The sequence below is a fragment of the Glycomyces sp. NPDC049804 genome (assembly GCF_040674615.1).
Lineage (GTDB): Bacteria > Actinomycetota > Actinomycetes > Mycobacteriales > Micromonosporaceae > Glycomyces > Glycomyces niveus.
Genome location: NZ_JBFAMQ010000014.1, coordinates 1 through 57,510, shown reverse-complemented (window position 1 = coordinate 57,510; position 57,510 = coordinate 1). Strand labels below are relative to the sequence as shown.

Sequence of the window (57,510 nt, the reverse complement as noted above, 5' to 3'; positions counted from 1 at the left end):
CCTGAACGCCCTGCGCGAACGCCTCCGGACCGGCGCGGACGCCACCGCCGTCCCCCAACCGGAATCCCTGCGAGGCGACCTGCGCGACTACCAGCTGCGCGGCCTGAACTGGCTCACCGGCCTGGCCGGACTCGGCCTCGGCGCCTGCCTCGCCGACGACATGGGCCTGGGCAAGACCATCACGCTCATCGCCCACCACCTGCACCGCCAGAGCGACCCGGCCACCGCCGGACCCGCGCTCGTCGTCTGCCCCGCGTCCCTCATGGCGAACTGGGCCGCCGAAGCCGCCCGCTTCGCCCCCGGCCTCACGGTGCGCCGCTTCCACGGCCGCGAACGCTCGCTCGCCGACCTCGGCCCCGCCGAAGTCGTCCTCACCACCTACGCGACCATGCGGCTCGACGCCGAAGCGCTCGCCGCCGTCCCGTGGAGCCTGGTGTGCGCCGACGAGGCCCAGCACGCCAAGAACCCCGCCTCGGCGACCGCGAAAGCGCTGCGCGGCATCAAATCCGGGGCTCGCGTCGCACTCACCGGCACACCGGTGGAGAACAACCTCACCGACCTGTGGTCCATTCTCGACTGGACCACACCGGGCCTTCTCGGCAGCCGCGAGGGATTCCGCGCCGCATACGGCCGCGCCGCCGAGAAGGGCGACCCGCTGGCCGCCGCCCGCCTCGGTGAACTCGTGCGCCCGTTCATGCTGCGCCGCCTCAAGACCGACCCCGGAATCGCCCCCGAACTGCCCGCCAAGACCCTCACCGACCAGTACGTTCAGCTCAGCAAAGACCAAGTGGCCCTCTACAAGCGCGTCGTCGACGACACCATGGCCGAGATCCGGGCCGCCGCCGGGATCGAACGCCGCGGCCTCGTCCTCGCCCTGCTCACCCGCCTCAAGCAGGTCTGCAACCACCCCGCCCACTACTCCGGCGGTACCGACCCCGCCAAAGGCAAATCCGGGAAGCTCGAACTCGTCGACGAACTGCTCGACACGATCCTCGCCGAAGGCGAGCACACCCTGGTCTTCACCCAGTACACGGCCATGGGTGATCTCCTCCTCGCGCATCTCGCGAAACGCCGCGTCAAGGCCGAGTTCCTCAACGGCAAGACCCCTGTCAAGAAGCGCGAAACGATGGTGAACGCGTTCCAGAACGGCCAGACCCCCGTCCTCCTCCTCTCGCTCAAAGCCGCCGGAGTCGGCCTCAACCTCACCCGGGCCACCCACGTCATCCACTACGACCGCTGGTGGAACCCCGCCGCCGAAGACCAGGCCACCGACCGCGCCTACCGCATCGGCCAGACCCGCCCCGTCCAGGTCCACCGCCTCATCTGCGAAGGGACCCTTGAGGAACGCATCGCCGAACTCCTCGAACAGAAGCGCGGCCTCGCCGAAGCGGTCGTCGGCACCGGCGAGGCGGCCCTCACCGAACTGAGCGACGACCAGCTCCTCGAACTCGTGCGCCTGGAGGAACGATGAGACTCCGCGTCCTCGCCGACCCCGGCCAGACCGCGCTCGCGAACGACTTCGCCGCCGCGCTCGACCCGCTCGTGCGCGATGCCGACTCCGGCCGCATCCAGCGCGGCCTCGACATGGCGCGCAATCCCGGCAGGGTCGATGACATCGAGATCGAACCCGGCACCGCCCAGGCGTTCGTCGCCGGTTCGAGCTCCGGCCGCTACGCCGTGCGGATCCGCGTTCGCGAGTTCGACCGAGCCGACAGGGCCGCATGGGATCTCGTATTGGGCCCGATGGGGTTCGGCCCAGACGTCGAGGCGGGGCGCTTCAGCCGGGACCTCATCGACTGCGCCGCCGAGAACGGCAGCCCGATCGTGCCCGAACCCGACGAGGTCGAAGCCGACTGCGACTGCCCCGATCCCCAATGGACCTGCAAGCACATCATCGCCGTTCTTTCGATCCTCGTCCAGGAGGTCGACCGCTCCGGCGCGGTTCTCCTGCGCCTCAGAGGTATCGACGCCCCTGACGCCCAGAGCGCGCCGGACGACCCGGAATCGGGCCGCACCCTGTGGGCCAAGCGCGCCTACGAGCACGGCCCGACCGCCGCCGAGGCCTTCGCCCGCGAATGCGGCCCGCTTCCCGAACCCCCTGGGACACCAGCCGAACCCGTCCTCCAGTGCTTCCACGAGCACCCGTACGACCCGGGCCGCTTCACCGCCGACCTGAACGCCGACGCGCTCGACCTCCAGGCCGCGATCGCCGCGACCACCGCGCTCCTCGCGATCGACCTGCCGCTCCAGCCCCGGCCCGACGATCTGGCACTGGACGCGGCCCGCATCGCCAGCGGCACCCGAGAAGCGATTCCGCGACTCGCCGAGATCGCCGGATGCACGCCGCCCGAACTCGAAGACCGCGCCCTCGCCTGGATCTTCGGCGGCGAAACAGGCATCCAAACCCTCACCGACCAGTTCCAGCCCGACCCCGAGACCCGCAAGGCCGCCGACGCGATCCTCAAGGCCCGCTTCGGCACCGTCTCCCGCCGCCAGAACCGCTGGACCATCGCCGCCGAAGGTCTTCAGCTCCGTCTCGGCCGAGACGGCCGCTGGTACCCGTACACCAAGGAAGCCGGAAGATGGCTCCCCGACGGCCCGCCCGCCGCCGATCCCCTCGAAGCCGCCGCAGTGGGCCCTCCCGCTCCCGGCTGAATCCCGGTACCGCCGAACGTCACACGCCCTTCGCCCCACCCGTCTCGACCACCACTCCGATGACGAATCGGTGACGGATTCATGGCGACCAGACCTACGGTGCAGCCGTGACGCAACATGCAGTATTCGACGAATCCGACGACACCGGCCGCCCCGTTCGAATCCGACGGTCACCGCTGCCGCACCCCGCGAACCCGTTTGCACGATCCCCGACTGCTTTAAAGGCGGTCCGCGCCGAGACCGGTCTCGAGTGGACCTGACGAGACGCACCCCGCCACCGGTGGCCGGTACCCTGGCATACCCACTTCGGCGCCGGTATCCGTTGCGCCGCTGCGCTCCCGCACCCCACCGACAAGCCCCTTTGGAGCGGTGATGGACGAGTCCGAACCCACCGAGCCCCGAGGCCGCCGCCCAGTCCTCGTCGCCGCCGTCACGGTCGGGACCCTCACGATGTGCGCCACGTTCGCCGGATCCGTGGTCAACCTCCTCACCGGGCCCGCCGCGCTCGCCATCGCCGCGACCGGAGCGGTCCTGGCGGGCATGGCCTCGATCATCGCGACGATCGTCTCAGGCGCCGCGGGCGGGTCGTCCGAGCGGCGTGCGCCCGCCTCCTGGAACTGGCTCGACGCGGCCCGGCACCCGCTCGAGGCCGTCCGGAACATCCGCCTCCCGCTCGCGTGCGCCCTCGCGGTCGCCGGAGCCCTGGCCGCCCCGGAGTCGATCCTCGCGCCCGTACCACTGGAAGGCTTCGCGGCGGTCCATGCCGGAGTGCTGCTGCCGGTCGTGACCGGCGCGTGGGCGCTGCTCGTCGCCATGGTCGCGCAAGGCTGGAACCTCACTTGGGACGGCGCGGAGCCGCGCCAGAAGGGCGCGGGCCTCGACGCGCTCGTCACTTACAGCGTCGCCGCCGGTTTCGGCTTCTGGATTGGGACGATCGCCGACCCCTATCTCGGGCTCCTGATCGCCGCTGCGGCGATGTTCGTCCTCACCGCCGTCGCCGGCCGGATCGAGGACGACTACTACGCTAAGGGCCCCTTGCCTTTCGCGTTGTCCGCCGCGGCCATCACCGCGACCGCGCTCGCGTCCTGGCATACCGGCTTCGGCCCGTTCGGCACCGTCTTCGCGAGCCTGGGCGCGATCATGGCGGTGACCTTTCCCGCCGCGATCCGCGGCAAGCACCCCAAGTTCGAGGCCGGCATCCTCGAATTCGTCCCGCTCCTGGCCCTCGGCCTCCTCGGCCTCGACGGGCGGCCCTGGTGGTTCGGCGTCGCGATCCTCGTCTTCGCTGCCGGGGTCGTCAACTCCGGCGGGGGATCTCTCGACGCCCCCGACTTCAGCCAAGGCGCCCGCTTCGTCACCCGCTGGTTCGGACGCCTCCAGCCCTTCGCGGCCCCCTATGCCGTCCTCGTCCCACTGGCCTCGGTCTACGCGGCCGTGGCGATGGCCTTTCCGCAACTCGGCTGGGAACTCCCCTGAGCGGACTCGCCGGTCGACCCCTCCGCAGACCCCGGCCGCCCTGCGAGCCCCGGCTGAGGGGTCCCACAATGCCGTTCGTCTGCGCTACCGTCGATGATCGGACGACCACCACCCGACCGGAGTGCTCCTTGCGTCTTCGCCTCCCGCGAACCCTCTTCGCGCTCGCCGTCTTCGAACCGCATGTCGAACTTCACCTCGCCCTCCTCCAGGTGTTCGGCCGCGCCGCGGCGGCTCTGGAATCCGGGCTGAACCGGGAAGCGATCCGCGGCCGGCTCCCGGAGGCCGGCTGGCTGGACCCCGTCGCCGACGCGGACCTGACGGCGAGGCTGGAGCAGTTCGAGAAGACCTGGGGCCTGATCGAGTCGATCCAGGACCGGACGGGTCCGTACACCAGCGCCGCCGACTACGAGCGGAACCACCTCACCTACTCTCTCACCCGGCAGGGTGAAGCGGCCCTGGCCGGCATCGAGGCCGCATGGGAGGCGCTGCACGCGGTGGGCGCACTCCAGACCTCGGTCCTCGACGCCATCGCGGACAAGCTCGACGAGCTGCACCGCCTGGCCGAGACGTCCTCCACCGCCGACTCGGCCGTGCACACCACCGTCGAGGAACTCGAGCGCCACCTCAAATCCTTGGCGGACAACGTCGCCAGCTTCAACGGCAGCCTGCAGCGGCTCATCGGCCCGGCCCAGGTGGACGTCGCGGTCTTCACCGAGGTCAAGCTCTCGACCATCGCCTACCTCGAGGAGTTCTGCGCCGACCTGCCGCAGCGGGCCCGCAGGATCGCCGCCGCCGTCGACCGCGTCGAAGGCGGTGTCGAAGTGCTCCACAAGCGCGCCCTCATCGGCGCGAACCTCCCGCCCGGCACGGGCGAGGACCGCCGCGAGCAGTGGCTGGAGCAGCGTCGCCTGCGCTGGACCGGGCTGCGGTCCTGGTTCGCCGGGCCCGAGGCCCGCGTGGAGCGGCTCGATCTGCTCGCGCGCGAGGCGATCCGCTCGCTGCTGCGGGCTCTGGAGCGGATCGACCGGGAACGGCGCCGCTCGGCGTCCGCAGCGGGTGACTTCGTCGCGCTGGCGCGCTGGTTCAACGGCCTCGACTCCGAGTCCGAGGCCCACCGTCTTGCGCACGCCGCGTTCGGCCTGGGGTCGGCCCGGCACGCTCACCTGGGCCTGGAGGACCCGGAGACGGTGGGGCCCAACAGGTCTTGGTTCGAGGCGCCCGTGGAGGTGTCGCCGCTGCTGCGCACCTCAGGCCGCGAGGTGTCGGTGGGCCGCACCGGGAAGGTTCCCGACACGGCCGAGCGGCGGGCGGCCGCGCGCGCGGCGGCGCGCGAGCAGGCTGCGCAGCTCGCCTCCGCGTGGACCCTCCTGCATACGGACGGGACGGTGCGGCTCTCCCGCTTCGCGGCGCTGCCGCCCGAACGGTTCGACAGGCTGCTCGAACTCCTGGCCGCCGCGTGGCAGGCGACCCCCGGCCCCGGCGGGCTGCGCTGTGCCGCATCCGCGGACGGCGCGACGCTGATCGAGCTGCGCCCGGTCGACGGGACGTGCACGCTCCGATGCGACCGCGGGACGCTCACCGGCCCCGACTGCGAGGTCCGGATGTTCCCGTCGGGAGGCGGCCGTGGCTGATGTGAAGAACCTCGTGGCCGCCGAGGAGGCCCGGGGTGTGGGCCGGGCGATCCGGACGATGCTGGCCGCGCCCCTCATCACGTACACGGCCGACCCGCAGGCGTTCGAACTCGTGCTCCGGCACCGCGCCCAGGTCGAGCAGTGGTGCTCCTATTTCTGCGGGTGGAACCTCGACGTCGACGCCCGATCCGGCTCGATCCGGCTGTACAAACTCGTCGAGGCGGACTACCGGCATCCGCTGCGGCGCCCGCGCGGCGTCGGCGACCCGTTCGACCGGCGCCGATACGCGGTGCTGTGCCTGGCGGCGGCCGAACTTCTCGGCAGTCCCGTCGTGCTGCTCACCGAGCTCGCCGAAGCGGTCGCCGACCGTTGCGCCGAAGACCCCGAACTTCCCGAGTTCCGCCTGGGCCACGGACCGCACCGCTCCGAACTGGTCGACGCGGTGCTGTACCTGCAGCGGCTCGGGTCGGTCGACGTGGTCGACGGCTCTGCCGAGTCCTGGGGTGCCGATCAGCACCATGCGGTCCTCCTGCGGGCCCGCCCGGCCGTGCTCATGAGCCTCCTGTCGTCGCCTCAGCCGCCCTCGCGCGCGGAGCGGCGCGACATCGCCGAGCTCACGGCCGACCCGAGGCACCAAGTCGACCGCGAGGCCGTCGGCGAGACCGGACGCGGCCGGTTCAGCGTGATGCTGCGCCAGCGGATCATGCGGCGCCTCGCGGACACCGCCGTCGTCCACTTCGACGAGATGGATCCCGACGAGCTCGAATACGCGCGCACGCTGACCGGGGGCCGCCAGATCGTACAGGCCGCCGCCCGTGCCGGGATGGTGTGCGAGTGGCGCGCAGAAGGGGTCATGTGGATCGACCCGGACCGGATCGCCACCGACACGGCGTTCCCCGATGCGGGCGGGAACGCCAAGCAGGCGGCGCTGCTCCTCCTCGACTTCCTCCAAGAGCGGGGCACCGCCACCGACATGGAACTCGAAGGCGAGGTCCACCGGCTGCTGGAACTGCACGCCAAATGGGCCAAGGACTACCGCGCGGTCGGCGGCGCCGCCCGCATGGCCGCCGAGGCCGTGCTCGTCCTCTGCGACTTCGGCCTGGCCCGCCGCGACGGTGCGGTGGTCGAACTGCGTCCCGCCGCGCGCCGCTACCGGGTCGTCGAACCTGTTGGAAAGGACCGACCGTGAACGCACCCCGCACCGGCCGCTGGATTCCCGCCAGGGCTGGCATCCTCAATCTCTGGCGCTACTACGAGGAGACGTTCGCCTTCCACAACGGACGCCTGCTGCTGCGCGGTCCGAACGGCTCCGGCAAGTCCAAGGCACTGGAACTGCTGCTGCCGTTCCTGATCGACGCCGACATGCGGGCGCACCGCCTTTCGACGTTCGGGACCGGCTCGCACCGGACGATGCACTGGAACCTGATGGGGGAGGGCGCGACCGGCGCCACCCGCGTCGGCTACCTGTGGCTGGAGTTCGCCCGCGAAGGCACCGACGACACCTTCACCTGCGGAGTCCGCCTCCAGGCGTCCAAGCACAGCACGGAGGTGAAGCCCCGGTACTTCACGACGACCGCCCGCGTCGGCGTGGACTTCGCACTCGTCAACGGCGCGAACCAGCCGCTGACGCCGCGCGAACTGGCCGCGGCCCTGGAAGGCCGCGGCGGCATCCTCGAACGCGCCGAGTACCGGGACCGGATCCGCCGTCACCTCTATCCGGGGTTGAGCCCGCAGCGCTACGAGGCGCTGATCCGGGCCATGCTGCAACTGCGCACCCCGAAGCTCTCCGAGCTGCTGGACCCGAAGACGCTCTCGGACATGCTCTCGAACGCGCTGCCGCCGATGGACGAGACGGAGCTCGAAGGCATCGCCGACGGCTTCGAACGCCTCGACCGCCGCCGCGCCCACCTCGAAGGGCTTGCCGCCCAGCGGGAGGCAGCCACGGATCTCGACGGCTACCAGCGCCGGTACGCCAGGGTGCTGCTGCGCACGGCAGCCGACCGGGCGACCGCCGCCGAGGCCGTCCGCGACCGCGCCGGGTCGAAGGCCGCCGAACTCCAGCGCGGCATCGAGGATTGCGCTGAGGCGGTGGAGGGCGCCGAACGGCTCGAGGCCGAAGCCGAGCGCGGCATCAGTTCGGCGACGGCCGAACGCGACCAGCTCGCCCGCAATCCGCTGTTCGACACCGGGCGCCAGCTCAAGACCGAGAACGAGAAGCTGCGGCAGCTCGAGAAGGCCCATGCCGGGGCCGTCAAACGCGCCGCCAAGGCGAAGGAGTCCGCCGCGCGGCTGGCTGGCGAGGCCGATCGGGCCGCCGTGAACGCCCGCGACCGGGCCGCGACCGCCCGCGAGTCCCGTGCGACCGCGCTCGCCGCCGCGGAGGCGGTCGGCTTGACCGGTGCGTTGCATGCCGCGGCGGCGGCCGATCCGGGTGAGGAGCTCCGCACCCTGCGATCGGCCGTCCGCGATCAGCGCGAGGCCCTCACCGAGGTCCGCGATGCCGCGGTCGCGCTCGCGTCGGCCGAGGGCAAGCGCGAGGAGGCCGAGCGGCGCCGTGAGCGTTTGCGCGAGCGGCACCGGGCGCAAGGGGCGGTGGTGCTCGAATCCAAGGGCGTGCTGCGGCGAGCCGTGGAGGACTGGACCGACGCGGTCGAGGACTGGGCCGGGTCCGCGACCGAACTCGGAATCACCGACGCCGACCGCGAAGCCCTCCTTGCCGACCCCGAGGAGCCCGCCGCGGCGAACCCGGTCCTGGACGGGGCCTATCGGTCCCGTGCCGAACTGCTCTTCGGCGAGCGGGCCCGTCTCGACGCCGCCGTGGAGGCTCTCGAAGCCGCCCAGGGGGATGCCGCCGAAGTCCTTGCGGGACTGGAACGCATTGAGCAGGTCGAACCGGTGCCTGCCCGCACCCGCGCGGCCGACCGCGCCGGCAGGCCCGGCGCGCCGCTGTGGCGGCTGGTCGACTTCAAGGGCGAACCGGACGCGGGACTCGAAGCGGCGCTTGAGTCCTCGGGGATGCTCGACGCCTGGGTACTGCCCGACGGCTCCTTCGAAACCGCAACCCGGGACACGTTCCTCGGTCCCGGGGCCGCGCCCGCCCAAACGCCCCTTTCAACCGTGCTGCGGCCCGAACCCGATGCGCCCGTGCCGCATCGGGTGGTCTCAGACCTTCTGGACCGGATCGATTATTCCCGCGAGTGCGCGACCGGTGCCGCGGCGGTCGCCTCGGACGGGTCCTGGCGCCTGTCCGGGCTGGCCGGGCGGTGGTCCAAGGCCTCGGCGGAGTTCATCGGTGCGGCCTCCCGGCGGAGGCTCCGCGAACGCCGCATCGCCGGGGCCCGCGAGCGCCTTGCCGAATGTGAACGGGCCCTTGCCGAAACCACCCGTCGACGGGACGGGGTCGCGTCGCGCCTCGCTCGGTTGCGCGAGGAGCGCGACGCCTTCCCCGGGCGGGGGTCCATCGACACCGCCCAGCGGTCGCTCGCCGCCGCGGAGCAGACGCTCGGCCTCGTCGCCGACGAGATCGCCGCCGCCGAGCTCGCGCTCCATGAGGCCGAGGCTCGCGTCCGGGCCGACCGATTGGAGCTCGACCGCCTCGCCGACCGCCACCGGCTGCCTCGCACGATCGTGGATCTGGACCGGCGCTCCCGCAAGCTCGACGAGTTCGACACGGCCGCCGCCGCGTGGTCGCGCGACAGGTTCGATCAGCACCGCGCCGACGTGACCCTCGGGGAGCTCGAGGAGCGCTCGGGAGAAGCCCGGGAGGCCGCGTTCGATGCCGCGGGGGAAGAGGCCGAGACAGAGGGTGAAGCCGCCGCGCAGCGCGCTGCGGTCGCCGCACTGGACCGGACCGTCGGGGCCGATCTGCAGCGGCTCCAGGCCGAACTCGACGCCTGCGACGAGCGGCTTCGGTCTCTGGGGAAGCAGCGCAAGGACGCCGAGATCGAACTTCGCGACCTCGCGCGCCGCGAGTCGGAGCTGAAGAGCGGACGCATGAGCGCGCAACGCGACCACGAGGCCGCCGCCGTCGCCCGCGACCGCGAGTTCGACGCGCTCCGGGCGCTCCTGGTCGGCCAGGTCCTGTCCGACGCCCGCATCGAATTCCCCAACGAGCGGCGCGAAAACGTCAAGGCCACTTTGGAGGCCGCCCGCCGCCTCGCCCAGGTGCTCGAGACCACGCACGGGGGCGATCAGGCCGCCGCAGCGGCCCGAAACCGCCTGCGCGACAAGTACCACCAACACAAGTCCGTCCTCGCCGACTACGCCGAACTCGCCTTTGAAGGGGAGGGCGAATCCGAGCTGCTGATCGCGGTCATCGCGGGCGAGCGCCTCGGTCCCCGCGCGCTCGCCGACCGGCTCGCGTTCGAGCACGACCGGGCCCGCACCGAGCTCACCGATGCCGAACAGGAGCTGTTCGGCGAGATCCTCACCGGCCAGATCCGCGCCTCGCTCGCCCGCCGCATCCGCGAGGCCCGGGAACTCGTCGAGGGCATGAACACCCGCCTGGAGCGTGTCCGGACCTCCTCGGGCATGCGGGTCCGCCTGCGCTGGGCCGTCCGCGACGAACTCGACGTCCACGCCAAGGCCGCCCGCGAACTGCTCCTGAAGGCCCCGGACAAGCTCGACGCCGAGGAGCGGGCCCTCCTGCGCGCGTTCTTGTCCGACCGTGTGAACGCCCTCCGCGAGTCCGACGACCCCAGGCCCTGGTCCGAGCAGCTCAAGGACGTCTTCGACTACACCGCCTGGCACGAGTTCCACGTCCAGTTCGACAAGGGCGCGGGGTGGAGCCGCCTCACCCGCCGCCTCCACTCCAACCTATCCGGCGGGGAGAAGGCCGTCTCGCTCCATCTGCCGCTGTTCGCCGCGCTCGCCTCCCACTACGAGACGTCCCCGACCTCCCCGCGCCTGCTCCTCCTCGACGAGGTCCTCGTCGGCGTCGACCGTGCCAACCGCGGCCAGGTCTTCGAACTCGTCTCCGCGCTCGACCTGGACGCGGTCCTCACCAGCGAGCACGAATGGGGCGACTACGCCGAACTGGACGGCATCGCCATCCACCAGGTGATCGCCTCCCGGCCGGGCGACGACCTCGTCACCACGGTCCGGTACGTCTGGGACGGCACGGCCCGCTACGCCGAGGACCCTGAGGAGGCGCACGCGTGATACCGCCGTACCTCCGCTCGCCGCATCTGGCCGCGCTCTGGAAGGAGGCTCACCGCAGGCTCTCCACCGGCGCCGCAGTCACTGCGATCCGCCTGCGCGGCTTGAACGAAGACGAGCGCCACGCCCTGGCCGAACTCCTCGGTGCAGACCGCCTTCCGGCCGCCGAGTGCAGCATCAAGCTGGCGGCGGTCCGCGAGGCGATCCTGCCGCACACCCTCGAAGCCGCGCTCGCCGAACTCGTCGGACCGATCGACAACGCTGCGCAGCAACGGGAAAAATACACCGCTGAACGCGACGCGCTCTGGTCCTGGCTTGAGTCGCACCCGCTCCTGACCGACCGACCCGCGCTCCGCGGTTGGGCTGCCCGACTCCGGGCCGAACCGCCTATCGGCGTCTACAGCGAAAAGCGCGAGCTCATCAGCCGCGCCATTTCGGTACTCCAATCCCTTCCCGCCGAACGGCTCCCATTGCCGGTCCTCGCGCAGCGCACGCTCGGGGATCCGCACGCCCTCGACCTCGGCCGCCTCCCCAGTCTCGTTCTCCGCGCCATTGCCTCCGAAACCGGCGCCCCGGTACCGACCGATGCTGAACAGCGCCGCCGCACCTGGGAATCGGCCGGAATCATCTGCGACGAGCTCTCCTCGACAGTCCTCGTCGCCGGCCTCGCCCCAGAGGGAGACTCGCTCCTGGCCTGCATCCTCCGAGCCGCCCGTTCGGAAGGGCAGGCAGTACCGGTCACACTCGCGCAGATGCGAAAGGCCCCAGACTGCTTTGCACCTGGTGGAACTGTGGTCTCGGTGGTCGAGAATCCGTCGATCATGCAGGCTGCCCTGGACCGCTTCGGCGACACGGTCCCGCCTCTCATCTGCGTCTCGGGCAGACTGCACATCGCCGCCCGCATCCTGTTGCGATCCCTCACCGAATCCGGCGCGCAGCTCCGCTACCACGGGGACTTCGACCCGGCGGGCATCAGCATCGCCGCCGACGTAGTCGGCAATCTGGGCGCCCGCCCCTGGCACATGGGGACCGCGGATTACCTGGAAGCCCTTGTGCCTGGTCCGGTGATCGATGCAGCCTTGGTACCTCCGACCCCTTGGGATGTGGCGTTGCAGGAAACGATGCGCCGCGAAAGGTTCGCAGTCTACGAGGAAGCCGTGATCGAGACACTGCTCGAGGACCTTCGCCAGTGAAGCAGGGCTTCGCTCGACCATCGTCGCCGCTGACTTGACCACCGATCTCGGCACCTGTCCTTAACGCGAGGGAGGCACTGATTCTCGAAGTGTTGGATACGGTTCCGGTTGGATGCGCCCTTCAGCGGTCCTCTTCGCCGGACTCGTCGAACACCCAGAGGTCGTCGCCCTTGCCCATCCCCGGAGGGAGCGGAACCTCCGGCAGGATCAGCCGCTCCACCAGCGCGATGTCCCCGGTAGCGGTGCTCCCGATCAAGGGGTAGGAGAGTTCCGACTTGAGTTTCCGAGCGTCCATGCGGTACAACAGGAACCAGGTTTTCGGCCGCTTCCATCCGGCCGAATCGGGATAGTGGTCGTGGAGCGACTCCTCGCTATTCTGCTCGATCAGCCTGTGCCGGGCTGCACCTCCGGGCCTTTCCGGCGCGGACCGCGCGATCGGGTCGGGATCGCCGGTGGACAGGTTCCCGGTGACGTGCAGGACGCGCACGCCCAGCTCCTCGTTCCACACGCATTGCTGGTTGTGGGGTCGACCGCCTCGCCATCCCGATGCCTTCAGGGTTTCCTGCAGTTTGCGACCAATCCGCGAATAGAGCAGGACGCCCTTGCAGAAGCCGGCGTCGTGATCGTTGCACCCGCTGGCCTCGTCGAGTCCGTATTTGAAGGCGTCTTCGAGGACCGGCCACTCGAGTCCGAGCGAATCGAGACGGGAGTGAACGGCTTCGTCGGAGTGGATCTGGGCAGTGGCCATGGATTGCTCCTGTCATCACGGAACGTTCCGACATAACCCCACCACGTAATATCGTACGGGTATTTTGTGTTGCGCCGCAAGCACGCTCGTCGACGGGCGGGCGAACCGGTCATCCGGCGCAGGTACTGCGGAGTCGTGCCTGCGGCGTGCCAGAGGTGGATTCCGTGGCCGAGGACAGGCGCTTGCAGGTCACCTGGCGCACGTGAGAACGACTGCTGGAGAGAGCGAGTCGAACCTCCGAGATTGCCTACGCCACGAAGGCTCGGGGCCGATCGAGTGTTGCCTGAGCAGCCACCGGGTTTGCGAGTCGAGCCGAAAGTGTCTGCGTTGCAAGTGCCTCTGGGAGCGCGTCACTGAATTTAAGACCGCGTACAGCCGCCGGATCCGGAATTGGATTTGCGAGGTTCACCGAGGCCAACGCCCTCGACAACTCACTGGTCGGGATCTCACCTGAGAGCCTGAAACAGAAGTCGGAGACGCCGTCGGTGTGCGCGAAGCGGCCGAGAGACGCCTGCAACGTCAGGTTCGCGCGGTACCCCGCCCAAGTCCACCACCGGAGTTCCGCCCCCTCCCTGCGGATGACGAGCCGGTTCCGGTCAACGTGCGTCTCGTGCCGTTCGCGGGCGTCGGCGAGCGCGTCGACCGCACGCTTCGTAAGGCTTACCGGCGGGTCCTCGCCGAGGAGGACTTCACGGATCGCCTGGTTCAGCTCGAAGGACTTCCCGGTGGCGAGGCCGATGGAACTCCACTTCGCATTGCCTTCGCCTTCGACCGGTTCGACATAGCAGAGCCGCCGCCGCCAGTCGATGTGCCCCGGTAGCCAGGTGCGGCCCGCGAGCAGGATGAGACGAGGCCCGTGGCCCTCATCTGAGATCAGGACTGAGGGGTCGATCTTGCCGATCTCCTCGCGGCCGTGCATCACCGTGAACTCCGGCGGCGCGCAGAAGACCGCAGTGAGATCTGCGAAGTGCCTGGTCCCGAAACGCTTTTCGGCACTCGGGCCGATGAACAGCATGCCTCCGTCGGATTCGAGGAAGCCTTCGGTGACGAGGTGGTCGAGGATCGGCTGCGCCTCGGCAGTGAAAGGTTCGAGCCCGTTCCAGGCACCACCCCAGCGATGGTCGCCGATCCGCTTCTCCTGCAAGCACAATGCCAGAATCTGCTGGGCCACGATGTGGTTCGGCATCGGTGGGGCCTGCACCGGCTCCACCCAATGGCTCCCCCACAGCCGCAGAAGGCCTGCAGCGTCCAGCAGACCGCGACGATCAATGGCCAGGAATAGGCAATTGCGGCGAGCTCCAGATCGTCGCCCGGTCCGACCGAGTCGCTGCAGGAATGACGCGACGGTGGAGGGAGCGTTGATCTGAATGACCCGGTCGAGGTCACCTACGTCGATGCCGAGTTCCAGAGTCGACGTGGCGACGATGACGCAGTCGCGGGCTTCTGCGAATGCCTGTTCGGCACGTCTCCGCTCGTCGACGGACAGCGACGAGTGCGAGAGAAACGTCGTGACACCGCGTTCACGCAGCCACCCCGCGAGCTGCTCGACGAGCTTTCGCGAGTCGCAGAACACCAGCCGCTTCTCGCCTTTATGAAGCGCCGCGATGACCTTGGCGGCGTTCGCAATCGATCCGACATAGTCGAGTTCGACATCCCCGCCGGGTGGGACGGAAGGTACTGCGGCTCCGGGCAGCGCGATTCCTGGGGCGATGACTCGGCCGGGGCGTTTACCCGCGCTGGAACCTTGCAGCCAGGTGAGCAGGACTTCAGGATTGCCGATGGTGGCCGAAGCGCCGATGCGCTGTAGCGGCCTCCCTGCGAGCCGAGAGAGACGCTTGAGTACCGCCCGCAGATGCCAGCCGCGATCGTCTGCCGCGAACGCATGGACCTCGTCAACGACGACGGCCCGCAAGTCAACGAAGAAGTCGGTATCCGTCTTGACCGAGATCAGGAGCCCTTCCAGACTCTCGGGGGTGGTCAAGAGAATGTCCGGCGGCTCGGAGCGGATTCGGCTCTTCGCACCAGCGCCGATGTCGCCGTGCCACAGCCCGACCGTGCGGCCCATCCACCCCGCATACGCCTCCAGTCGCGGCAAGAGGTTGTTCAACAGCGCTTTGATCGGGCAGAGATAGATGACGCTGAGACCCTTCCAGTCTTCGCTCACCATTGCACTGATCAAAGGGAAGGACGACGCTTCGGTCTTGCCTCCTGCGGTGGGCGCCAGCAGGATCGCGTCCTCACCGTCGAGGATCGGCCCGATCGCCTCCTCCTGCAGCGGCCGCAGTCCCGGCCACCCGAGTGTGCAGCAGGCCGGGGTGGAGCCGTTCCACATTCATAGCTGCAGGTCCACATCTCCGGCAGAGACGGAGTTGCGCTCCATCTCGTTCAGCTCGTGGCCCTGAAGGGTGAGCCGGTAGTCCTTCCTGGGCTCGAAGTCCTCGAACTGATCCACACGGTCGAGTACGTCCTCGACGAGTTTGCGGAGGAACAGCCGCGGCGCGATGCCCACCTTGCCGCCGAGTCCACCGGTCACCGCGCGAGCGAGCTCACCGATGTACTGGACGTCCACGACCGTGCGGACACGAGGTGAGGCGTCGATGGCATAAAGGTCCCGGACTGCCCGACCGAGCAGCTCCAACCGCTCGAGATCGAAGCCGTGCAGGCGGATCTGGACCGCCTTCGGATTGTCGAACCGCGGATCCGCGAAGTTCACCGCCAGCCGCTGAGCGAGTGCGGGCGCCCGCTGCACTCCTTGCGTGCCGTCGTAGAAGGCCGGCGTCCCGGTGATGAGGAGGTACAGCCCGGGGAATCGTCCCTGGTCGACCTCGTCCATCAACTGCCGCAACGCGTTCAGGCTCTTCTCCCGTACGTCGCTGCGCATTCGTTGCAGCGTCTCGATCTCATCGAACACGACCAGCAGACCGGGAAGACCGGAGTCGCGGAGGACGGTGAGCAGCCCTTGGAGGAACCCGAGCGCCAAGAAATGGTCGAGGTCGCCCTTGACTCCGGCGGCCCGTTTCACTCCCGCCGCCACGTTGGGTTGCCCGCCGACCCAGGCTAGGAGCCCCTCGGCGAGGGCGTCGTTCCCGTCGATCCGCGCGGTCCGATAGGCGCACAGCGCCGCCGAGAACGCGGGTGTCGAGCGGGCGACGTCCGCTAGGCGCTTTTCGGCCAGGGCGTCAACGGCTTCCGCGAGTTCTCGTCGAGGCTCGTCTGAGTTTTCAGCCCTTCCCGGCCGTAGACCTTCGCGCGCTGGATCTGGTCGAACTCGCAGACAAGGTAGGGGGCGGAGAGGAACACCGCGGCATCGAGGAACGGGATGTCGTCCTTGTCCCGGCCGAGGACCCGCTTGAGTTGGCCCTTCAGCTCCTTGGACTTCTGGTCGGTCAGGTGGAGCGGGTTGCTGATGGTGCCGTCACCGTCGAAGGACCAGGTCTGGCCGGAGTTGCGGGCCTTGCCGCGGTGGGCTTTCAGTTCAAGGAGGAAGAAGCCTGCAGGGACTGCGATGAGCAGGTCGCATTCGCGGACGGCGCCGTTGGGACCGGTGAAGCTGAATCGCTGGCGGGCGTAATAGGGGATCGGAAGCGCATCGAGAGCGTTCTTGATGTGGTCGAGGCCCTCCTGCTCCCATGGGAACTTGGAGCGCTCGCCCTCCCAGATCTGCTTCACCACATTCACATCCTCCTGCTCCACTACCCCGCCGTACTACCTTGCCACGGACTCGATGACCGTGTGTGACGGCCCAGGCCTGGGGTAGGGGCATATATATGACGCTTTTGCGCCCGGCGACCTGCGGCGATCGTGTCAGGGCGAGGAAAGCGCGTGATCTGTTCACGCGATGGGCTGACCGATGGTTGCCACCTCTTGCCTTCGTCTGCTTGATCGTGCTGGAGTGAATCATGGCGAAACCGAAAAAGCCGAAACTCTGGGACAGCCGAAAGCCTGGGCGACAGGTGTTCTTCCAGACGGGGCAGATCGGAAGCGACTACGACCGGAACCTCGACAAATCCATCAAGAATCCGGTTCCCCCGCCGATCTGGATCCGGCGGCTCGGCCTGCAGACCTGGGAGGGGCTCCGAAACGAGAGTCCGGACGGACTGCTCTTCGCGTGGGGCGCGGAACTGGGGGAAGAGGGCGACAACCTCAGTGCCTTCAAGCTCATGACCCCTGGAGACCAGCTCTTCCAGCTCCTGGGGCCGACGCTCGTGGTGGGGACTCGGATCAGGGGGACATGGCGTAGTTCCAGGCTCTCCGAGGAAATCTGGGGCATGCCCGACTGGGAGCTCGTCTATGCCCTGGACAACCCCGTGCCCTATCACATCCCGAAAACTGACATCCTCGCGGCTCTGGATTACGGTGCGGGCAGCATCCGGGGTCTGATGCGCGCGGCCGATGAAGCCAACGTGCCGAAGTTTCGAAGGCTTCTGAAGAAGCGAGGCGGCCTGCCGTAGCCGAGCCTGGTTGCTCTGCGGCGCAATCGATTCGCATGACGGTCGGATATCCGACACAAAGAGTTACGCGCAGCGCAAGTGAGTCGATCTTGTATCGAAGTGCGCAAGATGACTACAATCCGTGAGCATGACGGACCTCGATGAAGATCTGCCTCCAGGGCCGCCTCCGCTCATGGAACTCGCGCGACAGCTCGTCACCGAGCGAACCCGACCTCGCCAATACCTTCCGAAGGGGTACCAGAAGACTGAGATCCCCAGGGACATCTGCTCGACGAAAACCTTGGGGCGCTTGGAATCCGGGCGGTACCGCAGTGTCAATCTCGGCACGGTGCTCAAGCTGTTGCGCTTCTACCAGACGCCACATCAACAGGCCGATCACATTGCGCGCCTTGCTGAGGCGTCGAAGGCGCACGACTGGTCCAGTCACTACGCGACGGTCCTTGAAGACCGAGGCTGGTACTATCAGCAATGCGAGGACAGTGCGAGTTACATGCTGTTTCACTCGTTCTCGGCGCTGCCCTCCCTGATTCAGAGTCCGGCCTATTACCGGATGATCCGGGACACGACTGAGGTTGTCTTCGAGGGTGAGTTTGACTGGGCCGAGGGCCTGGAGTTTCGGATGGCTCGTCGAGAGCGGTGGATCAGCTCTGCGCGTCCGGCCCAGTTCCTCATCGGTGAGGCCACCTTGGCGCTGGATCTTGGGGAGGAGAAGGGCGAGATCCTGGCGGATCTTCGCCAGGTGGCGATGCTTCCGTTCGCGGATGTGCGAGTTATACCGTTCAGCGCGGGGCGCTACGACCTCAAGAGCTGGTCCCTCAACCTGCTTGAATACGATGACGGAGAAGAAACCGTGATCAACGTCGAGTCGCCTCGAGGATCCGGCTTCGTCCCTTTCGATTCGGCGCGAGGTAGGTTCTTCAGCGGTGCCGCCAAGGTGGCATCGGGCAAGTCGATCGCATTGGAGGACTTCCTACAGTGAGCAACACGAGCAACACAGGGTCTTGGCGCAAATCGAGTCGCAGCGGCGGTAACCAGGACAATAACTGCGTCGAGGTGCGCCTCAACGACGGCGCCCCCCAAGTCTCGGACAGCAAGCTCGCCGACGACCGACCCATCCTCACCCTCACGCCCGCAAGCTATAACGGCCTGCTGGCGTGGGTGAAGGACCACGGCTGACTGCAGGCCGTGTGGCGGCGTCCCGGCGTGGAGGCTCGAGGGTCGTCAGCCGATTCATTCCGAATACCGAACGCAGCGGCGGGCTCCGGCTTGCCGCTCGTTCATTTCCAAGCACAGCAGGCACATCGAACCTGAGCCGTTGTACGAGCGAGCACATGCGCGAACACCGGCTCAGAGGCCAGTTCGACACGGCCGCCGCCCGTTGGGTGCGGCCCGATGCAGACGAGGCCACCCAGGCGTCATCGAGATCGGCTTGCCGACAACGGTTTGGGTTGCCATGCGCGAGAAATCACCTGTCAGGTTGTCTCTTCGCCACGTGGTCCTCCTGGCGACACTTCTCGAGCCTGGGAGGCGGTCCCTAACATGGCGTCATGGCACTCGCGTTGGTCGGGATCATCACCACCCTTGTCGCTGCCGTGATCGCGGCATGGGCGGCACTCCGCGCCCGGGTCCCGGTCCGATCCAACTTGGAGCTGGTGGCGCTCACGATCGTATCTCAGAGCCAAGACACGTCACCGTATGCGATCGGGCCGGTCACCGTCGATGTGATGGTGCGCAACCTGGGTGGACAGCCGGCAGTGGTCAAACAGGTCCGGATCTGCGTGGAACAGGCGATGTTCTTGCCAGACTGGACACCACCAGTTACATCGTCATCGCTATTGCCTGTCTTCAGTGCACCCCTCCGCTCATCCCAGTCGTACGAAACACGGTTGCCGCCGCCGCACAAAGCCATCGGCCACAGCATCGACCTGCCCGTCGCCCAGTCCATTGCCGCCGGAGAGGCTGATCGGTTCCAGGTCGAGCTCACCATCGACACGTACGCCTACGAAGCGATCTATCTGCTCAGAATGAGCCTGGTCTACAACGGCGACGACGAGCACCTCGAGCTGCCGTTGACAGTGGTCGGATCCGGTAGGAACGTCCCGGTGGCCTCGCCCGAGCGCGTCCACGCCGACATCCAACGGTTCCTCGACGAGGTCGAACAGATCCGGCGTCTGGCTGCGTCCGTGCCCGGACCGGACCCGGAATCTGAAGCATTCGCGGCGTCGATGCTGCTGCCCTGGAAGGACGGTCTGCTCCGCCATCCGGATATCAATTCGTGGGCACACCCTGTCGAATCCGGACCGGTCATGGACGATTATCGAACGTCGATACGCGGCAAGAACGTGTACGTCGCCGTTGGGATCAGCAATCCGAAGCGGGTCGTTTTGGAGAGTCTCGAGGAGCTCGGCGACCGGTACCGCTCCTTGGCGGACATGATCGAAGTCGCCCAGATTCGCCACCAACCGCTGTCGGACGCGCTGCCGCTGTTGCGCTGCACGCTGGCCGCGCTGCCGCAGCAACGAATCTCGTACGACGCTCCGGGAGCTCGTGACGGCCAGGCAACACAATCGAGCAGCATTTAGTGGCATAGATGGCCTGATATCTGCTGGCGGCGGCGAGCCGAACCGTCGCGCTTGCATTTGAGGAACTGCCGCTATCGCGAGACGGCGTGCGCCTGCCACGGCGTGAGAACGGATGCGAACCGGCAGGTCAACGCGCTCTGGAATGCCATTGGATTGAGAACATACAGCCGCAAGGCTCCCCCGCTTGCCGGCCCGTTCCGAAGGCGGCCACCTGGACGGGACACCGAGAAGTCGGATTTTGTCCCTTCCGTATGCCGTGATCGACGGGAGCCCGCGACCTACGGCATCCTCGCCGGTCAGTTCTCGTCCTTGTCCCCGTGTTTCCCCAGCTCTTAGGCTTGTACCAACGCTCCGCCGCAAAGGTGCGGAGTCCTAAAGCGACCGTTATCAGGTCGTGGGGGAGGACACGGCATGAGCCGACGACAGCGTCCGCCGCTTGTACCTGGCCGGGTCTACGGCGAGTTCGTCAACGCGAACGGGACCATGTTCGTGCTGCGCGCCAGTGCGAGCGGCCGGCGTCTGAACCTGTGCCTGCATCACGACGAAGGCCCGCAGATTGCCTTGGTCTGCAATCCAGCCGCTCCGGCAGACCGGTTCATCAGGTGGCAAGGCCGCTTGTGGTCCTCGAATCCAACCGACTGGAAGCAGGAAGTGAAGCGGCTCGCCTTCGCGGCCGTCGATGCGGCCCTTGCCTCCTCGCGGACTACGGAGGCCCGGTCGTGAACGACTTCAGTGACCTGGTGCTGCGCAGCGTCTTCGTCACACGCCTGCCGGTACCCGGCCGCCACGCCCCTCCCACTTACAAAGCCGTCGTCTTCCATGAGCTTCACTCCGACACCGTCGACCGCCAGGGCAGGGTGGAGCCCCGGCGTTTCGTCACGGTGTCCTGCTGCCTCTGCCCGGCCGCGATCCGTCTCTCCGCTTCCGGTTACGGAGAGATGGCGCGCCGGGCAGAGGCGGCCGGGTGGCATTACACGCCAGGGCTTCACCTCCACGAACGCGCCTGGTGTCCCGAGTGCCGCCCGAACGCCGGGAGGGCCGTCGCCTGAACGCTCGACACGACCCTCTCCCGGCGGGGCCGACCGCCGCTCCGTTGCATTCGCACGGCGGTCGGCCCGTTCCCGGCACGACTTCTCAAGCACGGCCCGCGGCGCTGCCGCTCGGCTCGGTCGCGATCGACGGGCGGTTGGTCGAACTGGTGTGGCTCACGCTCTCCGACTCGATCCTGGTCGGCTTCCCCGATATCGAGCCCAAGCGGATCGGCACCGTGGTCATGCGGGAGAGCGGCCCGGGATTCGTTGCGCAACCCGGGCATCTCGACTGGCTGCGTTACAAGGATCGCGAGGCGCGCCTACTCCATGCAGCCGTGCTCCTCCGATCGCGGCGAACATGACCAACGAGTACGCCGCGATCGGTGAAACCAGGTGCGCCCGGCGTCTGCTGCCCGCTTTGCTCCCCCATATGGCGAGCAAAGCGGGTTACGAGTCGCCGTAGTACGTCTGGATAGCCTTGACCTGGTTGACCCAGAACTCCATTTTGTCGAAGTCGGAAGCGTTGGGCTTGAGAAGGTCGAGTTCTGTCGCGAGCTTGTAGAACCCTGCGCCCGGATCCCCGCCCTTGGTGTGCACCAATGCCGAGATCATGAAGTGACGCGTGTCCGGGTTGTCTTCCCGGAGGCGGTCGGTGATCAGCCCGAGGACTTGACCGAAGGCGTAGCGGCCTTCGTCGCTGGAGAGGTTGAAGCGGCTGCCCAGGAGGGTGTTGAAGTCGGAGTAAGTGATCGGTTCGGGGTGGTGAACCAGATGGTCCAAGCCGTTCTCGATGAGTTTCACCGGGTCGTTCGAATCGGTCATCGTCTGCTTGCTCCATTTCTGCGAGGTCTGCTGCGGGGGTGAGCTGTGTGAGAGTGGTCGACTACGCCTGCAAGCCTTTGTGTTGTGAGAGTTCGTGATCCTCGGCCGAGGCATCGACGACCCCCAGCGCCGCCAACAGGGAGCCGGCATCCCAGTCGGACTCTCGGCGGGCTGTCCAGCCTGCATCGGCGTACGCCCGCTTCGCATCGTCCGCATCGTCAGAGGACAACGTGTCGGACAGGATCGCCACTCGCTTCTCGCGCCAGGCGAGCTGCGCTCGGTGGGTCGGCACGTATTTCACCTGGGCTCGCGCCAGCGGGCCGCCGGCGCGGTGGAAGGCGTCCACGGCCGTCTTGATTTCCGGATCGAGTCGATCGACGCCTCCCGGCAGATCCTGCTGCTCCTTGACTGTGAGCGGAAGTGGCACCGGCATCGGATCGACCAGGGCACGGAGCGCTGCGCGGAGGCGACTGTCTTCGGCGTAGATCACGGCGCCTCGTTGTCCTCGAGTCATGAGGACGTAGTAGGCGTTCCGGATCAGTTTCATCGCCTCCTTCTGCCTCTCCGGGTCGTCGGCGTAGTTCGGAAGGTCGAGGTTCTTCTCCAGCACCGGCACGGTGCCTTCACCGTCCCAGACCAGGTCGGTTCCGATGATGACGCCGGTCCATTCCCATTCGAGGCCCTGCGAGGTGTGGATGCACCCGATTTGCTCGAAGCCGCCCTTCTGCCACGCCCATTCAGAGGACTTCGGTCCTTCGTCGGACCCGGTCTTGAGGTTCCACTTCCTGGTCCAGTCGCCGATCTTGAGGAAGTCCCATTTGATCCCGTCCTTGTCCTTCTTGTCCGACCACTTCCAACAGAATCCTGCCGTGATCCGATACCGCTCCTGGTCGCCTGCCCGCTCCTTCAGGATCTGCTCGACCTCCTCGGGCCGTTCGGCGATCCAGAGCTCGAAGTCCTCCCGCTGCTCCCAGCGTCCAGGCGGCGAGTCCTCGAGTCCGACCAGCCTGCGGGTCCAGTCGACGTACGCATCGACGCCGCCGGAGCGGAACTGCGTGGTGAGTTCGATTTCAGAGACGAGGACATTGCGACCCTCGAGCTCCTTGCGAAGACGCTCCACGGTCCCGATCTCCTTCATCTTGACCTGTTGGTCATCATCGATGAAGAACACGTGCAGGTTCGTCACGGCGAGAATGTCCTCGATCTGCGGTCCGATCCCCTGAACGGTTCGCTCGCGCGTCCACTCCTCGAGCCGGTGTGCTTCGTCGCAGATGGAGAGGGCGATGTTCTCGGGCGCCTGACGTAGCCGCACGTACTTGCCGCGCGGGCTCACGAAAATGCGCTCGGCGACGTTCTTCTTCAATCCCGAGTGGGCGATGAGGCCGTTCCGGAACGCCGTGTGCCAGACCTGGTAGTACACTCCTCGCTGCTTGAGGAAGTACTCGCCTGCGAGCTTCAAGGCGACAGCGGTCTTGCCCGTTCCAGGTTTTCCCCGGACGATGACCGCCGCCTTCTGGCTGGTCAGTGCGGCCTCGTGCAATGCGTCGAACACCATTTCATAGGCCAACTTCTGCTCTTCGAGCAGTACGAATCGGTCCTTGGCGCCTGCGCGGAACTCTGCATTGATCCGACTGAGCAGTCCGTCGGAGACACGAGGGCGAGAGGTGCGCAGCAGCCGGGCCGCATCTGCGCTGCTACCGGTGCCGAAGATCCTGTGAAGGTAGGTCGTGAACTCGGCGCGCTCATCGGCGCCGAACATGTACGACCCGGCTCCATCTCGAACCTGTCGTAGCCGTTCGATGAACGCACTGGTCGCATTATGCAGGTACGCGGCTCCGTAGAGGGGTCCTGATCCCAGTACGCCGTAGGCGTCGGCGAGGTACTCCATGTAGTTCCGCGTCTGTTTCCACGGGTGCATCTTCCAGTTCGGGTCTCCGCTCTTGTGGCTGATATCGACCATGCCGTCGCCCTGTTGAACCGGAAAATCGGTCCACTGCTTGAGTTCCACCACCATGTAGGCCGGCTTGCCGGATTCCTTGCTCGGGCCGGCGAGGACGACATCGGCGCACCGGTTCGAGGGCGGCATCGTGAATTCGATGAACATGGCCAAGTTGCCCAGGCCCGCTTCCTCGAGTGCATTCGCCAGTGCGGGGAGGCTTTGATTCCAGGAGTTGATCTCGCCGGGCTGCGGCTTCTTGGCGCCGCGTGTCTTGAACTTGGTGGTCAGCACCTGTCCGAGGCGCTTGTCGTTGGCGGTGTTGCCGAATTCCTGCAGGAGCGCAGAGGCGGTGCGCTCGAAATATGCGGACAAGAAGGGGTCCCCTGATACACGAGTTGCTCGTGTGGATTGGGGGACATATCCGAGCGTCGGAGACCGGGGAAGTCCGTCGTACCACTCTTACTGGGGGATAAGCCTAATGGATCCACGCACTCCGCACGCCCCTCAATCGGGAAGGATCGGGACTTGCATAAGCGAGGTCAGGAACCGCTGCGTCTCCGGGTCGGTCGAGTAGATCAGCGTGCCTCGCAGGCCCCGAGTCAGCAGCACCTTGTAGGTGTTCCGGATCAGCCGGTCGGCTTCCTCGTCCGTGGTCTGACGCTTGAGCGCCGGGTCCTTGCTCGCGCTGCGGTCGGTCACGAGACGCCCGTCCCGATACAGAAGGTCAGGGCCGATGATGACGCCGCTGTAGTCGTATTCGAACCCCTGGGCGGTGTACACGCATCCGACCTGCCCGAACCCGCCTTCCCTTGTCGCCCACAGTGACGACGACGGGGCGTCGCCGACCGAGCGTTCGCTCTTGACGTTCCACGGACGCGACCAGTCGTCGATGACGACGTCCGGCACCAAAGTGTCGTCCTCATTCGGGTCCGACCACTTCCAGCAGTACCCGGCGGCCATCCGTGCCGAGTACCCCTCGTCCAGCCGAGCCGCCAGGCGTGTCTCGAGGTCCCAGGGTGAACCGGCGGTCGCGACCTCGAAGCGGTCGTCGCCTTCCCAAGCGACCGGGCCGTCTCCCTCCAGCCCGAGCAGCCGCAGCACCCAGCGCTCGTACAGGAGGCTTCCGCCGCAGCGGTACTGGTCGACCAGGTCGATGTGGTGAACCTTGAAGCCCTTGAGCTTCGCGTACGTCTCGATGTCGGCGACCGACCCGATCTCGCCCGGGCGCACTACCTGGTGCTCGTCGAGCAGGAACACGGGAACCCGGGCAGCGCTCACGAGCTCGTCGATCTGCAGGCGTCCGTTGCGGTCGTCCTTCTTGGTGAAGCGGTTCGCCGAGGTCTCTCGAATGCGGTGCGCCTCGTCGCAGATGAGCACGTCCAGCACATTGCGGTCGGACTTCATGAAGCTGTTGAAGTACTTGAACATGCTCTTCAGCCGCGTCGAGCCGCGTGCGACATGCTTGCGCATCGTCTCGGTGAACGACTTCGACCCGGTCGCGTGCAGCACGCTGAACTGCTCCTCGGCCAATCTCGCCAGCAGCGCGATCGCGATGACGCTTTTGCCCGACCCCGGTCCGCCCGAAACCACCACGACCTCCTTCGAGTCGGCGTTCCAGGACTTCTTGACCAGGTGCAAGACGAGATCGAACGCGGTCCGTTGCTCGTCCAACAGCACGAACTGGTCCCGGTTTCGCAACTCGTCTGCCGCATGGGCCAGGAGCTGCTTCGAGGGCCCGATCCGGGCGTTCTCCAGGCGGTCCGCCGCCTCGGCCCCCGGTTCGTCCGCAAAGGTGCTCCGCAGATAGTCGAGGAATTCGGCGCGCCTGCTGCGTGTGAACAGCCGGGTGCGGGCATCCCCGGGCAGGTCGAACAAGTCGAAGACATCGCCGTGGGCGGCGTTATGCAGGTACGCGACGGCGCCCACGACGGCGGGGTCCAACCCCATGGTGAAGTCGACCAGGTAGTCGCGGTAGCCGGCAGCCTGCACCATCGGATGCAGTCGGGGCTTCGATCCCAGACCCGGCACGAGCACAAGTTCGGGATCCTCTTCGAAGAGTTCCGCCTCGCTCCACTGCTTGAGCTCGACCACCACGAACCGATCGGTACCGTCGTGCCCGACGCCCGTGAGGATGGCGTCCACCCGTCTGCTGGTGAGCGGCAGCCGATGTTCGATCAGCACCTCGACCTTGCCCAGACCCGCGTCGAGGAGGTCCTGGGCGAGGACCGGAAGGCTTCGGTCCCAGGAGCGCTGCTCGCTTTTCGAAGGCTGCGTACCGAAATGGCGGAAGTACTGCTCCGACAGCGACACGCTTATCTGACCATCCGGGAACACCGCGTCGACACGGGCCAGGCTTTGCGCGGACATGCGCATGACAGCCACAGGCAATCCCCCAAGGCACACGAGAAGCTCGCGTGGCATGGGGGCATGTCCGCGCAGAGCGGAAGCCCGGCGGGCCACAACATGGAACGGACCGAGTCTACTGTCCGCACTCGTGCGGCCTGAATGCCGTTGAGCGGTCGCCGAATGCCAGAGCCGTTGCCGCAGCGGTCGATCCACGACCAGCCGACGGCCAACGAGGTTGAACAAGGTGATTCGAAGTTCGATCCTGCGGATCTACCCGGTTCATGGGAGAACGGTGCAGGAGCGCTCGCTACTGCTCCGCTCGAACCCCTTACCTCCGACCAGTGGCACCTGAGCGTTCGGCCGTTCACGGGCCTTCAGCGAGAACATCGCTACGCCCCAAACGGCTACACTGAGTCTCCTGTGTGCCGCCGGACCCCTGGAAGGCCATGCCCTCGACACCCGCACCCCTCGACAAGCGGAAGATCGGCGAGTACGCCCGCTCGCAGTCAGCCCACGCCCGCAACATCCTGCTTCAGTACGACCGGCTCGCCGCCGCCCCGGCGCAGCTGCGCGCCGCCGTCCGCGACCAGTACGCCGTCCTCGCCCGCGAGGAGGTCGCCGAGCGCCTCGCGAAGATGCCCACCGGCGACCTCAAGAAGGTCGCGAAAGGCATGCGCCTGGGGAAGCTGGAGCAGGCCGGATTCAGCACCGTCGCCCTGATCCGCAGCGCCTCCCACCACCGGCTCCAGCAGGTACCCGGTGTCGGGGCGCAGACCGTCGAAGAAGTCAAAGCCGCCGCCGACCTCCTGGCCGAGCGCGCCGCCGCCGACACGCGCCCCCGCCTCGACCCGGTCCGCAAGGACCCCCGCCACACCAGAATCCTGGCGACCCTGGCCGCCGAGCGGGCCGCCGGAGCCGCCGCAGACGGACTGCGAGACGCCGTCCAGCGCTTCAAAACCCGCACCGCGCCGCACATCGCCGCCGCCGACCGCGCCGCCAGCAAGACCGCGATGTTCTGGTCCGGCCGCAAGCGCAAAGCCGAAGCGCTCGCCGGCCTCGACGCGCTCGAAGCGGTCATCGCCGACTTCGAGACCGGCTCACTCGTCCGCAGTCTCGCGGAAGCGCTCGAACGCGCCGACCCCGGCCGCTGGTCCGCCGACGAGCTCTGGCGCGACTTCGAACTCCAGGCCGCGAACGTCAACACGTCGCTCGCGAAGATCACCGGCGCCGACATCGAGGACGCCGCGCGCCGAGGACTTCGTCAGTCCCGAACTACGCCAGAAGATCGAGGCGCTGCCGTTCGACGCCAGCCTCATGCGCACCGACCTCCGCTTCTACCAGCTGTTCGGAGCGAAGTACACGATCCACCAGGAGCAGGCGATCATCGGCGACGAGATGGGCCTGGGCAAGACCATCCAGGCCCTCGCGGTCGCCGCGCACCTCGCCGCGAAAGGTCAGCGACGCTTCCTTGTCGTTTGCCCTGCCAGCGTGGTCCCGAACTGGCTCAACGAGATCCGCAAACACACCCGCCTGGCGTCGTTCAGCCTCCACGGCACCGGCCGTGAAGCCGAGGCCCGCAAATGGCTGCACCGCGGCGGCATCGCGGTCACCACGTTCAACACCATCGACCGACTGGAGACGCTGCGCCGCCACGCGGACGCCGAGACCGCGCTCCTCGTAGTCGACGAGGCCCACTACATCAAGAACCCGGGCACGAAACGCACCCAGGCCGTCAGGGCCGCCATCGGCCGGTCCCAGCGGACCCTGTTCCTCTCCGGCACTCCGATGGAGAACCGGGTCGAGGAGTTCCAGGCGCTCATCGGGTATCTCCGGCCCGACATCGCCAGGCGGGTCGACGCGGGTGACGCCGTGGTCGGGGCCAGGGCATTCCGCCGCCTGGTCGCCCCGGTGTACCTGCGGCGCAACCAGGAAGACGTGCTCACCGAACTGCCCGAGAAGATCGAGGTCGAGGAGTGGGTGCAGTTCACCGGGGACGACGCGAACGCCTACCGCGACCAGGTGCGGGCGCGGAACCTCATGGGCATGCGACAAGCCTCCTCGGCTATGCCCGGCACCGCGAAACTGGACCGGCTGGCGGAGCTCGTCGAAGACGCAGGTGCTGAAGGCCAGAAGGTCATCGTATTCTCGTACTTCCTCGACGTCCTCGCCGCCGCCGGGTCCAGGCTCGGCAATCTCGCGATCGGCCCGATCACCGGGAGCGTTCCTGCACGGAAGCGCCAGGACATGATCGACGACTTCACCCGCCGCGAAGGCCCGGCGGTGATCCTGGCACAGATCGAAGCGGGCGGAGTCGGCCTGAACATCCAGGCCGCGTCAGTCGTAATCATCGCCGAACCGCAGTGGAAGCCGAGCGTCGAGCAGCAGGCGATCGCCCGCGCCCACCGGATGGGCCAGACCCGACGCGTCCAAGTGCATCGCCTGCTCGCCAAAGACGGCGTGGACGAGCGCATCCGGGAAGTCCAGGAGCAGAAGCAGCTCCTGTTCGAGCACTACGCGCGGCAGAGCGACGCGAAATCCACCGACGGCATGGCCACCGACACCGGCATCGCCCGCCCCGCCCCGCTCGACGACGACTCGATCCCGCTGGAACAGCGGATCATCGTGGCGGAACGGGCCCGACTCGGCCTCTGACGACTATGCCGACACAGCAGAAAAAGCCAGGTCCGAAGACCTGGCTCTCATTGGTGCGCCGCGAGGGATTCGAACCCCCAACCTTCTGATCCGTAGTCAGATGCTCTATCCGTTGAGCTAGCGGCGCAGGTCGGCTTGATCGTTTCGATCAGGACCGGGCATAACCTTACCTGGGTCGAAAACGAATCTGCAACCGGGTGTGATGTTGTGTCCTGGGCCATTAGTCCTGTCGTGGTCCAACCAACACGCCGCCCGACAGCCGCCTTGGTCCAACTAACACACCACGTCTCAGCAGTTGTCGAGGACCGTCTTCGCCAGGGCGCGCCAGGCGGCGGGCAGGGCCTCGGCGCGCTCGGGGAGGGGAGCGGTCGCGGCCGCCCAGACGGCCGCCTCGGCCTCCGGGACCTCGTCGCCCAGGACGTAGCGCTCGACGAAGGCCGCGCGGTGCTCGTGGCCGGGGAAGAAGTACCCGCCCGCCGCGAACAACGCCACATAGGCGCGGTGCAGCCCCTCAGTGAGGGTCTCGGCGAGCTCCCACGGGTCCGAGGCGTCGCCCAGGCGCTTCGCGATCGCCTCGACCTCGGCCGCGACCGCCTCGCGGGAAGCGTCGGCCAGGGCCTGCGGGAACTCGGTCGCCTCCGCGCGCGCCTTCGAACCCAGCTCCGAGTCGTCCGCCAAGAGGGTGCCCTCGGCGAAACGGGAGATGACGTGCAACGCCTCGTCCCCCGGGTGGCGCCAGCCCTCACCGCGGTCCAGGGCCTCCAGGTGGGCCTGGAAGCGCGCGACCGTGAGGTGCACGGCCTCGGCGCTGGCGTCGGCGGGGACCGCGTCGGTCTCCCACACGCAGACCAGCTCCGCCTCCTCCCCGAAACCGGACAGGGCGGGGCCGTGCGCGTAGGCGAACGCCAGGCGCTCGTCGTCGTTGATGTCGGCGAGGACGTCGGTGGAGAGCCTGAGGACCGCGTGCGGAAGGGACATGCCGCAATTGTGGCCGTTGTTCGCAACCGCGTCCACCCGACGGACGGCGCGCCGGCGAGGTGATTCGGGCCATGCGCCCGCCACGGCCGAAACATGGGGATCAGCGGAGACCTCATGTCGCATGTGGCGGTTAGCATGTGCAGATGGCAACACCCACCGGCCGCAACGGCACGGATCTCGAGCCTGGCGCGGTCGCCGCCTGGCGGGCACACTCGCAGCGCCTCTGGGGCGAGCGCTTCGCCACCCCGATGGACGCGTTCAGGCACCTGGGAGCAGTCCAGTCCCAGGAGTACCAGCCCTCGAAGCTCACCCCCGCGATGCGCACCCGACCCGACGCCGAGGGGCTGCCGTTCGCGGCCGTCGACTCGATCGACGCCCTCATCGACAAGGGCGCGGTCGTCCGCACCCACGTCCTGCGCACCACCTGGCACACCGTCCCGATCGAGGACCTGCGGATGATGCTCGCCGCCGGCGGCGAGCGCGTCGTGAACCTCATGGGCACGAACAACCGCGCCTGGGGGCTCGACGACCGGACCCTCGACCGCGGCGCCGAGGTGCTCGCCGCGGCCACCGCGGGCGGGCAGCACCTGACGCGCGAGGAGGCCGCGGAGGCGCTGGCCGCGGCCGGGGTCGCGGACCCGACGAGCACGCGGCTGATCCACCTGCTCATGCACGCGGAGCTGAAGTCGGCGATCTGCTCGGGCACTCCCAAGGGCGGCAAGCAGACGTACGCGAACTTCGACGAGCGCGTCCCGGCTGGCGCGATCGAGCAGGACGAGGCGATCCGGGCGCTCGCGGAGCGGTTCTTCACCTCGCGCGGGCCGGCGACGCTCAAGGACTTCACACGCTGGGCGACGTTGAAGGTCGCCGACGCGAAGGCCGCGTTGGACGGTCTCGGCCTGCAGGAGCTGCGGGTCGGCGACCAGGTGCTCTACTACTCGCAGGAGCCGCCGGCGGCGCGCGAGAGCGGCCCGGTGGTGGACTTCGTGCAGGGCTTCGACGAGATGCTGTGCGCCTACACGGACTCGAAGGAGTTCGTGATGCACCATTCGGTGCCGCGCACGCGCTTCCCGGGCCGGGCGCGGTACTCGGCGGTGATCCTGCTCGACGGGCAGGTGATCGGCAGCTGGAAGGCGACGCCGAAGAAGGAGTCCGTGCTCATCGAGACGTGGCGGGTCCGGGGCTTCACGGCCGCCGAGATCGCGGCGCTGCGCCGCGGCGCCGACCGACTGCGCGCCTGGTACGGAAAGCCGGAGATGGAGCTCGTCCTCGACCACGAGTCCTGAGGCGAGGCCCGCATTGCGAGGAACCTTCGGTTACGTGCCGTGTCGGTGCCGTGCCGTAGCTTGGTTGACGAGGGGGCCTGCGTGAAGGACAAATCCGGAATTCCGGAAATGCCCCGCATGCAGGCCCCCTCGTCAATTACCTATACCCCGCGGGGCCGACATCGCCAGCCCCTGAGGTGTATTCGCGTTTACAGGCGGCCCAGGGCTTCGGCGAAGGGGGCGAGGCCCATCGAGCCGAGGTTGAGGGCGTCCGAGTGGAACTGCTTGAGGCTGAAGTCCGCGCCCTTGCGGTTCTTGTAGTCCTCGCGGGCCTGCATCCAGAGGCGCTCGCCGACCTTGTACGACGGGGCCTGACCGGCCCAGCCGAGGTAGCGGTTGACCTCGAAGTGGAGCATGTCGTCCTCGATCGTGCGGGTGTGGGCCCGCATGAACTCGAACATCTTCTCGCCGTCCCAGGTCTCGCCGGCGCGCCAGCCGAACGGGTTGTCCTCGGGGATGGCGAACTCGCAGTGGAGGCCGATGTCGACCACGACGCGGGCGGCGCGGAAGGCCTGCGCGTCGAGCATGCCGAGGCGCCCGGCCGGGTCCTCGTCGTAGTAGCCGAGCTCGTCCATGAGCCGCTCGGAGTAGAGCGCCCAGCCCTCGCCGTGGCCCGAGCACCACATCATCTGGCGCTGGAAGCGGTTGAGCAGCTCGATGCGCGCCATGGTCTGGCCGACCTGGAGGTGGTGGCCCGGCACGCCCTCGTGGTACACAGTGGACTTCTCACGCCACTTGCCGAAGAGCTTCTGGCCCTCCGGCACCGACCACCACATCGCGCCGGGACGGGAGAAGTCCTCGCTCGGTCCGGTGTAGTAGATCGCCCCGTCCTCGGTCGGCGCGATCTTGCAGTCGATGGTGCGGATCTGCTCGGGGATGTCGAAGTGCTTGTCCGCGAGGTCGGCGATCGTCGAGTCGGCGAGGTCCTGCATCCAGTCGCGGAACACGGCCTTGTCGGTCATGTTCTGCTCGGGGTCCTGGTCGAGGAAGGCCACGACCTCCTCGATGGACGCGCCGGGCTTGATCTTCTCGCAGGTCGCGCGCATGTCGGCCTCGATGCGGGCCAGCTCCTGCCAGCCCCACGCGTACGTCTCCTCGAGGTCGATCGCGGAGCCGATGAAGTACCGGGACGCGCGCGAGTACCGGTCGCGGCCGACCGCGTCGTTCTCGGGCGCCTGCGGGGCCAGCTCTTCGCGCAGGAACAGCGCGAAGCGGGTGGCGGCGTACCGGGCGCGGGTCGCGCCGTCGCTCAGGGCGATGCGCAGCGCGCCGGTCTTGATCGGCTGCCCGTCGACCGTGACGCCGTTGACCAGGTTCGCCCAGAAGTCGGTCTCGATGCCCTTGGCGCCGTTCCAGTTGTCGCAGTGCAGCGCGACTTCGAGGATCTGCCGCTTGGCGGCGACGCGCCCCTCGGCGGCCTCGGCGCGCAGCGTCTCGGTGTACTGCTCGAACGCGGTGGGGACGGCCTCGAGGCGGGCCGCGATGTTCTCGGCGGCCTCCTGGCCGTCCTTCGGCATGAGGTCGAAGATCTGCCGCACGCTGTGCACGGGGGAGGCGAGGACGTTGAGGCTCAAGTAGGTGTCGCCCGCCTCGTGGCGCTCCATCTGCAGGCGCAGCCGCTCGAGGATGGCCTCCTTGGCGACGCGCTCGCGCTCGTCCACGGGCTCGGCGGCCTCGAGGTCGGCGATCGCCTTGCGGGTCAGTGCGGCTTCGGCCTCGAGCCCGGCGGGCGAGAGGTCGTCGATCTCGTGGTCGTGTCCGGGGACGCCCATGCTCGTGGCCGTGAGGGGGCTCAGAGCGATGACGTCCTCTACGTACTGGTCGGCGATGCGATCGATGCTTCTCATGAAGTGGACTTTACGCGAGGGCGCCGGGCGAGCGCGACCTCGCTTTCGACCGCTTCGAGCCATCCGCCGGCCGCGCCGAGTTCCGCGAGCGCTTCGCGCGCGAGCGGGATACGTTGTGCCGCAAGGGGTTCCGGAGGCCAGTCCGCGCGGCGGGCGCGGGCTTCGTCGAACCATTCACTGATTGAACTTGGCCAATCGGTGTATGCGTCGAGGTGGCGCCGCGCCGTCTCGAGTTCTGTGGCGAGGTCGTCGGCGGCCGCGATGAGCTCACCGCGATTGCCTTCGACCATGCCCGTGAACAGGGCGGTCGGGCTGGCCGCGACGCGGGTGCCGTCGCGGAACGAGCCCGCCGCGAGGGTCCGGGCCAGCGGCTCGTCGGCGACGCGCACGAGCGCGGCGGCGACCAGGTGCTCCAGGTGCGAGATGCGGGCGGCGGCCCGGTCGTGCGCGGCGGCGGTGGCGGGCACGACGTGCGCGCCGATCGACGTCCACAGCGAGGCGAGCGCGGTCCAGTCGCCGAGGTCGGTGTCCGCTTCGAGGCACAGCACCCACTTGCGGCCCCGGAACAGGTCCGGCTCGGCTGCGGCGAACCCGGCGGTCTCCTTGCCCGCCATGGGATGCCCGCCCACGAACCGGTGGCGTGCGAACAGCCGCGCGGGCTCGGCCTTGACCGAGGACACGTCAGTGACCAGGCCGGTGTAGCCGTCCAAGGTCTCGGCGGCGACGCCCGCGAGGTGCCGGAACGGGGCGGCGACGACCGCGAGGTCGGTGCCGGCGAGGTCAGCGGGGTCGCCGGTGACGGGGAAGTGCGCGGCGGCGGCGTCGCGGGTGGCCGGGTCGGGGTCGAAGCCGAGCACGTCGTGCCCGGCCTCGGCCAGGGCGAGCGCGGCGGAGCCGCCGATGAGGCCGAGCCCGATGACCGCGACGCGCATCAGAGGTAGAGCCCCGTGCCGTCGTTGTCGACGCGCTTGGCGGCGACCGCGTGGATGTCGCGCTCGCGCAGGAGGAGGAAGGTGCTGCCCTGCAGCTCGACCTCGGCCTTGTCCTCGGGGTCGAACAGGACCCGGTCGCCGGCTTCGACCGAGCGCACGAGGGGGCCGACGCCGACGGCTTCGGCCCAGTGCAGGCGGCGGCCCATGGCGGCGGTGGCGGGGATGACGATGCCGGCGGCGGAGCGGCGCTCGGAGTCCGCGTCCTCGCGCACGAGGAGGCGGTCGTGGAGGAGCCGGACCGGCAGGCCGGTCGTGGAGTCCAACGGTGTATCGGTCACAGCGCGCCAGCTTACCGGGAGTGGGAGTGCGGCGCGCAGTGCGAGCGGGGAGTCTCACTCCGTCCCACGGGGTCGGGTGTGGCGGGAGCGTGCGCCCCCAGTACCAGGGTGCATCGTGGGTACGACAATCCGGCGATCATCGAGTGCCAGCGCCCCACGGGCTCGGGAGTGGCGGCATCGAGCGCCCCCGTGTACCAGGGTGGCTGGTGAGTACGGCGATCCGGCGATCATCAGTGCCAGCGCCCCACGGGTCGGGTGCGGGGAAGTGAGTGCCCTCGAATACCAGGGTGCCCTGCGGGTACGACAATTCGTCGCCGAGCGCCGAGCGCCGAGCGCCGAGCGCCGAGTGCCGAGCGCCGAGTGCCGAGCGCCGAGTGCCGAGTGCCGAGTGCCGAGCGCCGAGCGCTTCGTCGGAGTCCAGTCGGCCCTTCCGTCGGCGGTCGCGGAGCAGGGCCGCCGCCTTGGCTGCCGCGCGCCGGTTTCGGGCGTGCCCACCGTAACTCGGTACAGGCTGCTGTATCGGAAGAGTCGCACCGAACCGGTACGGTACGTGTTGACGTTGCACCCACCTCCTTCCGGAGGAACCGTCCTTGGAGAGACCGTTGAGCCGATTCCGCCGCACCACCGCCCGGGCACGTCAGTTGTGGATCGGCATGCGCCTCAACCCTGTCGCCGAACGCGCGCTCGCCGCGCGCGAGCCCGACGACGAACCCGAGATCCCCCTCGTCATCGCCGACGGCGCGGGCGACATACCGCCCGAACTCGACCAGTCCGGCGACGGCGAGCACCCCGAGCGCCGCTTCGTCCCCACCGGGCTCGCCGTGGCCGCCGCCTGGTCCTGGCGGCTCCTCATCATCGGCGTCGTGATCGCCGTCGCGCTCTACCTCCTCAGCTACGTCACCGTCGTCGTCATCCCCGTCGCGATCTCGTTCCTCCTCGCCGCGATGCTCCAGCCGGCCGCCGCCTGGCTCATCCGCCACGGCTGGAACAAGTCCCTCGCCTCGATCCTCATGCTCGTCGCGGGCCTCGCCGCCGTCGGCGCGATCCTCACCTTCGTCGTCCAGCAGTTCATCGCGGGCATCCCCGACTTCTACGATTCGATCCTCACCGGCCTCAAGGACGCCCAGGCCTGGCTCGAATCCGGCCCCTACGGCCTCGACGGCGCCCAGGTCGCCGTGTTCCTCGAGGACATCCAGGGCAACATCACCGACTGGTACGACGAGAACCAGCAGACCATCGTGCAGACCGGCCTCGACGTCGCCGGCTCGACCGCCTCCGGCCTCGGCAACTTCGTCACCGGCCTGTTCCTGGTCCTGTTCACCACTTACTTCTTCATCCGCGACGGCCGCAAGATCTGGACGTTCCTCACCGGGATGCTCCCGCGCACCGCCTCCGAGCCGCTCCGCTACGCCGGCGGCGCCGGCTGGTCGACCCTCGTGCAGTACATGCGCACCATCGTGGTCGTCGCCGCCGTCGACGCGATCTTCATCGGCCTCGGCCTCTACCTCCTCGAAGTGCCGCTGTGGCTGCCGCTGACCACGCTGATCTTCCTCGGCGCGTTCGTCCCCATCATCGGTGCGACGGTCTCGGGCATCGTCGCCGTCGTCGTCGCCCTCGTCGGCACCCCGAACGGCATCGTCACCGCCCTCATCGTGCTCGGCATCGTCCTCGCCGTGCAGCAGCTCGAGTCGAACCTGCTGCAGCCCTTCCTGATGAGCCGCGCCGTCAAACTCCACCCGCTCGCGATCGTCCTCGCCGTCACCGCGGGCGGCTTCGTGTGGGGCATCATCGGCGCGCTCGTCGCCGTCCCGATCCTCGCGATCGTCAACGGCACGGTCCGCGCCCTCAACCGCTACCGCGAGGCCCGCCGCGAAGCCCAGGCCCGCGGTCTCGAAGGCGAGGACGCCACCGCCGAAGCGGTCAGAGTCAGCTCCGGGGGCGACCCCGACGACGGCCCCGGCCGTGACAGCGGCGCCGGCCGCAAGAGCAGCACCGACGCGGGCGAGCAGGCGGCCCAGGAGGCATGAGCGCCAACGCGACCGCGACCAAGACCGCGAACAAGACCAAGACCGCCACCAAGGCCGAACGAGACGCCCTCGCCATCCTCGACGCCGCCGTCGCCGCCACGCCGCACGGCCAGGCCCGCGAAGGCCAGCGCGAGATGTGCGCGGCCGTCGCCGACTCGATCGCGAACAACCGTCACCTGCTCGTCCAGGCGGGCACCGGCACGGGCAAGTCCCTCGCCTACCTCTGCGCGGCCCTCGCCGCCGGGGAGACCGTCGTCGTCTCCACCGCGACCCTGGCGCTCCAGCACCAGCTCGTGGCCGTCGACCTGCCGCGCCTCGTGGAGGCCGTCGAGCCCGTGCTGGGCCGCAAACCGACCTTCGCGCTCCTCAAAGGCCGCCACAACTACGCCTGCAAACGCAAGCTCGCCGGTGAAGAGGACGAGGAGGAGGGCTTCCTCGAGGGCACCGAGACGCTGAAGTGGGCCGGGCAGCAGGCGTCCTTCTCCAAGCAGGTGCAGCGCCTCTTCGACTGGGCGAACGACACCGACACCGGCGACCGGGACGACCTCGACCCGGGCGTCTCCGACCGCGCCTGGCGCCAGGCCTCCACGTCGGCGACCGAATGCGTCGGCGCGAACAACTGCCAGCAGGGCCCGGACTGCTTCGCCGAGCTCGCGCGCGCCCGCGCCCGCGAGGCCGACATCGTGGTCACCAACCACGCACTGCTCTCGATCGACATGATGCACGGCCGCACGGTCCTGCCCGAGCACACCGTCCTCATCGTCGACGAGGCGCACGAACTGGTCGACCGCGTGACCGCGGCGGCGCGCGCCGAGCTGAGCCCGGCGCGGCTGCGCTGGCTGGCGCAGCGCGGCCGGCGCCTCATCGACACCGGGGTCGCCGACGAGCTCCGCGAGGCCGCCGACGAGCTCGAGAACGCTTTGAACTTCGCGGGGGAGCGGCGCTTCCCCGACGCTCTGCCCGAGCCGCTCACCGAGGCGCTCAACCTGATCAACCGCGCCTGCGTCAAGGCGACGACGATGCTGGCCACCTTGGACGACGAGACCAAGAAGCAGCTGAGCACCCAGCAGGTCAAGGCGGGGATCACGGAGGCGCAGACGACCGCGGGGCGCTGCGCCGCGCCGTCGCCCGACGACGTGATCTGGTCCGAGCCGAACGGCCCGACCCTGGTGGCCGCCCCGCTATCGGTCGGCGGCCTGCTCACCGAGCGGCTGTACGAGGAGCGCGTCGTGATCGCCGCGTCGGCGACGCTCGCGCTGGGCGGCCGGTTCGACATGGTCGCCAGGGGTCTCGGCCTGCCCGCGCCGACGGGCGAGGAGGACCGCAAGCGGGCCGTGTCCCCTGCGGAGGGCGAGGTGACGCCCGGTGGCCCGGGGTGGGACGCGCTCGACGTCGGTTCCCCGTTCGACTACCGCAAGCAGGGCATCCTCTACGTCGCGGCGTCGCTGCCGCGCCCGACCGCGTCGGGCCTGTCGGATGAGTCGGGCAAGGAGCTGGTGCGCCTGGTCGAGGCGAGCCGCGGTGCGGCGCTCGGCCTGTTCTCGTCGAAGAGGGCCGCCGAGGCGGCGGCCGAGCTGCTGCGCGCGCAGACCGACTACGACATCCTCCTGCAGGGCGAGGAGACCCTGGCGAGCCTGGTGAAGCGGTTCAAGGAGGAGGAGTCGACGTGCCTGCTCGGGGTGATGAGCCTCTGGCAGGGCGTGGACGTGCCGGGCATGACCTGCCGCCTCGTGGTCGTCGACCGCATCCCGTTCCCGCGCCCGACCGAGCCGTTGACGGCGGCGCGGTCGGAGGCGGCGGACGCGGCGGGCCGCTCGGGGTTCGCCGAGGTCTCGGTCCCGGCCGCGGCGATCCGGCTCGCGCAGGGCGCGGGGCGGCTCATCCGCCGCACCACGGACCGGGGCGTGGTCGCGATCCTCGACTCGCGGCTGGAAACGAGCCGCTCGTACGGGAAGTTCATGCGGGATTCGCTGCCGCCGTTCTGGTACACGACGAAGTCCGATTCGGTGGTGGGCGCGCTGGGGCGCCTCGCCGAGACCGCGAATGACTGATGCCGAACGCTGATTGAGAGCCGCCCGCTCTGGGAACCCGTCTTGCCGACACGGCAAGAAGGGCCCAGTGGCGTGCGTTGCGAGCGCCCCCGAAGCCAAAGGTGAACAAGAGATGAATTCAAGTGAAACCTTTGCATAACCCCAGCTTGGAGCGGTTTCGTGGAGTCTCACACAGGAGACTTCACGAGCTTGTGTCGCGTTCACCTGGATGTTAACTTCGCGGTGACGATTTCCACCCGTCCCCTGAGCCGATCGGTACAGTGAGGACAGTCAAAACGACCGAAAGCAGGGGTGCCCAGTGCGGTTCTCGCTGAAGCCTCAGGACGACGCGTTCTACGCCTTCTTCAACGACGCGGCGGACAACATCCGCCGGGGCGTGTCGATCCTGGCCGAACTGGGCGACGAGTCGGCCGACTACCAGAAGATCTCCGAGCGCCTCGTCGACGTCGAGCACGACAACGACCAGCTCACCCACCGGCTCTTCAACAAGGTCAACTCGACCTTCGTCACGCCGATGGACCGCACCGACATGTACCACCTGGCCGGCAAGCTCGACGACATCCTCGACCACATCGAGGCCGCCGCGAACCTCGTCTACCTCTACGGCCTCTCCGAGCTGCCCGCCCTGCCCCGCGAGATGATCGAGCAGATCACCGTCCTCGTCTCCCAGGCCGACCTCCTCGCCGAGTACATGCCCAAGCTCAAGGGCCTCAACGCCTCGATGAAGGACTTCTGGGTCGAGTGCAACCGCCTCGAGAACGACGGCGACCGCGCTTACCGCATGCTCCTGGTGCGCCTGTACTCCGGCGAGTACCCGGCCCTCACCGTCATGAAGCTCAAAGAGGTCGCCGACGAGCTCGAGGCCGCCTGCGACTCCTTCGAGTCGGTCTCCAACGTCGTCGAGTCGGTCTACGTCAAGGAATCCTGAACGTGGACAGTGTCCTCATCGCCGTATTCGGCTGCATCGCCGCGGCGCTCCTCTTCGGCTACACCAACGGGTTCCACGACTCCGCGAACGCCATCGCCACCTCGATCTCGACCCGCGCCCTCAAGCCCCGCGTCGCGCTCGGCATGGCCGCGATCGGCAACTTCATCGGCGCCCACCTCGGCGCGAAGGTCGCCAAGACCGTCGCCGAGGGCATCGTGTCCCTCCCCACCGGCCTCGACGGGCTCCTCATCGTGATGTCCGGCCTCCTCGGCGCCATCACGTGGAACTTCATCACCTGGTACTTCGGCCTCCCCACCTCCTCGTCGCATTCCCTGTTCGGCGGCATCGTCGGCGCGACCATGGCCGGCGGCTGGCTCATCATGGGCAACGCCAACGTCTGGGTGCTCTGGCACGGCATCGTCGAGAAGATCGTGCTCCCCACGGTGATCTCCCCGCTCGTCGGCTTCGCGCTCGGCTTCCTCGTGATGATCGCCGTCTACTGGCTCTTCCGCCGCGGCCGCCCCGACAAGCTCAACCGGGGCTTCCGCCACGCCCAGACCGCCTCCGCGGCCGCCATGGCCCTCGGCCACGGCATGCAGGACGCCGCGAAGATCATCGGCGTCATCGTCCTCGCCCTCTACGTGGGCGGCATCCAGGACGACGCCACGCACATCCCGCAGTGGGTCTACTGGGTCTCCGCCGCCGTCATGGCCGCGGGCACCTACGCCGGCGGCTGGCGCATCATCAAGACCATGGGCCGCAAGATCATCGACCTCGGCCCGCCCCAGGGTTTCGCGGCCGAGACCGTGGCCAGCTCGGTGCTGTACGCCAACACCTACCTGCTGGGCGCGCCCATCTCGACCACCCACACCATCACCTCGGCGATCATGGGCGTCGGCTCGACCGGCGGCAAGCGCGCCGTCCGGTGGGGCGTGGCCCGCTCGATCGTGATCGCCTGGATCATCACCTTCCCGATCGCGGCGCTCGTCGGCGCCCTGTTCTACCTGCCGATCCAGTTCATGGGTTAGGACGCTTCCGCGCGCGGCCCGGCCTCGGCCGGGCCGCTGTCGTTTCAGCCGTTGCGCACTGGAAACGCCCGATCTGAGTTAGCGTGATGGCATGTCCATCCAGCGCTTCGGGAAATGGGACTTCAGAGCGGTCGACTCCACGTCGGCCGCTCGCGCTCTCGCCCGCCTCCGCAAGCAGGGCGCTCCCGCCGAGCCCGAGCGCGCCGCCGCCGTCGTCCTCCTCCGGGAGGCCCCGCTGCGGGTGTTCCTGCTGCGGCACGCCGCGAAGGAACCGTTCGGGCTCCCCTCGATCGGGCGCGCCGACACCCTCCAGGTGCGCGAGCGCTGGTCGCACCTCGACGTCGACCACTACGAGCACGCCATGAACGGCCCGCGCTGCGGCGCCCAGTACGGCTTCCCTGGCGGGAGGCACAAGCCCGACGACCCCGACGTGGCCATGACCGGCCTGCGGGCCGTCGAGGAGGAGACCGGCGCGATGGTCGCCCTCCAGCGCGCCTGGGCGCGCTGGGTGACGCCCGAGTACGAGCCAGTGCGGTTCGACTCCTGGATCTACGTGGCGACGCTCGCCGAGGGCTTCCAGCCGCGCATCCGGGTGCGCGAGCCGGAGTACGCGACGTGGATCGGGCCGGAGCAGGCGGTGTGCCAGTACGGCGGCCAGATGTCGATCCCGGAGGCGACCACCCTCGCCGAGCTCGCGCGGTACTCGACGGTGGGCGAGGTCTTCGCCGCCGCCGAGCAGCGCGACATGGCGCCGATCCTGCCGCGCGTCGCCGTGGACGGCGAGGACGCCCGCCTGGTGCTCCCCGGTGAAGAGGGCTACCCGACGGACGCGCTCGCCGCCGCTTAAGCGGGCAGGCGCTTGGCCCACTGCACGTCGGTGCGGACGATCTCGAAGCCCTGCGAGCGGTACAGCTTGACGGCCTTCGCGTTCGACTCGTCCGCGTACAGGTCGACCTGCCGGATCCCGTGCGCCGCAAGGTGGGCGAGCCCGGCGAGCGTCAAGGTCCGGCCGAGGCCGGTGCCCTGGGCGCGCGGGTCGACGCCGAGCACGTAGACCTCGCCGACCCCGTTTTCCACTTTGGTCCAGTGGAAGCCGAGCAGCCCCTCCTCGTCCTCGGCGACCAGCAGGCCGTCCGGGTCGAACCAGACCTCCTCCTGGCGGGCGGCGAGATCAGCTGCGGTCCAACGGCCCTGCTCGGGGTGGGTGGCGAACGCCGCCGCGTTGACCCGCAGCCACTCCGCCTCGTCCCGCCCGACCCTGAAGGGCCGCAAGCGAACCCCGGCGGGCAGCACCGCGGCCGGGCCGTCGCCGGTGGGCCAGTTGCGTCCGATGCCCTCCGGCCACGCCGCGGGCCAAGCGAATCCGTGCAGGTCGCGCGAGAACTGGTACAGCACCCGGTCGCGTGTGAAGCCGTGCTTTGCCGCGAACCGCTGCGAAACGGGCAGATCGCCGTGCGCCCACACGCGCAACTTCGTGATATCCGCCTCAATCCAATCCAGGACGTTCGCGAGCAGTCGGCTCCCTACCCCCTTGCCGCGGTGGGCCGGATCGACCGCGATCTCGGCCTCGGCGGCGTCCTCGACGAGCTCCGCACCCGCATACGCGATCACCGTTTCACCAAGGGGCACAACGAAATGCCTGCGATGCTTCTCAGGGTGGCGGGAGAGCGCGAGGGTGGTCTGCTCGTTGAACGGGGCGATGCCGTCGACCTCCTCGCAGCGGTGCGCCATCGTAACGATTCTGTGAATATCCCGACCCGGAAGTGAAGCATGTTGCGCCATGGGGTTACCCTAATCGTGGACTCAGCACCGTGCCGGGGTGCTGAGTCCTTTTTCATGCCCTGATCCTGTGAACACCCCAGGCGCACACCGCTGCCGGGGCCGTTTCGATCGGATACTCGCGCGAGTGCGCAGTTCGCCGGAAATGTCGCCGCAGCGATCGGCGGCGCGGATGGCGGAGAGGGTGGGATTCGAACCCACGGTGAGCTTTGACACCCACGGCGGTTTTCAAGACCGCTGCACTAGTCCACTATGCGACCCCTCCAGGGCCTGTGAGGCAAGCGCCAATCTATCAAACCGCGGTCAGGGCCGCTCTGACTGGACGCAGCAGGTGGAGCAGGTGCGGTTGCCCTCGATGGTGAGCGCGAGGCAGCAGGTGCGCCGCCGGTAGACCAGGCGGCCTCGCTCGTCGGTGCTGATGTCGACCAGGTCGCCGACGTCGAACAGCTCCAGCAGGGTCTTGGCGACCACGTCGTCAGGGTCGGGCACGACCTGCGCGATCGAAGCGACCGCGTACGCGATGCCGGAGGCGACCGATCCCATGAGCGTGCGCCGGCCGACCCGCGCGTTCGCGAGGAACGCGTCCAGGACCGGCACCAGGTGGCCTTCGAACACGGTGGCGCGCAAGCGGTCCAGCAGGACCGACTCGTTCGCGACCACTTCCACGTCCGGATGCGCGGCGCACGGATCGTGCGGCAGCGCCAGGAACTTCGGGTGGCGCTGGCGCACCGAGAACATCGGGGCGTCCTCGGCGACGCGGAAGACCGCGTTGGCGGCGTCGAGCACAGGCACGCGGCGGGCGGCGACGTAGCCGAGCACGACCGGCGCGAGCGTCCAGTAGCAGTAGGTCTTCCAGGCGAGTGCCGCATTGGCGTGGGCCGAGCCGCCCCACAGCGCGGCGGCCGTCCCCATGAGCTCGTCGATCCGCTTCCCGGCGGCCAGCTCGGCGGCGGAGAACTCGACGCCGCCCCGGACGGGAGCGCCGTCGAGCCAGGCGCGCACCCCCGCGAGCGGATGGACGCTCACCTCGCGGTCGACGCGGTCGGCGGCGGCGCGGAGCGCGTCGACGGGGTTCGTGACGAGGGGCATCGCAGGGCGGCGATCGAGCGCGGTGGAGCTCAGAACCAGAGCCTCCGCAGTCGCGAGCCGCATAGCGTACCCCTCTCAGGTAAGGACTGGCTAACCTTACCTGATTCGTGGCTGCGAGTGTCAACAAACTGACAGACACGGGGTCGCGACAGGGTGTAGGAAAGCGAGGTGCCGTGAACGGTGAGCGTCGCCGAGTGGGATGAGCCTCACAGCACCTCGCCTCGCACGATGATCATCCCCGCGCCGGGCGCGACCGCGTCGCACACGCGGTGCGACGGCCCTCATTCCCGTCGGCGGCCCCGGGCGTGTCGCGCCCGCGTCTGAGTTCTGGCAGGCTGGAACGCATGCCGAACCCCGAGACCGCGCTCGCCGACGACCCGGCGACGGCCCCTCCGCTGCTCGCGCCCCGCGTCGTCAAGCGCGAGATCCTGATCGTCCTCGCGCTCTCGCTGGGCGCGTCCGCGATCTGGTCGATCGTCGACATCATCGGCACCCTGACCGAACCGGGCGGCCTGGCCGACAGCGTCCAGTCGATGAACTCGGCGAAGGCCGAGGCCGAGCGGCCCTGGTACGACCTCGCGCAGCAGCTCGTCAGCCTCGCCCTCGCGATGGCGCCGGTCGCGCTCGCCCTGCACTTCCTCAGCCTCGACCGCGGCAACCCCTTCCGCGCCATCGGCCTCGACGCCCGCCGCCCCGGCTTCGACCTGCTCAGCGGCGCCGGCCTCGCCGCGTGCATCGGCATCCCCGGGCTCGGCCTCTACTTCACCGCCCGCGCGCTCGGCCTCAACGCCTCGATCGCCGCCGCGAACCTCAACGACGTGTGGTGGGCCGTCCCGATCCTCGTCCTCGCCGCGCTCAAGAACGCGGTCATCGAAGAGGTCGTCGGCCTCGGCTACCTCGTCACCCGCCTGCGCCAGCTCGCCTGGGGCGCGCCCGCGATCATCGCCGCCCACGCCCTCCTGCGCGGCACCTACCACCTCTACCAGGGCTTCGGCGGCTTCATCGGCAACGTCGTCATGGGCGCCGTCTTCGCGCTCTTCTACCTCCGCTGGAAGCGCACCGGCCCTCTCATCGTCGCCCACACCCTCCTCGACATCGCCGCCTTCGTCGGATACCTCCTGGTCGCACCCCACGTGAGCTGGCTCTGACCGACCCGAACCCGCTTGGGCCGCCGAGCACCGGCCCGGTATGCTCTGTGCTTGGTACGCGCTCCGGCGCGTCCTGGAGGATTCGCATAGTGGCCTAGTGCGCCCGCCTGCTAAGCGGGTTTCGGGTGATACCCGATCATGGGTTCAAATCCCATATCCTCCGCTACAAAGCCCCGCTGACCTGCAGAAACGCAGGACCGGCGGGGCTATTTGCTTGCCTGGTCTTCGAATCTTGGTGCGTGTGTTCGACAATAAGCGGTTAGACCCCGTTGAGCTGTGGAAACGCCTGGCATCCGATACCGCATGTCCCGCTGCGCCCAGTTCCATCCGGCAGTCACCAGCCTCGTCCCTGGACTGGTCCTCGCCGGCGACCACACCCGGCAGCGCTACTTGTCCAGCATGCAAGGCGCGATCGTCTCCGGCCGGCTGGCGGCCCAGGCCATCACCCCAGCCTCCCCCGCGCACCCTCGGGTGTAGTCACGGTTCGGCGAGCAGGAGACCCGGCCGCCCGCGACTCCACAAGCGAACGCACTCTGCCCACCCGACTAGCGGGCTCGACTCGCTACTCGCACGGCCAGGTAGACCGCGCGCACCGCCAGCGTGCGTTCGACCTCGTCGATGATCGGGGCGAAGAACTCGCGGCGATGCTCGGCGTCGGTCATCGAGATGACTGCGAAGTACATGCTGCCGAACGCGGCGAACATCGTCGCGTTCTTCAGCAGCGCGACCGGCACCGCACTCCAGATCGCGGAGTACACCGGCGGGGCTCCTATCCACTGCTCGGCGGTCGCGGGGGTGACTACTGCGATGCCGAGCAGCACGAAGAACGCGAACAGGGCGAGGCCGATGAATGCGGCCTGCAGCAATTGGCGACTTGCGAGCATGACCAGGAGGTTGCGGACCTGGCGGCCGTTCAATCGGGTCGGAGGCAGTGGTCCGCCGTCCGTCAGCTCCTCTATCGGAACAGCGGCCAGGGGAGTCTTGCGGCAAGCCGAGGCAAGCACTGACGGGCGCAGATCCTGCTCGACCCGGCCGATCTCATCGCGCAGGCGTGTGGCCGCTGCCAGCACTGTGATCACGCCGAACAGGGCGACCACGAGGGCGACCCGCCACCACGGCAGCCGGTTCATGGCCTGCCAGATCTCGCCGGTGAAGAAGAGGAAGAGCGTGACGAACAGGATCGCCGGCAGCGCGCGCCCGAGCAGGTGCAGACTGTTGCGCAGGTCGTACACGAGGTGTCGAGTCGCGCGGCGCACCAGTGTTCCGAGACCGTACGTCGTCGCCAGCGCGGTGGCCGCGAACACGAGTCCGAAGAAGATCACGAACCCCAGCAGGCCGACCGCGTGATCGCCAGGTGGCGTCACCGCATCGTCGACCGCCAGTTGCAGCAAGGGTACGGCGAACGGCATCGCCGCATAGGCGATGAGGATGACCGCGATCGCGGTTCGCGAGAAGTGCGGTTGTCGCCGAACGAACACCGATACGCCCAGCCACGCGGTCGCCGTCAGTGCCAGGACCGCGCCGAGCCAGACCCAGCGCTCTGAACCCAGCGTCTTGAGCGGCACCAGCCAGACCAGACTCGCGAACGTCACGATCGCGAGCGAAGGAAGCATCCTGGGCAGCACGTGCGAGACGAAGGCGTATCCCTCGATCATGGTCGGCATGCCCTGCCGCACGAACCACCGCTCGGTCTGGCGCACCAGGACGGGCGATGTCGTTTGCAACGGCATCGAGTCACCGATCCTGGGACGCGACGAGGTTGCTGATGCTGGTGGCGAACAGCTCGGCGGCGGCGATGCTGGCCTCGTCGTCACGCATGGTGAGCCAAGCCTCGGTGAGGCCGTCGATTCCGGCGAGGATCACCGCTGCGAGCGTCCGGAGCTCGTCGCTCGGGCGATCGGGCCGCCATCGTTCCAGCTGGCGCACTACGAGTTCGGTGAATTGCCGGCGCTCCCAGCGGCTGAGTTCGAGCAGTTCCGGATCGGTGCGCGCGGCGACCGTCAGGTCGGCGAGCACCAGGTACTGCGCGGGATTCGACCTGATTCGGGCGAGCTGGGCGTGCAGCACCTTCGAGAGGCTCGTCGCAAAGGAATCGCTGTCAGGGTTGAGTTGCCACGCCGTCGCGAGGGTGCGCTCGCTCTCGCGCTCCAGCAGCGCGCGAAGCAGCGCGCTCTTCGAGTCGAAGCAGTAATGGAACATCCCTTGCGGCACTCCCGCGGCCTCGGTTATCGCCCTTGTGGAGGATGCGACCACGCCTCGTTCGCTCATGACCTCGATCGCCGCATCCATCAGCTGCTGGCGTCGCTCGGCAAGGCTGCGGCGCGAGGCGCCGGATTCTGTGCTCATCGCGTCATGCTAGCAGGGTTGACCAATTGACTGAGTCAGATGACTTGGTCAATTGACCAAGTTGGGGTATGGTCGTGCCGAGCGGCCCCGAGGCGGTCGCCGGTTGCCTTGGGAGGAATCGGAAATGAAGAAGTGGGCGATACTCGGCGCAGCGATCGTCGCGGAGGTGGCAGCGGCGTTGGCGTTGCGCGCGGCGATCGACGACCCCGGTTGGGCGGTGCTCACCGTGACCGGATACATCGGCGCGTTCGTCGCGCTCTCAACGCTGCTTCGCGCCGGAGCGCCTATCGGGGTTGTATACGGCATCTGGGCCGCCGCGGGCGTGGCCCTGACGGCCGTCCTGGGCACGGTGCTCTTCGACGAACCGTTCACGCTCTTGATCGGGATCGGCATCGCCGTGGTGATCGCGGGTGTCGTCCTGGTCGAGACCGGAAGTCATCACGAGCGCCCACAAGAATCTCTTGAGCGAGCGGAGGTCGCCCGATGACCGCTCTCATGCTCGCCGGCGCGATCATCGCAGAAGTCGCCGCGACCCTTTCGCTCCGGGCCTCGGAAGGGCTGAAACGAAAGTGGTGGATCATCCCGATCGCCGTCTGCTACGCCGGCGCTTTCGGACTCCTGACCCTTGCGCTGGCGCAAGGCATGCCGATCGGCATCGCGTACGGCATCTGGGCCGCATGCGGTGTCGCCCTGACCGCTATTGGCGCCCGCTGGTTCTTCAAGGACCGGCTCACCTGGCGCATGGGCGCCGGTATCGCGCTGATCGCGCTCGGCGTGCTCATCATCGAACTCGGGACCGCGCACTGAGACCTCCCCGGACGCGCCTTGCGGGCTGGCGAGGGGTACTGGCGGATCCGGGCGTCGACGGCATCGTTCGATTTGGCATCCGATACATCCGGCGGTCGCCAGCCAGTTTTCTGATCCCCTGAAGCGGGCTCGATGGGCGGGACGCCGCGGAATAGTTGAAACGACTCAATCAAAGGGTCGCCAAATCACAAACCGTTACCGTTTCTTCGCAAAAATGGTCGGCATCGAGCCTTGACGGCGCAGTTCACAGCGTTCTATGTTGGCTATGCCACAGATGAAACGATTCAATAATTTGATGGCAACTATTCTGACCGTGACTGCAAGGAGGCAGCGTCGTGTCGCAGCGAGTGTGCTTCACGCTCCGGGTGAGGCCCGAGCGCCTGGACGAGTACCGAACGCGCCACACCGCAGTGTGGCCCGAGATGCTCCGAGCCCTGGCTCAGACCGGCTGGAGGAACTACTCGCTGTTCCTCGACCGAGACGGCCTGCTCGTCGGCTACCTCGAGACCGAGGAGTTCGATGCCGCCCGAGCCGGGATGCGCGAACACGAGGTCAACGCCCGCTGGCAGGCCGAGATGGCGCCGTTCTTCGAAGGCACCGACGGGGCCGCCGCCGACGACGCGCTCCACCTCCTGACCGAGGTTTTCAACCTCGAATCCCAACTGGCCGCCGCCGCAGCGGTCGAAGGCGAAACCGCAGGCAATGCGTGACCCCCTCTGCGACAAGGAGAGCATCAATGATGATCCGCCACCCGGACCGCGCCCGCCGCACGCAGGCGCCGGCACGGCCGACGCCTCCGGAGGCGTCGCATGAGTGAGCCCGTTCGCGAAGCCGTGCTCGTCCTCGAAGGAGTCCGGAAGTCCTTCGGCGCCACGGCGGCCCTGACCACAGGCGGTATCACGGTCGAGGCCGGGTCGATCCATGCCCTCGTCGGCGAGAACGGAGCCGGCAAGTCCACCCTGGTCAAGATCGTCGCTGGCGTCCACAAGCGCGACGGCGGGACCTTCCGCTTCCAAGGCGAGGACGTCGACTTCTCCTCGACCGCCGACGCCAAGGCCGCCGGCATCGCCGTGATCTACCAGGAGCCCACCCTGTTCCCGGACCTCTCGGTCGCGGAGAACATCTTCATGGGCCGCCAACCGGTCAAGTCCGGCCGTCGCATCGACCGGGCCGCGATGCACGCCCAGGCCGCGGAGCTGTTCGAACGGCTCGGCGTCCACCTGGACCCGCGGCGCGTCGCCCGAGGCCTGTCGATCGCCGACCAGCAGATCATCGAGATCGCCAAGGCGATCTCCCTGGACGCGGCGCTGCTCATCATGGACGAGCCGACCGCCGCCCTCTCCGGTGTCGAGGTCGACCGCCTCTTCGCCGTCGCCAGGGGACTCCGCGACGAAGGCCGCGCCCTCGTGTTCATCTCGCACCGCTTCGAAGAGATCTTCGCGCTGTGCGACACGGTGACCGTCATGCGCGACGGCGCCTATGTCGCCACCCAGGCGATCGCCGAGACCAGTCGCGACGAGATCGTCTCCCAAATGGTCGGCCGCGAGGTCGGCGACCTCTTCCCGAAGGTCCCCGCCGAGATCGGCGAGACCGTCCTCAGCGTCGAGGGACTGCACTCCACCGGCGAGTTCCACAACGTGAGCTTCGAGGTCCGCGCGGGCGAGATCGTCGGCATCGCCGGCCTCGTGGGCGCCGGCCGCAGCGAGATCGCCCGCGCGGTCTTCGGCGTCGACGGCTACGACTCCGGCACCGTCCGCCTGCACGGCAAGGCGATCCCCATGCGCGACCCCCAGGCCTCGATCAAGGCCGGCATCGCCTTCGTCCCTGAGGACCGGCGCCTGCAGGGCCTGGTCACCGACGGCTCGATCGCCCGGAACATCGCCTCGGTCATCCGCAGGCGACTCACCAAGGCAGGCTTCCTGACCGCGCGCTCCGAACTGCGCGCCGCCGACGAATGGGCCGCGCGCCTGCAGGTGAAGACCCACGCCCTGGACATGCCCGCCCTGACCATGAGCGGCGGCAACCAGCAGAAGGTCGTCCTCGCCAAATGGCTCTCGACCCGACCGAGCCTGCTCATCGTCGACGAACCCACCCGCGGCATCGACGTCGGCACCAAGGCCGAAGTCCACCGGCTGCTGTCCGACCTGGCCGGACAGGGCATCGCGATCGTCATGATCTCGTCCGAACTCGCCGAGGTCCTCGGCATGGCCGACCGGGTCCTCGTGGTCTGCGAAGGCCGCATCACCGCCGACATCGACCGCGAGCAGGCCACCCCCGAAGCCGTGATGCGAGCGGCCACCCAGACACACCACCCGGAGGCCGGCGCATGAGACAAGCCCTAGCCAACCTGTTCCGCTCCCGCGAACTCGCCGTCGCCCTCGTGCTCGTCGCGGCCGTCGTCCTGACCGCCCTGAAGTCGGAGAGCTTCGTCTTCAGCGCCGACGGCTGGCGCAACCTGCTGGTGACCCCGGCGATGCTGGTGATCCTCGCGGTCGGCCAGGCCGCCGTCATCATCACCAGGAACGTCGACCTGTCCGTCGGCTCAGTTCTCGGACTCACCGCCTACATGACCGGCCGGATCTTCATCGAAGCCCCCGACATCCCGATCGCCCTCGTCGTGCTCGCCGCGATCGGACTCGGCGCCGTCCTCGGACTCGTCAACGGCGTGGTCGTGGCCTTCGCGAAAGTCCCCGCCCTCGTGATCACCCTCGGCACCCTCTACATCTACCGCGGCGTGTTCCTCACCTGGGCGGGCTCGGACCGCATCAACGCCTCCGACCTGCCCGACGACTTCCTCGCCCTGGGCAACGAGCAGATCGCGTCCATACCGCTGCTCACGATCGTGGCCCTCCTGGTCCTCGTCGCGGTCGGCTACTACATGTACTACTCGCGAGGCGGCCGCGAAATGTACGCGATCGGCTCCGACCCCGGCGCCGCACGCCTCTACGGCCTCCCCGTCACCCGCCGCGTCGTCAGCGCCTTCGTGCTCTCCGGCGCGCTGGCCGGCCTCGCCGGCGTCGTCTACGCCGTCCGGTACGGGACGGTCTCCTCCGGCGCGGGACTCGGCATCGAACTCGAAGCGGTCGGCGCCGCGGTCATCGGCGGCGTCGCGATCTTCGGCGGCAGCGGCACCGTGTGGGGCGCCGCGATCGGGGCGACGCTGCTCGTCACGATCAACCGCGCCCTTCCGGTCGTGGGCATCTCCGACTTCTGGCAGCGCGCCGTCGTCGGCGCACTGATCCTGGCCGCCATCGTGCTCGACCGCGTCCTGGCACTGCGCCGGGAACGCCGCCTGAGCGTCGAACGTGACACGAGGAGCCTCGCATGACCACCCTGAACTTCCGAGCGCACGCGCGGCCGGCCTGGCGGCGCCTGCTCTTCACCCGCGAGATGGCGGTCATCGGCCTCCTCGCCGCCGTGCTCCTGTACGCGAACCTCCAAGTGAGCAACTTCGACAGTCCCCTGACGCTCTACTACCTGTTCCTCGACGTCACCCCGCTGCTGCTCATCGCACTGCCGCTGACGATGGTGATCGTCACCGGCGAGATCGACCTGTCGGTCGCCAGCGTCGTCGGCCTGTCGAGCGTCCTGGTCGGGGTGCTGTCCGCACACGCGGGCATGCCGCTGTGGGCCGCGGCGCTCGCGGCGATCGCCATCGGCGCGGTCTGCGGATCGCTCAACGGCTTCCTCGTCGCCTACGTGGGCCTCCCGTCCCTGGCGGTCACCATCGGCACGCTCGCGCTCTACCGCGGCATCGCCATCGGCCTGCTCGGCACGGAAGCCGTCACCGACTTCCCCGAGTTCTGGACCGACCTGGCCAAGCAGCGCATCGTCGAAGGCGGCAGTGTCCCGGTCGTCCTCATCCTCTTCGCGGTCCTCGCCGCCGGAACGGTGTGGATGCTGCACTTCTCGCCCTTTGGGCGGGGGATCTACGACATCGGCCTCAACCGCGAGGCCGCGCACTTCACCGGTGTCAACGTCGCCCGGACCAAGTTCCTGCTCTTCGTGCTGACCGGCGCCGTCTCGGCCCTGGCCGGCGTCTACTTCACGCTCCGCTACGGCAGCGCGCGCGGCGACAACGCCTACGGCCTGGAACTCCAGGTCATCGCCGCGGTCCTGCTCGGCGGAGTGTCGATCTTCGGCGGACGCGGGGCCCTCCACGGCCCCATCGCCGGGGTCTTGCTGATCGGAGCCGTGTCGAGTGCGATGCGGCTGGAGGGGCAGACCGTCAACGCCATCAACATCGTCATCGGCGTCCTGCTGATCGCGTCGGTCGTGTCCACGCCCATCCTGTCCCGGTTCGCCGTCAAGCGGGCTGCCCGCAAAACCATCGAAAGGAATGAACAATGAGGTTTATCAACAAGAAAGCCATCGCCGCGGCGGCGACCCTCGTGGTCGGCCTCGGGCTGACCGCCTGCGGCGGCGGTGACGATGGAGGCGAGGACGGCGGCGGGAGCTACACGTTGCTGCCGAAGAACCTCGGCAACCCGTACTTCGACACCAGCGAAATGGGCGCGCAAGCCGCGGCCGAGGAACTCGGCGTGACGGTCACCCAGGTCGGGCCCGACGCCGCGTCCCCCGAAGCGCAGGTGCCGTTCATCAACACCGCGGCGCAGCAGGGAGCGGACGCGCTCATCATCTCGGCCAACGACCCGACGGCGATCTGCGGTGCGCTGCAGGAGGCCTCGGACGCCGGCACGGCGATCGTCACCTTCGACTCCGACACCGATCCGGAGTGCCGCGACCTGTTCGTCAGCCAGGCGGACGCCGCCGGCATCGCCAAGGTGCAGATAGACATGATCGCCGAGCAGATCGGCGGCTCGGGCCAGATCGCGATCCTCTCCGCCTCGGCCAACGCGACGAACCAGAACGCGTGGATCGAGCTGATGAAGACCGAGCTCGCGGCCAACCACCCCGACATCGAACTCGTCGACACCGTCTACGGCGACGACGACGACCAGAAGTCCTTCGACCAGACCGCGGCCCTGCTGCAGTCCTACCCCGAGCTCAAGGGCATCGTCTCGCCGACGACCGTCGGCATCGCGGCCGCGGCCCGGTACCTGTCGACCTCTGAGGCGAAGGGCCAGGTCGCGATCACCGGCCTCGGCACGCCGAACCAGATGCGCGAGTACGTCGCCGACGGCACCGTGACCGAGTTCGCGCTCTGGAACCCGGACGACCTGGGCTACCTCGCCGTGCAGGCGGCCGCCGCCCTGGCCAACGGCGACATCGAAGGCAACGAGGGCGACACCTTCACCACGGAGCGCCTGGGCGAGTACACCGTCGGCGCCGACGGTGTCGTGCTCCTCGGCGAGCCGTTCCGGTTCAACGCGGACAACATCGACGACTTCGACTTCTGAGGTCGGCTCCCGCACGCGGGAGCGTCGTCAAGGGGGAGCGCCGGGCGGCCGGCCCGGCGCACCCCGGATCGTGACACGGCCCGGACGGGCCGAATGAAAGGAGTGGGTCGATGGACGTCCCAGAAGTCAAGGCAATACTGCGCGAGCTGCAGATCGAGGTGCCCTCGTGGGCGTTCGGGAACTCGGGCACCCGCTTCAAAGTGTTCGCCCAGCAGGGCGTGCCGCGCGACCCATACGAGAAGATCGCCGACGCCGCCGAGGTCCACCGCCACACCGGCGCCGCCGCCACCGTCTCTCTGCACATTCCTTGGGACAAGGTCGAGAGCTACGGCGACCTCGCTGCTCACGCCGAAGGGCTGGGCGTGCGGATCGGGGTCATCAACTCGAACACGTTCCAGGACGACGACTACATGCTCGGCTCCGTGTGCCACCCCGACAAGGCGGTGCGGCGCAAGGCGGTCGACCACCTCCTCGAGTGCGTCGACATCATGGACGCCACCGGGTCCCGGGATCTGAAGCTCTGGTTCGCCGACGGCCTCAACTATCCCGGTCAGGACGACCTGCGCGCCCGCCAGGACCGCCTCGCCGAAGCGCTCGACGAGGTCTACGCCCGGCTCGGCGACGAGCAGCGGATGGTCCTGGAGTACAAGTTCTTCGAGCCCGCGTTCTATGCGACCGATGTCCCGGACTGGGGTACGGCGTATGCGCACACGCTCAGGCTCGGCGCGAAGGCGAAGGTCGTGGTCGACACCGGCCACCACGCGCCCGGCACGAATATCGAGTTCATTGTCGCGTTCCTGCTGCGCGAGGGCAAGCTCGGCGCGTTCGACTTCAACTCCCGGTTCTACGCCGACGACGACTTGATGGCCGGGGCGGCAGACCCGTTCCAGCTCTTCCGGATCATGCACGAGGTCGCGCGCGGCGGCGGCTTGGATGCGGGCGTGAACTTCATGCTCGACCAATGCCACAACATCGAGCCGAAGATCCCCGGCCAGATCAGGTCCGTCATGAACGTCCAGGAAGCGACGGCGAAGGCGCTGCTGGTAGACACCGACGCGCTCGGTGCGGCGCAGGCTGCAGGGGATGTGCTGGGCGCGAACGCGGTCTTGATGGACGCGTTCAACACCGATGTGCGCCCGCTCCTCGCCGAGCTGCGCGAAGAGCAGGGTCTCGATCCCGACCCGACGGCCGCGTTCGCGTCCTCGGGCTACCTGGAGAAGGTCGCTGCCGAACGCATCGGCGGCGCGCAAGCCGGATGGGGGGCATGAGTTGAGCGGCAAGACGATCGCGGACCTGATCGGCCGGTCGAACCGGCTCGGTGCGAACAAGCGCAACACCAACTACGCCGGCGGCAACACCTCCGCGAAGGGGACCGAGACTGATCCCGTCACCGGGGAGCCGGTGGAGCTGCTGTGGGTCAAGGGCTCCGGCGGCGACCTCGGCACCCTGACCGAGGCCGGGCTCGCCGTGCTGCGCCTGGACCGCATGCGCGCCTTGGCGACCACGTACCCGGGTGAGGAGCGCGAAGACGAGATGGTCGCCGCGTTCGACTACTGCCTGCACGGCCGCGGCGGCGCCGCGCCCTCGATCGACACGGCGATGCACGGCCTGGTCGACGCCGTCCATGTGGATCACCTGCACCCGGACGCCGGGATCGCCTTCGCGACCGCCGCCGACGGCCCGGCCCTGACCGCGGCGTGCTTCGGCGACCGGGTCCTCTGGGTCGACTGGCGCCGTCCCGGGTTCCAACTCGGCCTCGACATCGCGGCGATCAAGGCCGCGAACCCGCAGGCCGTCGGGTGCATCCTCGGCGGGCACGGCATCACCGCCTGGGGCGAGACTTCCGAAGCGTGCGAAGCCCATTCGCTCGAGATCATCCGCGGCTGCGAGGACTACATCGCCGCACGCGCCGCCGCGAACCCGTTCGGTGGCCGAGTGACCGAGTACGCGCCGCTGCCCGAGGCCGAGCGCCGCGCCCGCGCGGCCGCGCTGGCCCCGGTGATCCGCGGTCTGGCCTCCACCGACGCCCGCCAGGTCGGGCACTTCAACGACGACCCGGAGGTCCTGGAGTTCTTGCAGGGCAGTGAGATGCCGCGCCTCGCGACGCTCGGCACCTCGTGCCCGGACCATTTTCTGCGCACCAAGGTCCGGCCGCTCGTGCTTGACCTGCCGCCGGCCGCGTCCGTTGAAGCGACCGTCGAGCGGCTGAAGGCGCTGCACGCGGGCTACCGGGAGGACTACCGGGCCTACTACGAGCGCTACGCCACCCCGGAGTCCCCGGCGATGCGCGGCGCGGACCCGGCGATCGTGCTCGTCCCGGGCGTGGGCATGTTCTCGTTCGGCGCGAACAAGCAGACCGCCCGGGTGGCGGGCGAGTTTTATGTCAACGCGGTCAACGTGATGCGCGGGGCGGAGTCGATCTCGACCTACGCCCCGATCGCGGAGTCGGAGAAGTTCCGGATCGAGTACTGGGCGCTCGAGGAGGCCAAGCTCCAGCGGATGCCCAAGCCGAAGCCGCTCGCGACCCGGGTCGCGTTCGTGACCGGCGGCGGCTCCGGGATCGGGCGGGCCATCGCCCACCGCCTGGCCGCCGAGGGCGCCTGCGTGGTCGTCGCCGACCGCGACGGCGAGGCCGCCGCGAAGGTGGCCGCCGAACTGGGCTCGAGCGATGTGGCGGTGCCGGTCACGGTGGACGTCACGGACGAAGCGGCCATCGCCGCGTCGATCGCCCAGGCGGCCTTGGTGTTCGGCGGTGTCGACCTGGTCGTGAACAACGCCGGGCTCTCGCTGTCGAAGCCGCTGCTGGAGACCACCGCGGCGGACTGGGACCTGCAGCACGACGTCATGGCCAAAGGCTCGTTCCTCGTCTCGCGCGAGGCCGCCCGGTTGATGATCGCGCAGGACATGGGCGGGGACATCGTTTACATCGCGTCGAAGAACTCGGTGTTCGCCGGCCCGAACAACATCGCCTACTCCGCGACCAAAGCGGACCAAGCGCACCAGGTCCGGCTCCTCGCCGCCGAACTCGGGGAGCACCACATCCGCGTCAACGGCATCAACCCCGACGGCGTCGTCCGCGGCTCCGGCATCTTCGCCTCCGGCTGGGGCGCCAACCGCGCCGCCGTCTACGGCGTCGAAGAGGAGAAGTTGGGCGAGTTCTACGCGCAGCGGACCCTGCTCAAGCGCGAGGTGCTGCCCGAGCATGTGGCCGACGCGGTCTACGCGCTCACCGCAGGCGACCTCTCGCAGACCACTGGCGTGCACATCCCGGTCGATGCGGGAGTCGCGGCGGGCTTCCTGCGATGAGCGCGAAACGCTACGCCGCCGTCGATCTCGGGGCCTCGTCGGGCCGGGTGCTGGTCGGCACCGTCGGTGACGCGAGCGTCGAAGTGGCGCAGGTGCATCGGTTCCCGAACGAGCCGGTGCGCCTGCCCGACGGCCTGCACTGGGACGTGCTCGGGCTCTACCGGCACCTCCGGCAGGGCCTCGCTGCCGCCGGGCCGGTCGCCTCGGCCGGGATCGACTCGTGGGCCGTGGACTACGGGCTCGTCGACGAGATCGGCTCGCTGCTCGGCCTGCCGTTCCACTACCGCGACGAGCGGACCGCCGACCTCCCCGACTGGCCCGACCCGGCCGGGTTGTGGCGGGCCACCGGCATCGCCCACCAGCCGTTCAACACCCTGCACCAGCTGCGGGCCGAATCCACGTGGCGCCTGGCCGAGGCCGCGCACCTGCTCATGATCCCGGACCTGCTGGGCTACTGGCTCACCGGCGCGATCGGCGCCGAGCGCACCAACGCCTCCACGACCCAGCTCTACCGGGTCGAAGGCGGCTGGTCGGAGGCTGTTGCAGCCGCAGCGGGTATCGACGTGTCGATCCTGCCTCCCGTGCGGCGACCCGGTGACCTCATCGGGGAGACGGACATGGGGGTCCCGCTGGTCGCGGTCGCCTCGCACGACACGGCCAGCGCCATCGCCGCCGTGCCCGCCGAGAGCGAGAAGTTCGCGTACATCTCTTGCGGCACATGGTCGCTCGCGGGCCTGGAGTTGGACGGGCCGGTGTTGAGCGAGGGCGCGCGGCTGGCCGGGTTCACCAACGAGGCCGGTGTCGACGGCACGGTCCGCTTCCTGCGCAACGTGATGGGCCTGTGGCTGCTCCAGGAGTGCCAGCGGTTCTGGGGCGAGGACTCGGTCGAGGCCTTGCTTTCGGCAGCGGCGCAGGCGAAGCCGTTCGCGGCGCTGATCGACCCGCAGGACCCGGCGTGGCTGGCGCGGGGCGACGAGCCCGGCGGCATGCCCGCCCGGATCGCGGCGAAGGCCGACGGCGTCCTCGATTCGCGCGGCGCGATCGTCCGCTGCGTCCTGGAGAGCCTGGCGCTCGGGCACCGGAACGCGGTCGCGGAGGCTGCTGCGCTGGCGGGCCGGGAGGTCGAGGCGGTGCACCTGGTGGGCGGCGGGTCGCGGAACGCGCTGCTGTGCCAGTGGACGGCCGACGCGACCGGGCTGCCGGTGCTGGCCGGCCCGGTCGAGGCGACCGCGCTCGGCAACCTCCTCGTGCAGGCGCGCGCCGACGGCGTGGTGGCCGACCTCGCGCATCTGCGCGCACTGGTGCGCCAGACGCAGCGGGTGGTCCGCTACGAACCCCGGCCATCGCCCGGATGGCATGAGGCCCTGGAGCGAGTCGCGAAGGCGCGCCGTCCGTGACCGACCGCTCAACACCGTCCACCCGCTACCTTCGATGGGCTCGAACATGACTCAGCGACAATTTCCCCGCCCCAAGGACCTGCTGCCCTTGGTGAAGTTCAAGAAGCCCGACTTCAACGCGAAGCGGCGGCGCCTGCGGGC

49 protein-coding genes, 3 tRNA genes and 1 pseudogene (1 of these 53 only partly in view) are annotated in these 57,510 nt (G+C 68.6%); 34 read left to right on the top strand and 19 right to left on the bottom strand.

Translation table 11 applies throughout. The annotated features are described in order from the left end of the window. The 7 genes from AB0K52_RS20155 to AB0K52_RS20125 all read left to right on the top strand — a co-directional run. Positions 1-1,471 carry the 3' portion of a DEAD/DEAH box helicase gene (locus tag AB0K52_RS20155; protein WP_363534433.1) on the top strand. The gene continues 1,238 nt to the left of window position 1, outside the view, so 1,471 of the gene's 2,709 nt are visible here — the last part of the coding sequence; its start codon lies off the left edge, out of view; its stop codon occupies positions 1,469-1,471. Continuing rightward, complete coding sequence (locus AB0K52_RS20150) at positions 1,468-2,655, top strand: SWIM zinc finger family protein (protein ID WP_363534430.1); 1,188 nt, start codon at positions 1,468-1,470, stop codon at positions 2,653-2,655. Before AB0K52_RS20155 ends, AB0K52_RS20150 begins: the two co-directional genes overlap by 4 nt. A 372-nt stretch (positions 2,656-3,027) precedes the next feature. After that, positions 3,028-4,131: a hypothetical protein gene (locus AB0K52_RS20145; protein ID WP_363534427.1), complete on the top strand. Its 1,104-nt coding sequence runs from the start codon at positions 3,028-3,030 to the stop codon at positions 4,129-4,131. 128 nt (positions 4,132-4,259) lie between these two features. Continuing rightward, entirely contained in the window at positions 4,260-5,762 is a 1,503-nt protein-coding gene (locus tag AB0K52_RS20140) for a TIGR02677 family protein (protein ID WP_363534424.1), read from the top strand. Continuing rightward, positions 5,755-6,951, top strand: coding sequence for a TIGR02678 family protein (locus tag AB0K52_RS20135; RefSeq protein WP_363534421.1), 1,197 nt, complete (start codon positions 5,755-5,757; stop codon positions 6,949-6,951). The genes AB0K52_RS20140 and AB0K52_RS20135 overlap by 8 nt, the downstream gene beginning before the upstream one ends. Further along, positions 6,948-10,922, top strand: coding sequence for a TIGR02680 family protein (locus AB0K52_RS20130; RefSeq protein WP_363534419.1), 3,975 nt, complete (start codon positions 6,948-6,950; stop codon positions 10,920-10,922). Before AB0K52_RS20135 ends, AB0K52_RS20130 begins: the two co-directional genes overlap by 4 nt. Then, a complete protein-coding gene (locus AB0K52_RS20125) occupies positions 10,919-12,112 on the top strand; it encodes a TIGR02679 family protein (protein WP_363534416.1) in 1,194 nt (397 codons plus the stop codon). The genes AB0K52_RS20130 and AB0K52_RS20125 overlap by 4 nt, the downstream gene beginning before the upstream one ends. A gap of 121 nt (positions 12,113-12,233) precedes the next feature. On the opposite strand, the gene AB0K52_RS20120 is transcribed toward AB0K52_RS20125, so the two are convergent. The 4 genes and pseudogenes from AB0K52_RS20120 to AB0K52_RS20105 all read right to left on the bottom strand — a co-directional run bounded on the left by AB0K52_RS20120 (position 12,234) and on the right by AB0K52_RS20105 (position 16,529). Then, positions 12,234-12,860: a hypothetical protein gene (locus AB0K52_RS20120; RefSeq protein WP_363534413.1), complete on the bottom strand. Its 627-nt coding sequence runs from the start codon at positions 12,858-12,860 to the stop codon at positions 12,234-12,236. A gap of 247 nt (positions 12,861-13,107) precedes the next feature. Continuing rightward, entirely contained in the window at positions 13,108-15,192 is a 2,085-nt protein-coding gene (locus AB0K52_RS20115; RefSeq protein ID WP_363534410.1) for a DEAD/DEAH box helicase, read from the bottom strand. Then, positions 15,193-16,056, bottom strand: a pseudogene (gene brxD, locus AB0K52_RS20110) (BREX system ATP-binding protein BrxD); the annotation flags it as partial. Continuing rightward, positions 16,017-16,529, bottom strand: coding sequence for a nuclease-related domain-containing protein (locus AB0K52_RS20105; protein ID WP_363534705.1), 513 nt, complete (start codon positions 16,527-16,529; stop codon positions 16,017-16,019). The gene AB0K52_RS20105 and the pseudogene brxD, both read right to left, overlap by 40 nt. Positions 16,530-16,759: 230 nt before the next feature. Here AB0K52_RS20105 and AB0K52_RS20100 point away from each other — a divergent pair, with 230 nt between their 5' ends. From AB0K52_RS20100 to AB0K52_RS20070, 7 genes are all read left to right on the top strand, one after another. Next, the gene (locus AB0K52_RS20100) at positions 16,760-17,311 is read left to right on the top strand and encodes a hypothetical protein (protein WP_363534407.1); all 552 of its coding nucleotides are present in this window, start codon (positions 16,760-16,762) and stop codon (positions 17,309-17,311) included. Positions 17,312-17,438: 127 nt separating this feature from the next. After that, entirely contained in the window at positions 17,439-18,290 is an 852-nt protein-coding gene (locus AB0K52_RS20095) for a Scr1 family TA system antitoxin-like transcriptional regulator (protein WP_363534404.1), read from the top strand. Further along, positions 18,287-18,487 (top strand): DUF397 domain-containing protein, encoded by a 201-nt coding sequence (locus tag AB0K52_RS20090; RefSeq protein WP_363534401.1) that lies wholly within the window; start codon positions 18,287-18,289, stop codon positions 18,485-18,487. The genes AB0K52_RS20095 and AB0K52_RS20090 overlap by 4 nt, the downstream gene beginning before the upstream one ends. A gap of 371 nt (positions 18,488-18,858) precedes the next feature. Then, complete coding sequence (locus AB0K52_RS20085) at positions 18,859-19,893, top strand: hypothetical protein (protein ID WP_363534398.1); 1,035 nt, start codon at positions 18,859-18,861, stop codon at positions 19,891-19,893. Between the two features lie 411 nt (positions 19,894-20,304). Then, positions 20,305-20,616, top strand: coding sequence for a hypothetical protein (locus AB0K52_RS20080; protein ID WP_363534395.1), 312 nt, complete (start codon positions 20,305-20,307; stop codon positions 20,614-20,616). Beyond that, complete coding sequence (locus tag AB0K52_RS20075) at positions 20,613-20,942, top strand: hypothetical protein (RefSeq protein ID WP_363534392.1); 330 nt, start codon at positions 20,613-20,615, stop codon at positions 20,940-20,942. The genes AB0K52_RS20080 and AB0K52_RS20075 overlap by 4 nt, the downstream gene beginning before the upstream one ends. Positions 20,943-20,986: 44 nt before the next feature. Further along, positions 20,987-21,286 carry a hypothetical protein gene (locus AB0K52_RS20070; protein WP_363534389.1) on the top strand — a complete coding sequence of 100 codons (300 nt, stop codon included), beginning with the start codon at positions 20,987-20,989 and terminating at the stop codon, positions 21,284-21,286. Positions 21,287-21,371: 85 nt separating this feature from the next. On the opposite strand, the gene AB0K52_RS20065 is transcribed toward AB0K52_RS20070, so the two are convergent. The 5 genes from AB0K52_RS20065 to AB0K52_RS20045 form a co-directional block, all read right to left on the bottom strand. Beyond that, positions 21,372-21,746 carry a hypothetical protein gene (locus AB0K52_RS20065; protein ID WP_363534386.1) on the bottom strand — a complete coding sequence of 125 codons (375 nt, stop codon included), beginning with the start codon at positions 21,744-21,746 and terminating at the stop codon, positions 21,372-21,374. A 61-nt stretch (positions 21,747-21,807) separates the two neighbouring features. After that, a complete protein-coding gene (locus AB0K52_RS20060; protein WP_363534383.1) occupies positions 21,808-24,057 on the bottom strand; it encodes a DNA/RNA helicase domain-containing protein in 2,250 nt (749 codons plus the stop codon). 132 nt (positions 24,058-24,189) lie between these two features. Next, positions 24,190-26,058: a DUF2075 domain-containing protein gene (locus tag AB0K52_RS20055; protein ID WP_363534702.1), complete on the bottom strand. Its 1,869-nt coding sequence runs from the start codon at positions 26,056-26,058 to the stop codon at positions 24,190-24,192. A 479-nt stretch (positions 26,059-26,537) separates the two neighbouring features. Further along, on the bottom strand, positions 26,538-27,005 hold the full coding sequence (locus tag AB0K52_RS20050; RefSeq protein WP_363534380.1) for a hypothetical protein: 468 nt from the start codon (positions 27,003-27,005) through the stop codon (positions 26,538-26,540). Positions 27,006-27,128: 123 nt separating this feature from the next. After that, a complete protein-coding gene (locus tag AB0K52_RS20045; protein WP_363534377.1) occupies positions 27,129-27,347 on the bottom strand; it encodes a hypothetical protein in 219 nt (72 codons plus the stop codon). On the opposite strand from AB0K52_RS20045, the gene AB0K52_RS20040 reads away from it, so the two are divergent. Then, positions 27,346-28,683 (top strand): DEAD/DEAH box helicase, encoded by a 1,338-nt coding sequence (locus tag AB0K52_RS20040; protein ID WP_363534374.1) that lies wholly within the window; start codon positions 27,346-27,348, stop codon positions 28,681-28,683. The genes AB0K52_RS20045 and AB0K52_RS20040 overlap by 2 nt on opposite strands. A gap of 51 nt (positions 28,684-28,734) precedes the next feature. Here AB0K52_RS20040 and AB0K52_RS20035 read toward each other — a convergent pair. Both AB0K52_RS20035 and AB0K52_RS20030 read right to left on the bottom strand, forming a co-directional pair. Next, a tRNA-Arg gene (locus AB0K52_RS20035) sits at positions 28,735-28,810 on the bottom strand. 161 nt (positions 28,811-28,971) lie between these two features. Next, the gene (locus AB0K52_RS20030) at positions 28,972-29,661 is read right to left on the bottom strand and encodes a hypothetical protein (RefSeq protein ID WP_363534371.1); all 690 of its coding nucleotides are present in this window, start codon (positions 29,659-29,661) and stop codon (positions 28,972-28,974) included. A 143-nt stretch (positions 29,662-29,804) separates the two neighbouring features. Between AB0K52_RS20030 and AB0K52_RS20025 the strand changes: the two genes are divergently transcribed. Then, entirely contained in the window at positions 29,805-30,947 is a 1,143-nt protein-coding gene (locus tag AB0K52_RS20025; protein ID WP_363534368.1) for a winged helix DNA-binding domain-containing protein, read from the top strand. A 188-nt stretch (positions 30,948-31,135) separates the two neighbouring features. On the opposite strand, the gene AB0K52_RS20020 is transcribed toward AB0K52_RS20025, so the two are convergent. The 3 genes from AB0K52_RS20020 to AB0K52_RS20010 are packed head-to-tail and all read right to left on the bottom strand — an operon-like array spanning position 31,136 to position 34,103. After that, positions 31,136-32,833, bottom strand: a complete 1,698-nt coding sequence (locus AB0K52_RS20020) for a DUF885 domain-containing protein (RefSeq protein WP_208499183.1) — start codon at positions 32,831-32,833, stop codon at positions 31,136-31,138. After that, positions 32,830-33,765, bottom strand: a complete 936-nt coding sequence (locus AB0K52_RS20015; protein ID WP_363534365.1) for a prephenate dehydrogenase/arogenate dehydrogenase family protein — start codon at positions 33,763-33,765, stop codon at positions 32,830-32,832. The genes AB0K52_RS20020 and AB0K52_RS20015 overlap by 4 nt, the downstream gene beginning before the upstream one ends. After that, a complete protein-coding gene (locus AB0K52_RS20010; RefSeq protein ID WP_208499179.1) occupies positions 33,765-34,103 on the bottom strand; it encodes a co-chaperone GroES in 339 nt (112 codons plus the stop codon). Before AB0K52_RS20010 ends, AB0K52_RS20015 begins: the two co-directional genes overlap by 1 nt. Before the next feature lie 602 nt (positions 34,104-34,705). Here AB0K52_RS20010 and AB0K52_RS20005 point away from each other — a divergent pair. From AB0K52_RS20005 to AB0K52_RS19985, 5 genes are all read left to right on the top strand, one after another. After that, positions 34,706-36,130 (top strand): AI-2E family transporter, encoded by a 1,425-nt coding sequence (locus AB0K52_RS20005; protein ID WP_363534361.1) that lies wholly within the window; start codon positions 34,706-34,708, stop codon positions 36,128-36,130. Next, positions 36,127-38,181, top strand: coding sequence for an ATP-dependent DNA helicase (locus tag AB0K52_RS20000; protein WP_363534358.1), 2,055 nt, complete (start codon positions 36,127-36,129; stop codon positions 38,179-38,181). The genes AB0K52_RS20005 and AB0K52_RS20000 overlap by 4 nt, the downstream gene beginning before the upstream one ends. A gap of 298 nt (positions 38,182-38,479) precedes the next feature. Then, positions 38,480-39,109, top strand: a complete 630-nt coding sequence (locus AB0K52_RS19995; protein WP_363534355.1) for a DUF47 family protein — start codon at positions 38,480-38,482, stop codon at positions 39,107-39,109. Between the two features lie 2 nt (positions 39,110-39,111). Continuing rightward, positions 39,112-40,137, top strand: a complete 1,026-nt coding sequence (locus tag AB0K52_RS19990; RefSeq protein WP_363534352.1) for an inorganic phosphate transporter — start codon at positions 39,112-39,114, stop codon at positions 40,135-40,137. A 91-nt stretch (positions 40,138-40,228) separates the two neighbouring features. Next, complete coding sequence (locus AB0K52_RS19985) at positions 40,229-40,984, top strand: hypothetical protein (RefSeq protein WP_363534349.1); 756 nt, start codon at positions 40,229-40,231, stop codon at positions 40,982-40,984. Here the strand turns inward: AB0K52_RS19985 and mshD are convergent. The 3 genes from mshD to AB0K52_RS19970 form a co-directional block, all read right to left on the bottom strand. After that, positions 40,981-41,919: a mycothiol synthase gene (gene mshD / locus AB0K52_RS19980; protein ID WP_363534346.1), complete on the bottom strand. Its 939-nt coding sequence runs from the start codon at positions 41,917-41,919 to the stop codon at positions 40,981-40,983. The two genes, AB0K52_RS19985 and mshD, sit on opposite strands and share 4 nt — an antisense overlap. 170 nt (positions 41,920-42,089) lie before the next feature. Then, positions 42,090-42,181, bottom strand: a tRNA-Ser gene (locus AB0K52_RS19975). 38 nt (positions 42,182-42,219) lie between these two features. After that, positions 42,220-43,068: a hypothetical protein gene (locus tag AB0K52_RS19970; RefSeq protein ID WP_363534343.1), complete on the bottom strand. Its 849-nt coding sequence runs from the start codon at positions 43,066-43,068 to the stop codon at positions 42,220-42,222. Between the two features lie 281 nt (positions 43,069-43,349). Between AB0K52_RS19970 and AB0K52_RS19965 the strand changes: the two genes are divergently transcribed. The 3 genes from AB0K52_RS19965 (at position 43,350) to AB0K52_RS19955 (ending at position 44,630) form a co-directional block, all read left to right on the top strand. Beyond that, complete coding sequence (locus AB0K52_RS19965; RefSeq protein WP_363534340.1) at positions 43,350-44,153, top strand: type II CAAX endopeptidase family protein; 804 nt, start codon at positions 43,350-43,352, stop codon at positions 44,151-44,153. Positions 44,154-44,228: 75 nt separating this feature from the next. Then, positions 44,229-44,316, top strand: a tRNA-Ser gene (locus AB0K52_RS19960). A gap of 140 nt (positions 44,317-44,456) precedes the next feature. Next, positions 44,457-44,630 (top strand): FAD-dependent oxidoreductase, encoded by a 174-nt coding sequence (locus tag AB0K52_RS19955; RefSeq protein ID WP_363534699.1) that lies wholly within the window; start codon positions 44,457-44,459, stop codon positions 44,628-44,630. 68 nt (positions 44,631-44,698) lie between these two features. Here AB0K52_RS19955 and AB0K52_RS19950 read toward each other — a convergent pair whose 3' ends face one another. Both AB0K52_RS19950 and AB0K52_RS19945 read right to left on the bottom strand, forming a co-directional pair. Further along, on the bottom strand, positions 44,699-45,883 hold the full coding sequence (locus AB0K52_RS19950) for a hypothetical protein (RefSeq protein WP_363534337.1): 1,185 nt from the start codon (positions 45,881-45,883) through the stop codon (positions 44,699-44,701). Between the two features lie 4 nt (positions 45,884-45,887). Continuing rightward, positions 45,888-46,499, bottom strand: a complete 612-nt coding sequence (locus AB0K52_RS19945; protein WP_363534334.1) for a TetR/AcrR family transcriptional regulator — start codon at positions 46,497-46,499, stop codon at positions 45,888-45,890. A gap of 124 nt (positions 46,500-46,623) precedes the next feature. Between AB0K52_RS19945 and AB0K52_RS19940 the strand changes: the two genes are divergently transcribed. The 10 genes from AB0K52_RS19940 (at position 46,624) to AB0K52_RS19895 (ending at position 57,369) form a co-directional block, all read left to right on the top strand. Next, positions 46,624-46,986, top strand: coding sequence for an SMR family transporter (locus tag AB0K52_RS19940; protein WP_363534331.1), 363 nt, complete (start codon positions 46,624-46,626; stop codon positions 46,984-46,986). Then, the gene (locus tag AB0K52_RS19935; RefSeq protein ID WP_363534328.1) at positions 46,983-47,306 is read left to right on the top strand and encodes a multidrug efflux SMR transporter; all 324 of its coding nucleotides are present in this window, start codon (positions 46,983-46,985) and stop codon (positions 47,304-47,306) included. The genes AB0K52_RS19940 and AB0K52_RS19935 overlap by 4 nt, the downstream gene beginning before the upstream one ends. 335 nt (positions 47,307-47,641) lie before the next feature. Further along, positions 47,642-48,016 (top strand): L-rhamnose mutarotase, encoded by a 375-nt coding sequence (locus AB0K52_RS19930; RefSeq protein ID WP_363534325.1) that lies wholly within the window; start codon positions 47,642-47,644, stop codon positions 48,014-48,016. Between the two features lie 99 nt (positions 48,017-48,115). After that, positions 48,116-49,636 (top strand): sugar ABC transporter ATP-binding protein, encoded by a 1,521-nt coding sequence (locus tag AB0K52_RS19925; protein WP_363534322.1) that lies wholly within the window; start codon positions 48,116-48,118, stop codon positions 49,634-49,636. Next, positions 49,633-50,634, top strand: a complete 1,002-nt coding sequence (locus AB0K52_RS19920; protein ID WP_363534319.1) for an ABC transporter permease — start codon at positions 49,633-49,635, stop codon at positions 50,632-50,634. Before AB0K52_RS19925 ends, AB0K52_RS19920 begins: the two co-directional genes overlap by 4 nt. Continuing rightward, the gene (locus AB0K52_RS19915; RefSeq protein ID WP_363534316.1) at positions 50,631-51,656 is read left to right on the top strand and encodes an ABC transporter permease; all 1,026 of its coding nucleotides are present in this window, start codon (positions 50,631-50,633) and stop codon (positions 51,654-51,656) included. Before AB0K52_RS19920 ends, AB0K52_RS19915 begins: the two co-directional genes overlap by 4 nt. Beyond that, entirely contained in the window at positions 51,653-52,666 is a 1,014-nt protein-coding gene (gene rhaS / locus AB0K52_RS19910; protein WP_363534313.1) for a rhamnose ABC transporter substrate-binding protein, read from the top strand. The genes AB0K52_RS19915 and rhaS overlap by 4 nt, the downstream gene beginning before the upstream one ends. A 110-nt stretch (positions 52,667-52,776) precedes the next feature. Next, positions 52,777-53,934 carry an L-rhamnose isomerase gene (gene rhaI / locus AB0K52_RS19905; RefSeq protein WP_363534310.1) on the top strand — a complete coding sequence of 386 codons (1,158 nt, stop codon included), beginning with the start codon at positions 52,777-52,779 and terminating at the stop codon, positions 53,932-53,934. A 1-nt stretch (position 53,935) separates the two neighbouring features. Then, a complete protein-coding gene (locus tag AB0K52_RS19900) occupies positions 53,936-55,972 on the top strand; it encodes a bifunctional aldolase/short-chain dehydrogenase (RefSeq protein ID WP_363534307.1) in 2,037 nt (678 codons plus the stop codon). Beyond that, positions 55,969-57,369 carry a rhamnulokinase family protein gene (locus tag AB0K52_RS19895; protein ID WP_363534304.1) on the top strand — a complete coding sequence of 467 codons (1,401 nt, stop codon included), beginning with the start codon at positions 55,969-55,971 and terminating at the stop codon, positions 57,367-57,369. The genes AB0K52_RS19900 and AB0K52_RS19895 overlap by 4 nt, the downstream gene beginning before the upstream one ends. Positions 57,370-57,510: the final 141 nt, after the last annotated feature.

Coding starts and splice junctions, on each gene's coding strand:
- AB0K52_RS20020 (WP_208499183.1), bottom strand. CDS start 32,833: ATGAGAAGCATCGATCGCATCGCCGACCAGTACGTAGAGGACGTCATC.
- AB0K52_RS20065 (WP_363534386.1), bottom strand. CDS start 21,746: ATGACCGATTCGAACGACCCGGTGAAACTCATCGAGAACGGCTTGGAC.
- AB0K52_RS19920 (WP_363534319.1), top strand. CDS start 49,633: ATGAGACAAGCCCTAGCCAACCTGTTCCGCTCCCGCGAACTCGCCGTC.
- AB0K52_RS19985 (WP_363534349.1), top strand. CDS start 40,229: ATGTCCATCCAGCGCTTCGGGAAATGGGACTTCAGAGCGGTCGACTCC.
- mshD (WP_363534346.1), bottom strand. CDS start 41,919: ATGGCGCAACATGCTTCACTTCCGGGTCGGGATATTCACAGAATCGTT.
- AB0K52_RS19915 (WP_363534316.1), top strand. CDS start 50,631: ATGACCACCCTGAACTTCCGAGCGCACGCGCGGCCGGCCTGGCGGCGC.
- AB0K52_RS20000 (WP_363534358.1), top strand. CDS start 36,127: ATGAGCGCCAACGCGACCGCGACCAAGACCGCGAACAAGACCAAGACC.
- AB0K52_RS20100 (WP_363534407.1), top strand. CDS start 16,760: ATGGCGAAACCGAAAAAGCCGAAACTCTGGGACAGCCGAAAGCCTGGG.
- AB0K52_RS19895 (WP_363534304.1), top strand. CDS start 55,969: ATGAGCGCGAAACGCTACGCCGCCGTCGATCTCGGGGCCTCGTCGGGC.
- AB0K52_RS20145 (WP_363534427.1), top strand. CDS start 3,028: ATGGACGAGTCCGAACCCACCGAGCCCCGAGGCCGCCGCCCAGTCCTC.
- AB0K52_RS20045 (WP_363534377.1), bottom strand. CDS start 27,347: ATGAGGCTGGCGTCGAACGGCAGCGCCTCGATCTTCTGGCGTAGTTCG.
- AB0K52_RS20150 (WP_363534430.1), top strand. CDS start 1,468: ATGAGACTCCGCGTCCTCGCCGACCCCGGCCAGACCGCGCTCGCGAAC.
- AB0K52_RS20025 (WP_363534368.1), top strand. CDS start 29,805: ATGGCAACACCCACCGGCCGCAACGGCACGGATCTCGAGCCTGGCGCG.
- AB0K52_RS20120 (WP_363534413.1), bottom strand. CDS start 12,860: ATGGCCACTGCCCAGATCCACTCCGACGAAGCCGTTCACTCCCGTCTC.
- AB0K52_RS19965 (WP_363534340.1), top strand. CDS start 43,350: ATGCCGAACCCCGAGACCGCGCTCGCCGACGACCCGGCGACGGCCCCT.
- AB0K52_RS20115 (WP_363534410.1), bottom strand. CDS start 15,192: ATGTGGAACGGCTCCACCCCGGCCTGCTGCACACTCGGGTGGCCGGGA.
- AB0K52_RS19970 (WP_363534343.1), bottom strand. CDS start 43,068: ATGCGGCTCGCGACTGCGGAGGCTCTGGTTCTGAGCTCCACCGCGCTC.
- AB0K52_RS19940 (WP_363534331.1), top strand. CDS start 46,624: ATGAAGAAGTGGGCGATACTCGGCGCAGCGATCGTCGCGGAGGTGGCA.
- AB0K52_RS20095 (WP_363534404.1), top strand. CDS start 17,439: ATGACGGACCTCGATGAAGATCTGCCTCCAGGGCCGCCTCCGCTCATG.
- AB0K52_RS20080 (WP_363534395.1), top strand. CDS start 20,305: ATGAGCCGACGACAGCGTCCGCCGCTTGTACCTGGCCGGGTCTACGGC.
- AB0K52_RS20085 (WP_363534398.1), top strand. CDS start 18,859: ATGGCACTCGCGTTGGTCGGGATCATCACCACCCTTGTCGCTGCCGTG.
- AB0K52_RS20030 (WP_363534371.1), bottom strand. CDS start 29,661: ATGTCCCTTCCGCACGCGGTCCTCAGGCTCTCCACCGACGTCCTCGCC.
- AB0K52_RS19925 (WP_363534322.1), top strand. CDS start 48,116: ATGAGTGAGCCCGTTCGCGAAGCCGTGCTCGTCCTCGAAGGAGTCCGG.
- AB0K52_RS20055 (WP_363534702.1), bottom strand. CDS start 26,058: ATGCGCATGTCCGCGCAAAGCCTGGCCCGTGTCGACGCGGTGTTCCCG.
- AB0K52_RS19955 (WP_363534699.1), top strand. CDS start 44,457: ATGTCCCGCTGCGCCCAGTTCCATCCGGCAGTCACCAGCCTCGTCCCT.
- AB0K52_RS19945 (WP_363534334.1), bottom strand. CDS start 46,499: ATGAGCACAGAATCCGGCGCCTCGCGCCGCAGCCTTGCCGAGCGACGC.
- AB0K52_RS20015 (WP_363534365.1), bottom strand. CDS start 33,765: ATGCGCGTCGCGGTCATCGGGCTCGGCCTCATCGGCGGCTCCGCCGCG.
- rhaI (WP_363534310.1), top strand. CDS start 52,777: ATGGACGTCCCAGAAGTCAAGGCAATACTGCGCGAGCTGCAGATCGAG.
- AB0K52_RS20040 (WP_363534374.1), top strand. CDS start 27,346: ATGCGCACCGACCTCCGCTTCTACCAGCTGTTCGGAGCGAAGTACACG.
- AB0K52_RS19950 (WP_363534337.1), bottom strand. CDS start 45,883: ATGCCGTTGCAAACGACATCGCCCGTCCTGGTGCGCCAGACCGAGCGG.
- rhaS (WP_363534313.1), top strand. CDS start 51,653: ATGAGGTTTATCAACAAGAAAGCCATCGCCGCGGCGGCGACCCTCGTG.
- AB0K52_RS19935 (WP_363534328.1), top strand. CDS start 46,983: ATGACCGCTCTCATGCTCGCCGGCGCGATCATCGCAGAAGTCGCCGCG.